The sequence below is a fragment of the Parabacteroides sp. PF5-9 genome, assembly GCF_029893105.1.
In the GTDB taxonomy this organism is placed as follows: Bacteria; Bacteroidota; Bacteroidia; order Bacteroidales; family Tannerellaceae; genus JARXWG01.
On record NZ_JARXWG010000011.1, the window covers coordinates 57,672 to 108,154 of the forward strand.

Here is a 50,483-nt window from a genome sequence, read left to right on the forward strand (position 1 = left end):
TACTTGAAGTTAAATGTGTTGAAAAATATTTGGATTCTTTTTATTTAGACAATAAAGAAAAGAAAAAAATCCGTGAAAACTCTAGCGATATTCTTTTATTTGAGAAGCAGCAGTATATAACTTTTGATAAAACGTATAACTTCATAAAAGGAGCTATTATTGGTTATGTAAGAGGACAGTTAACCTCAATGAACAGTGAAAGGCAGGGGCTTTTGATTCATATTATTGATTTGAAAAATTCTTTTACTGGTCTTAATACGGAGTTAATGATAGGAGAAGGGGCTATTCATGATATGTCAATTATGCAAAAAATCGCCCAATGTAAATCGGAATATAAAAAGCAAAATTTGGAGGCAACAAACTTGTTTGATATTCTTTGTCAAGTCTTTAAAGAGGTTGTGAATCTAGCATCTATGCGTAGCCAAGAATTGAAAAGGCAAAAAACGCCAGCTTATGAACAAGAACTAAGAGAACTTAAACAAAAGCGTGAAGAATGTAGCAACATATTATACAAGTTGGAAGATGATTATCATTTAACTTGTCTAATAAACGAATTAAAGTTTATCAAGCAACAAGAAGTTGAAAAAGGAAGAAAAAAAGGAAAAAAAAGAGAGTATTTCCCCAAAGACACACTCGAGTATAAAAGAAAACTTGAACTAAAAAAGATACTTAGCGATTTTGAAGAGGATAACAAAGAGTATAAGGCTCTACGCCGAGAAATAAAAGAAATAGAGGAATATATAGCTAATTATCGCTATGGCACAACAGAGTATGACTCAACAATCGGGGCAATGTTCATCAGATTGAGTGATGGCGTAAACGAACTCATAAAAAAAGTCAACAAAACGGAGGGGTCTCACACAATAGACTTATCTAAAATACAAGTATTAGATAATAAGAGTCTATACATAATATCAGATAATGAAAATAAAGTAGAAATTGCTTACCTCAATATTGTTTTCCAGTACATCTTGGAGCATTCTCTAAACAGTATTCGTATAGTTTCAGAAGTAGATATATTAAATCTTATCTTGGCAACGGCTAAGATTTTTAAGAATACAGAACTCTCCAATACAGAAGAAGGAAAGCAAATATTAATTACTTTAGGGGGATACTGGAGGTATAAAAAACAAGAGACTGACTCTTTCTCCATTCCTGCAAATTTACCAGTTCTACAGGCTATTATGTCTTTTTTCATAAAGGCACAAGGCTTTGAACAAATAGAACGTTTTATGTTGAATCGTAAATATCAAAATAAAGAATATGCATTCATGCTATGGGGAGCATATATTGGCTTTGCTGCTATTCCGAAAACCTTTACGAGCGTGATATATCAAAATAATGATACTGATATAGAATTAGAAAACTTTCTTCAACAACTATAATAAAACTAAAAAACACCCAACTTTACATTCTTGGGTGTAAAGTTGGGTGTTTGTTTTGCAACTTGCTGATTTTCAGCATTGCCAGCGGAGAGAGAGGGAACGTTCATTCCTTTCTAACCGCTTGATATATAAGCTTTACTTACCCCTAAAATTAGACCCTCCCCGATTTGTGCTTTGAAAGGGTTCTGCGATTTGCACCGCATTTCATATATCTACAAAAGTAGCGAATTCCTCTGAATTCACAAGTATTTATTCTTAATTGTCTATTTTCACCGTCCAGTTTATATTCGTAAGTCGTGTTCGTATTTTTTTCAAAGTCTCCAAGACTAATTGCTCTTCCGGCAATTCTCCGTAAACAAGATTGCGAAAATCTCCGGTATAAGTATTCTTCAACTCACCCCACACACTCTCTGTATCATTAAAAATTAGTGATTCAGCTGGGTGATGAACCAACCACTGATTATTGTTCTTAAAACTGCGAACATCATCATTGGCAACCTTAATCAACATTTCATCGAAAGCAGAACTATTAAAGAAATTATTAAATTCTTTCTGAGATAATAGTTTGTGCAAATCGTATGTGTGCCTAATCTTATTTTTCAGGTCTTGCATAGGTGTTTCACCATACGAAAACCGAACCAGGCTCATAATCTTCTCACAGATTGTACGGGTTGTTTCCAATACTTCAACTTCAAATGGGAGCAAGCCATATTCTTCTGCAATGGAATTTTGAGCATTGTCAAGCATCATTTCACCCACAAATGAGATAATGTTCCTTTTGCTATAAGGTTCATAATAGCCTAACCATGTTGCTTCCAATACAATTACATCTCTTACCTGACCATAGTTTCCCTCAAAAAGCTGATTGTAGGTATGCGCAGTTTTCCGAATCATTCCTCTTTTGTGAGTAATACCTTCAATCTCAACTTCCGGTAATTCATCTTCAATAGACTTGCCGATAGTCTTTAATTTTGATTTCAGTTTATTATCTGTTTCGCCCTCATGCCTCAATACTACGAGGTCAATATCTTCAGAGAATCGCTCTATCATTTTGTAACATTTCGATAAAGCTGTGCCGCCTTTGAAAATTGTATCTCGACCAACTTCGCTATGGAATATCTTGTACAATGCGAATGTTACCCAATAATCTTTCTCGATATAAATCGGAGGCAAATCCATTCTCTGTGCAGTAACAAGAATGGCATCTCGGAATAATTCTTTATTTAGGTGCAGTTTCATTCTATATTCCAGTTGTTAATGGTTGGTAAGACTGACTTCTTTATGTCCAATTCAAACTTAGTAAGTGGATTAAGGCTTTGCTTTAGTTTGCTTGTACTTACTTGACTATTGATATTTTCTAAAACAGCACCCAGCAGAGCTTTCACTCGTGGAGGATATGACAAAGCATATTTTATCATTTCAGCAATCTGCTTATCATTAAGTTTATTGATTAAGCTACTTAAAATAACAATACTGTTTTCTGGCGAAGTATCTGGTATGCGTTTTATATCCTTGAGGGCATCGAGCAACTCCAACAATTTGTAATTGGCATCTGTTACATCAACATAGCTTTTCACCGTATCAATTTTTAATGCACCTTTATTAACTGAAATACGCCTATCACGGCTGGCAATCTTAATGCGAAAAGCTACTTGTGTGGTCAGTTTTAGTCTGTTATAAAGAGAATATCCGGTTTCGTATGCAACTCGCTTTCCATTCTCGAAAAGATAAGGACGTAACATCTCAGTATAATCCGGCTTTAGTTCTCCAAAAACAGTTTGTTTAGGCTTGTAAAAAACACCTTTGGACATCTTTTTTATCAAACCTTCTTTTTGCAGACGTTCCAATGCCTTTGCAGCTGTAATATAATCTTCTTTAGCAATGAGTAAATCAGAGTAACCAAAGGTTTTACCCTCTGGGAATTTATTTATCCTTGTTCGTATTTCACTTGCTAATGACATGCTACAAAGATACAAATATTTTTTATAATGTCAAGTTTGTCGCACTATAAACTTGACATTTCTGCTGCGGAAAATTACATATGAATAGATAGGCGTTCCATACAATTCTCTCAATCTATGGAGCTTGCACAAAATTAGACATTTGCGTATATTTGTGGCTAAATAATTTATGGCAGACAATGGAAAAAATACTTATCTGTTGGAATGACACAGAATACCTTAGAACGATAAAAAAAGAGATTGAAAATATCACAGAGGTTAAAAAGAAACGGCAAGTTCACAAATATGCCGTCGAATTGTTCTACGATAAGGACTCTTTGAGTGCGATAACTCAGAAGGCTGATTATATTATTATCCTTTGCGAACTACTATGGTCGCACGATGACAACTCAGCTCCTTGCTATTCTGAGATGAACGGAATAAAATTAGCTCAGCATCTTCGTAGAGAAGAGAACATAAGAATACCGATTCTCTTTGTTTCTTTTTTGAGTCGTAAATATATTATTCAACATCCTGATGCTAAAATTATAAATACTCCTGCACTCAAACACGAATTCTATCGACTACCATCAAATCCTACGGAATGGCTAAATGAATTGAAAAAAATGAGTGGAAAAATGAGTGAATTGGATTTAATTTATACAAAACGACGTTTTTGTGGAATAGTTGGTTTACTTGAACAAATTAGGCACGATGTAAGTAGTTGTTGGACAAAAGAATTATTGAAAGAAAAACTAAAAGAAATACAATATGCCAACAACCATACAGATTTATCATTCAAGCGAAAGATAAGCTCTTTGGAAGACCAAATAGAGTTATTACAAAAAGAGGCAAATAATAAAAAAAGAGCAGATAAAACTTACGTTGTTGTACATAATAAATTTAAGGAATTGTGTACGATAGCTATTTCGTACATACAAGAGGAAGGCAAGCATGATGTTGAAATTACCCAAGAAGATAAATATAAAATTCTGTATCTTGAAGATGATTATTCGAAAGAAAATGTAATAGATAGCCGTATAAAACATTTTATTGAAGCTATGGAAAATCAAGATTTAAATGTCAAACATATTTCACAACCTAATTATAATCAACATTTTTTAAGGAACTCAGACAGTACAAATAAGTATAATGCTATAATTTGTGATATTGAAATATGGGAAAAAAATGATGAGGTCAGAAAATTGACTTGTCTTGGATTTGATTACATTCAGAAATTGAGCAATACATACCACCTTCCTGTGTATATAATTCTTTCAAATGTGACTCGAAGCTTGCACAGCAGTATATTAAACAATTTAAATGTACAGGTAAACATGTATTCAAAAAGCGATGTGCTTGCTTCTGATTCCACAATACAAGTATTTATTGATGGTATAAGAAATCTGATAAAACAAAAAAAAGGTATCGCAGAATTCATAGATATCCAACCAAAAGAAAAATCAAATTTTTTAGCTGGGTTCAAATGTTTGAGGGATTATATTTATATCCCATCCGACTATTATCCGATCACAATAAAGAAGAGTAATAAGACTTATGAAACCCCCAGTGATGTAGAAATTTTTATCGAACAAGAATATAATAGATTACAAAAAATATTTGATGATAAATATAAACAACAAGGTATAGTCAAAGAAAAATTTCTTTCTGACCATATTAAGGGATTTAGAGAACTTAGCAGATTGGATTTTCACAAGGAAAAGAATAAGAGTAAAATCAGCGATAACGACAATATTGATAAATTTATTAAAATTTTGATTACAAGAAGATTGTTGTTTTACGCAATGTTAAAGCATAACATCCCGAACGCTTATAAACTATTTACCACGGAAAAAAATAAGATATTTTTGCAAAATGTGCTTTTCCTTCCTGAAGAAACTGTAAGAAAAAATGTTTGGAATAATAACAAAAATAATATTCAAAGCGATTTTGTAAAATTCCTAACCAAGCAAGAAATAATTTTCATTAAAGATTTTATGGAAAAATAGAATAGAAAATTCCATATAGAATTTCCATAAGAGATTTCCGCCTGTCTCTCGCTATTTTTGCGTCATAAAAATCATTTGTTATGGCGCAGAAAATCTTAAAATCAGTTATCATTCTCTCATTTATTGTTGGTCTAGGTATATTAGGATACAGTATTGGTAGTAAATGGCATGATGAAAAATATGGCGAGGTTAATCGTTATGATTTGTCTGAGACTCTCTCTGTTATTGAATATAGTAATGGAGAAATTGGTGTTTTGAACAATATAACGGACAAAATTATCGGACGATACGATAACGTATTAAGAACTTTTTTGCCCGAAGAATCCACTCATAGCATTAGAATCGTTGTAAAGGACGGTTTACGCGGATATATTTCTGCTCGAACTGGCGAGGTGATTTTTGAACCGCAATTTCTTTATGCTTGGATAGATGACCCAGAGAGTGGATTAGCTGCCTGTGTAAACAAAGATCACAAACTCGGTTTTGTGGATGTACAAACAAAAAAAGTTGCAATTCCTTTTCAATTCGATTACAATGAAGATTTGTTCGCACCATGCGTATACTATGGAGATAAAAGAGAATCCATTCTTGATTTTGTTTTCAGTAATGGCATTTGCATCGTGCCCAACAAAGATGGCAAGATTGGAATAATTGACAAAACAGGGAAAGAACTACTACCCACGAAATACTCAGATATAATCAACTGGAGAGATGCAAAAACCACGAATATTATTCTAAAAAGAAAGTCATTTATTGTGGGGATTGGAATAATTTCAGAATATGTCGATGGCTATATCAAAATTGACGAAATCATACAAGACACACCTGCTTTCCTACAGGGCGAGTTAAAAAAGAATGATGTCATATTGAAGATAAAGCAAGACAATGAAAGCGAATACATAAATGTTTTCAATATACCTCATGAAGACGTTCTTAATTTGATTCGTGGTGAAAAAGACACAAAAGTAACTCTCTTTGTAAAACACGAAGATGGCACGACTGAAGATATTACAATTGTTAGAGATGAAGTGGAAGACGAATATTCTGAGTATACATACGTTTATGGTGTTTGCAATAGAAATTTTGAAATGATTGTACCTTTTGAATATAATAAATTTGAGAAAAATCTTGATTTCGATGAAAATTTCGATTACTATGTAAAAAGCTATACTGTATCAAAAGATGGCAAGTATGGAGTGCTTGATAGTATTTTTAATGTTGTTTTGCCGGTAGAATATGCTTATATCAGGGCTACAGATTTTTCTACTTGCTTTATTGTGAAAAATCTTAATGAAAATTTCGAAGCAAAATACGGATTATTGAATGAAAATTTTGAACTCATTTTGCCTATAGAATATGACTATATTGAAGAAAGTAAAACTTTTGAATTTGTTGGGAGAAAAGATTATGTACAGAAACTGTATGACAGAAAAGGCAAAATTGTTAGTAATTTTTATTTGGATGATAGAGATTGTGAAGAAAATCAAGTCTATCAGCCTATATTTGAGCCTGAAAGTGATAAATTGTCTAATTATATCCAATATAGATTAGGGTATCGTTATGGAGTTATAGATATTAATCAGAATGTAATAATTCCAGCCAAATATAGGAGAATTGAGTATCTTGGAAATAAGACTTTTTCTTGTATGGAAGAAGATAACTATTCCTGTCTAATTAAGGACAAAAGGTAATAATATGAAACAGACTACAATGGAAGAAAAAAGCAAAAATATAGAAATTTCTGAGATTACTGAAGAATTTAAAAATGAGGAGACGGCTGAAATCCATAAAGAGGAAGAAGATTTTTATGACATATGGGTAAAAAAGCATCTTGGAGAAAAGGATTTGTTCGATGCTTTCAAGTATGCAGGTAAAGGTCTAAAGTCTGTCGGAAAATGTAAACTTAAACACATTGCATACGCTATAAAATATGCAGGATATGCTGTTGCTTTCATCTTGTGCGCGTTGGTAGTATTTGTTATTTATTGTGCCTTTACCCATGTTTTTGATATGATGACAGATAATGGCGGATCATTTCATTATGTCTTTTTTGACAACGACCTTTGGGCAACAATAGTCACTTCTGTTATCGTTTCAATGTATTCGTTTTGGGTTTGGGGCAAAGGGATAAAAGGGCTCATATATTTTATTTTCCTTATCATGTTAATAGAATATTGGGATTATAGTTTTGCTGAAACCCTTGACGAAAATACTGTTTTTGGAGGGATATGCTATTTTCTGTTTTTTGTAATTATTCCCATCCTTCTGATAATGAAACAGTGCATGGCTTCTCCAAACGATGAAGATAAAGAAGAAACAGAACTAATTGATCACGCGGAGCACAGCTAATCCATAGCAAATCTTGCGTAACGTATTCAGCTCTTTTGCAAGAACATGTGAGTAATAATTCGTACCTTTACGGCAAATTTTAATGAATGATAGATAAATATTTGATAATATGCGATGAACGTCAACAATCCTACTTTTCACAACAGAACGAAAACAAGGATTTTAGATTTATACTCTCTGAGGAAGGTGTTGAAAATATTATAGTTGATAAGATAGATACCTATCAGTATATCATAATTTTTGCCGAACTCTTATGGCAAGAGAAAAAATATACCGACTTCTACGGAATTGATGTAGCTGTTCTACTTCGTTCAAAGCTAAAAGCATTAGCCCCAATCTGCATTCTCTCGTTCCTACCAAAGAACTATTTTGAAAAATTTAGTGACATAAAGTACAATATCCTGATAGCAAGAGGAACGTGTTTCAAACAGTTGCCAATATGTTTTAAGGACATAGAAAATGTCCTTAAAACGGTATTGCCGATTTCTTCAGCTGCATTGGCTTATTTGTCCACCTTACTGATTGATATACCACATGTAATTAATGTGTTGCGACACGACCTTCGATTAGAGACGGATATTGATAAGATTTGTAGTTCGTTAAAAATGATTGAACAGTTATCTACAACAAATATCTATCCCAAGTTGCAGCAACTTTCTCAAGAGATAATCACCACCCATTACGAAGAGAATGAAGACTACTTCTATTCTCATGCAAAAGACTTAATAACTACACTTAATATTCACTTGCAAAACACGAAGCAAGATACTCTATTAACGGAAAAGGCAACAAAATGTAAAGTACTGTTGTTAGACGATAATAGTAATGATTTGAATTGGGCAAAAAACGCACTTTCCCCCTACTTTGAAGTAATTCCATTTCAAGATGCATTGGCTGCAAAAGCATATATTGAACAAGATACAAAAAATGAGTTATCGGCAATAATATGCGATTGGCAGCTTCTCAAACCAAATTCTAAAGAACATCAAGAACTCTTGGGTTTTGAAGTGTTGGATTTTGCATCCCAAAGAGGATTTTACGCATTGTTCTCTCTTACTTCAACTGATGATTTTAGTATTCGAGAGATTGATGCTCTCCTTGACTTTGAACATTTGCCCATAACAAAAGATTTTCAACAAGGAGAATCGTTGTGGAAAATGTATATCCCTATTATTCAGCAAAGGATTGATCGTAACTTACAATTGATAGCTTCGTTGCCAACAGGTTCAAGATGGGAAACGCCAAAAGACAAGAAAACAAAATCTTTCCACGAACAGTATGTTTCAATTAGAAATTCGAACAATTGGTTCTCTTTTGAAAATGAAATAGCTGCTAATGCTATCGAAAATTGGAATTACTATAAACAATTTGTTAATAAAAGGATGAAGACATCCGATCAACATCTAAGCATTAGTAATACCGATTTGAAAAATGTACTTATCGCCCGTAGGATTTATTTAGCATATTGGTTTACATGTAATTATGATAATAATGGGGATAAGAACAAGTATATATATCAAGACCTGACAGGTAGCTCAGAGTCAAGTGAAGAAAGAATCAATCAGTTTGTCTTCAGACTATGCATAAAGAGTGAATTATTGCCACAAGGAATACTTCCAGAAGAAAAAGCATGGCTGCAAAGCAACAAAATTGATACTGATAAGTGGAATAAATAGTTTATAGTGATAACGGATAATTTTAGATAATTGGGCAGCAATTATATTGTGCAAATTTTTTGATAATAGATTATGTATACGATAATAGCAAAAGTAACAGGTGGTTGTAATCTTCGATGCAGATACTGCTATATGAGTGAAGAGTCAGAGAGAGGGCGAATGAATGAAGAAACTCTCTACAATATGCTCACTAAAGTAGCAAAAGAGAATGCAAAAGAAGGTATAACAGATGTGATATGGCATGGAGGAGAGCCGTTACTAATGGGAGTTGACTTTTACAAGAAAGCTGTCGAAATCCAGAAAACAATACTAAATCATAGGTTTATCAATTCGGTCCAATCAAATGGAACTTTGTTGAATGAATCTTATCTGGATTTCTTTGAAAAAAACAACTTTAAAGTTAGCTTAAGTCTTGATGGGATTCAAATGACGCATGACAAAAACAGACCATATAAAAATGGGGGATCTTCATTTAAGGATACTTTGTTTTGGTTAGGAGAATTAAAAAAGCGCAAAATAAATGAGGGTCGCGTAATATGTGTTTTGAATAAGGTTACGGCATCCCAGATAGTCCAAATATATGAATATGCTAAAAAAGAGCGAATTAGCTTTAAATTCAATCCGCAGTTCCCGGCAGGTGAAGCCTTAATTAATAGTGATTTAGGATTAACTCCAGAAGAACTGGCGGAGATTTATATAGAGTTGTTTGATATGTGGTTTTTCGACGATGCGGAATATTTGCCACAAATAGAACCATTTGATGAAATTATTGAAAATTTGGGACTATTTAAAAATAGGGAAAATCAAAAAATAATTCCCTTTGGATGTAACTGGCGGAATAACTGTGCATATAATTTTATTGCGGTTTCTCCTAATGGGAGCGTATATCCTTGCGGACGATTTATCGGAGAAAAAGATTATTTATACGGAAATATTAATAATGAAGATTTATTCGTTATATTAAAGAATACGGCTCGCGAAAACTTTATTAATCGTAATAAAGGATTGGATGATTGCTCCTGCTGTGAATATAACAAAATATGCAATGCGGGTTGCCCATATCATTCTTACTCACGGCATAAGGATATAATGATTAAAGATCCTTATTGCTATACTTATAAAAAATTATTTAAACACATTGAAAATATAGTAAATAATGAATTTGAAGAATTTGAAAATGAATGATTCGAAAGAAAAAATTACTTTTTGGGGTAAAAAAATAACTCTAAAGAAGGTTGCAAATCGGAATCTAGTTAGGATTTTATCAAAACCGAGACTTGCCTCGACTTTTGGACATGGCGATTACAGTGATAGGTGGTGAGATTAAAGGATTGTGTCAAATTATTTCGCATGTGCGAAAGTTTACAACTTTATAATTATTGGATTTATAACCTTTAAAATATAAAAATGAACCTGCATAAAACTTAGTATAAAATGGATAATTTATTTGAGCAGATTATAATAGAAACAAAAAAGTCTATAAGAGATTACGGCTCGGTATATTCAGCATTGGAGAAGAAAACAAAAAACGGAGCTTTTGAAAGTTATACGTTTTTAAAATTCTTAAATATCTGGAATGACGTTGAAGTTAATGACGACTCTAAGGTTTCATTTTATGCAGATTTTACACATACTGAAAACGAATGTTTGAATGCAGGGAAAGAAAAGATCACGTGTTGTAGGGAAAAAACATTCATTGGTGATGGGATGGATGATTTCTGGGGAGATTTCCTTTTTCCATTTTATAACAAAGGCAAAATGAGGAATGATGCATTTGAAGTTCATTTTAATCTTCCCAGTGATGAAATAGCAATAGATTATTATCATAGTTCCATTATACGAGATAATGATAATAGAATAGATATTGAGCACAGTCGTATTTTGGAAAAAAAATTGGAAGAGGCTAATCTTAAGGATGATTACGGGATATGGCTAAAAAAAATAAAAGACAGTTATCCAATAAGCGATAATGATGCATCTAAGAATATTACTCGTTTTTATTTTTTTATTTCTCCTTGCTATCTAAACGATGTCGAAGAGATATATAGAGTTAAAGCTAATGTAGGAATACATTTTGTAGGTAAAGAGCTGGAAGCTAGACGTGAAATTCGTGATTTTATAAACCAACTCGCGAATTTCATTAATGATCTGACGACATTGATTTTATATAATTTGAAAGAGAATGAATTGATTCAATTTGCAATTCGTGCATCACTTGCTCAAGCCATGGCTCGTAATCTAAGTCATAATATTGGCAGTCACGTATTTGCAAACTTGATCGGAGACGGGATACATACAGATTTATCCAGTAAAATAGATAAGGATACATACATTTCTCAATGCAGCAAACATCAGGATTGTGATCATCAACTTGCTTATTTCAATCAGTACTTGAAAAGTCGCTTTGATTATTTGAGTGAAGTTACCTTTGGTGTTTCGAATATACTCACAACAAAAGGATTATACAAAGATGTACTTCTGGAATTTGACAGAGTAAGATTGCTCCTAAATCATATTTCCGGAATAAATGACTTTAAATATCAGTTCCGTTTAACATACAATGATGAAGTATTATCCGAAGATAAAGATATTTTTGCCGCTTTCCCTTCCGATGTGTTAGGCTGCCAAGCATTTTATAATATTGTTGAGAATATTATTCGAAATACGGCTAAACATGCTAAAAAAAACACAAGTACCAAAACATTTACGATTAACATTAAAGACATTCCTTCTGGTGAAATAAACTTGCCACCTGATTTTGAGCAATACTATTGTGTTGAGATTGACGATGGAATATCAGTACCTAAGATTGACGAATTAATCAGAAATCAAAATGAGCGTTTGAATTACTCTATTCTGGATAATAGTGAAAACCATAAACTCCGTAATCAATCATTAGGACTATTGGAGATGGAAGCTTCTGCGGCGTTTCTTCGACAAATAGACATGCCTGAAATAGAATCAACCGAGTACGATGTTGAATGTGAAAATAATAATTATGCCAATGAAAGTAGAAAATTTAATCTCATAAAAGCATTCAAGACCAAGAATAATTCTTTGGGTTATCGCTTTTTTATTAAAAAACCACAGGAATTTCTCTTTGTCGGCGACTGGGCTGTAAGTACGGAGAGGAAAGAAAAATTAATAAATCAAGGTGTTTGGGTTAAGACAGAAAAAGAACTGATTGATGACTTAAAGAAAGGAATTGCTTTTGCTCATCGTTTTATTATATCCACAAAAAATGAAGGTGAGTTTTTTATTGACGAATTATTCGATAAAAAATACGCTTACAAAACTCTATTGCCAAATAGATGGATTAAAGTTGTTGATCTTGATGCGATGAATGAATTGCTAAAAAATAAATCTGACATACTTGACATTGAGGCGGAGATTTGGGAGATATTCAACAAACAAAATGGCATTGCAAATATTGCCGAAAAATGTAAAGTAACATCTTGTTTGAAAAAAGAGCCAATATTGACTGATGGTCAAATAATTCTTCTTGACCACATAGAAGACCAAGAAAAAGAGTATCAGCAGTTTATAAGTCAAAGAAAAACAAGCCCTTCTGTGGAAACTTGGATTGAGCCACTTTCTTCTAATGCACAAAGGAAATTACCATTTTTTCAAGATCGCCTTGCTAGATATGAGGTTAGACTTAGAAATGACAAAGAAGAAAAAACAGTAATTGCAAAAAGTCTGCTTTGGGATTGTTACAAAACAAAAATTTTGGTAGTAGATGAGCGAATTAAAGAGCATTCAGAATCCACATACGCAGGAGCGAAAGAGGTTAAGAATAAGTTGATTTTCTCTAATTCCGGCGTTATCATCACCGACGAAGATTTGAATAAGAGTACATTGGAGAAGAATATAATTAAGAATATTGGTGCTGAAATAGTCAAATATGAACCAGACTTTCTCTTGATTCACTATGGAATCTTGGAAAGAGCCTGCAATAATGACAAAAAAGCAATTCAAGATATTTTACGTGATTGGACTGAGAATAAGAATTGCAAAGTAGTCGTTACATCCGGTAGAGGCAAGCATTCATTGGAATTGCCCGAATATGTACGCTATCTTAATCTTTCTTCTGTACTCTACGCTTTTGTGGAAAATCAAAATAAGTATTCTATCAACTACATATTAAATCAAGCACGAAGATAAAGATATGAATGACAGCAAACTAATAATAATAACAGATTATTATTCTCTACAACAAGTTGATGATAGGGTTGAACAGCTTCAAGGATTTGACAATCTTGAAAATAAAGGATATCTTAAGTTTGATAGTGGACGATTAATTGACGTTGAAACTTTAGATGATACTGAAATTGTTTTTGTTTGGGATAGGTTCTCTGATGAGGTTTCAGACTCTGCTAGAAAAACATGGTGGGAAAATATATTTCTTACCCTAAAAAAAGCAGATGACAAATGGCACATTATTCATCATTCAAAAGGATTAATGCCGAATAAATCAGAATCTATTCTTTGTAGAAAGGGTGCGCATATTCCGAACGATCCGCGATATGGAGTCGCTACTAAAGTTTTACTCGACACAGAAGACAACAAAAAAGAACGTATTATTAAGTCCGTCTTTACGATAGAGCCTATACTTGCGTTTTTACACGGTTGCTTAGAGAAAAAGCCCGAACAAGTTGACTTTGAAAAGCTGGAAGATGTAGGCATTGATATTTCGTCACTACCCCAATTAAATGGAGAATTATGTGACGAGAGGTATTTCTCTTCTCTAAGTGCATTGAGAGATGAGTTGTTGAAGTAACGATTGAGATAGATAATTTCAGATAATTAGAGGTAAATTAACTTTGTGGAAATAATAAGTGGAGTAGCCGATAGCCATAGAGTGGAGGCATTATTAAAAAAACTGGTTATGTCATATTTCGGTCAAAAATGCAACTCAAGTTGTTATCATTTTATGAAGTGTAATTATTGTCGCCATGAAAACTCTTCCATTGCTTGCAGTAGCAACAAGAGAGCAGGCTCTCTTGGATGGGGATGGACACCTCCTATGTTCTGCCGCCAACAATTTGCATGTAAGTATGCTCATTACAGCGTTAATACAACTTCAACAAATATCTGTCAATATCGAGGATAAAATGTGAACTATATCATACAAGGCAAGACCTGTGAAGCCATAAGAGCAGGATTAAATATTTAAATTACCATGACTGATTTATTAAATAATTCCATTTTGGAATTAGTGAAGAGTCTTCAATTTAATGGAGAGTTAGAAAAGCCTTTGTTAGTACCTTATGTATGCCCTACTGGTGGTACTGAATAATCAGAATCTCTGTTGCTTATTTTTAGCAGCAGAGATTCATTAACTATTTTTTTATGGAAAGAGTTGAGAATCGAATTCATAGCCTATCATTTATATTAACTAACAAATGCAATCTAAAGTGTTCCTATTGTTATGAAATCAACAAAGGGTATGCAACGATAAATGTTGACTTTGTTAAACAGACTATTGGTGAGCATTTTACAAGAAATGATGTTGATGAGATTAGGATTGTATTCTTTGGCGGAGAACCCTTTTTAGAATTCAATCTAATAAAAGAAATTTGCGAATGGGTCTGGAGTAAAGAATGGGAGAAAAAATATCATTTTTTCACTGTAACTAATGGCACTTTAATACATGGAAAAATAAAAGATTGGTTGAAAATAAACAAAGATAGGTTTTCTGTAAAACTTAGCTTAGATGGCAATAGAGATAGTCACAATCTTAATAGAAGTAATTCTTTTGACTTGATAGATATATCTTTTTTTAAAGAGAATTGGGGAGATCGACCTGTCAGTATGACAATTTCCGAAGAAACAATTCATCATTTGTATAATAATATCGTCTATATTCACTCCTTAGGTCTTAAGGTAGGTGGATCGAATTTTGCAGATGGAATTGATTGGGGAAATGATAAGTATAAACAAATATTGATTGAACAATTAGAAAAACTATGTGTATTTTATATTAACAACCCTGATGTCATACCAGCTCCTATAATAAATATGCACATCTATAAATGTGAGGAGGAGAAGAAAAAACGAAAATGGTGTGGTTGTGGCGAATATATGAGCGCATTTGACACGGATGGAGGGAAGCATCCTTGTTCTTTTTTCTCACCAATGACTTTTAATAAAGACCACAGCTTAAAAATAAATCAAACCGATTGGTCTAATGCTGATATTCTAGTTGATAATGATTGTTTTGATAATTGCTATTTGGAGCCAGCATGCAGGAATTGTTATGCTGCAAACTATTTAAAAAATGGAGAATTTAATATACGGGATAAAAGCAAGTGTGAATTAATGAAAGTAAGAGCTGTTTTTTCAGCTGCTCTTGCTGCACATAAACTGGTAAACAATCCTATTGACAATTATAAAAATTCATTGACGATTAAGGCGATTCAAAAGATAAATAATTTATTTAATAAAAACTGAATGTCAAATTGTAAATTTGATACAAAAACATAATACTCCCAAGAATGCATTATGCTTTTTGAGGATTTTTGCATATCATTCTTAAGCCTAATTGTTTTTTAATTCACGCTAGTGGGGCACTCTGGAAATGTGCTGTTGCGTTAAATAGTGAGATAAATAGCATTGTAAAATTGCAAAAGGGCGATGCTGTTAATCTAATGAAAGCTGAAGATGTTATTTTAATGAGCAGAATGGTAGTCGAACTTTGGGTTGGTCAAGTTGACATCATTTCACACAATTATGTCAACAGCCTCACTATCTCCATCGTATCTCTCTTGATGAATCCACTTCCCACAATTCTTTTCCCTCCAACACTTTCGATAGTTACATCAGCAAAGAAAATCCCACTCCCGATGGATACGCTTGCAATATTATTGCGAGGTATAACCATTGATCTGTAGCCCAATATGTATCCTTTGTAAAAAGTTACGTTATTATGATCAATATCTATTCTATCAGGGAACAGTACATTGTCATCCAATGAAATACGGCTTGCAATAAATATTGGCATATTCGACGGAAATTAGTGAGTTAATCTTGAAATCTGAATTTGGCAATAAATCAACTTGATTAAGTAAATGACAAACGCAGGTATTGCACAAGCAATGGTCAAAAGCAGGAATGATATAATTTTTAGAACAAATCCTAACCCTCCATTATCTAACGAAGTGCCTGCAAAAAGATTTGATTTCCAATTAAATGCAATAGGAACTGCCGCCAAGCCCAAAGTACAAACAACGATGAGTGCAGCTTGTCGATGCATCTGTAATTCTTCTAATGTTTCCATGATGTATATTGAATTTGAATGAAATTATTGAATAATATCTGCTTTCCCTTTTTTGAATTTACTACTTTTTAGTTTTTTGCCTGACTTCAGCAAATCATCGTCGGGAGCAGTATCGTTTGCCTGTCGCGATTCATACAGTGCTTCGAAATCGACCTGTTGCATTTTAAATGGAGGGAAACCACTGTTCAGAATGATTTGTTCTATCAGCATTTTTGCTGAAGGAAACAAAATTGCAGGAACATTAATCAAAAGAGTCTTTTTCAGTTCTTCTTCATTTTCGGTTTGTTCTGCTTGCAACAAGCAGGAGTAGGTACTATTAACTATAAAAATCGTTCTTCCATCAGTCTCCAAACTGGAATGTACCCCAATCAATAAATCTACCATATAAAAGTTATTATCCGCACCTTTAATTTGAATGTCTATATTAATATCCATTTTTGCTTGGCCGCTTTCTTGTTGAAAAAATAACTCCGGGACATTTGGCGATTCGAAAGAAATATCTTTCAAAAATTCGCTCATTAATTGAAACTTACTCATAATCGTATATTTTTTTAGAGGGGTTATATTACATTGATTTTTCGAGGAAATATATTTTATCTAATAGTTCTTCCTCGGATAAAGCATTTCGTTTTAAAAATTGTTCTTTATCTATAATTTGTTTTTGCATCTTTTTATAATCGTTGATAAGGTTGCGATTGGAATTACGAAACATATCTATTTCTATGAATTCAGCGTCAATCGTAAGTGTTTTCCCGCTATACGGCTCATGGTCAAAATAGACTTTCTCCATTAAATTAGAAAAAATGGGTTTGACAGCCCTTATTCCCAAACCGGATTTTTGTACCATCGAAGCAATTTTACGAAAAGCATCTTCGGTTATGTTTAACTTAACGCCCAATTGCTCACACTGCAAACGATGATGTTTTACAATGCTATCGTCAGCTTCAGTAATGATTTCATAAATCAGTTCCTCTGTCATTTGATTCATCAGAACGACTTGCTCAATACGTCCACACAATTCGCTAATAATACCAAATTTTTCGACATCTTGCTTAGTTATATATCTCATTAAAGAATCATAAGAACAATCTTTCATTTTAGAGGTTTCGGCAGCAGCTTGGAATCCAATTTGTCCATAACTAATCTTCCCTTCGCATCGCAAGCGTTTTCCAACATGCTCTTCAATGCCTTTAAAAGCACCATCGAAACAAATAAGAAAGTCGTTGACCGGCAATTCATATTCCTTGAAAAAACTATTAGGATCGTTTGAATTTATACGTACTGAAAGTTTATAATCTTCATCGAAAAACTGTAGTAATTGTTTCTGAATTTCCGCTCGAAATTCGCTTGTTTCAGAATCTGTGCGGTGGGCTATTTTATCAAACTCATTGAATATAATTACAGCATAGCGTAGCCGTTCAATATCCTCTTCCTTACGGATATGCAATGATATTTCCTTGCTTATATTGTTTCCTCTCCACCCTTCTGGAGTGCAGTTTGGAAGATTGATTCGAATAACCGGCACATCAACAATTTTGGCAAATTGTCGCAAGATTTCGCTTTTTCCAACTCCTGTATTGCCAATCAAAAGGAAAGAATTTTTTATTTTACCTGAAGTGCTTCTTGCTCTGCTTTGTATATGCTGAAAAAATGGGACTGATACCTTTTCAATCACTTCATCCTGTCCTTTTACATATTTTTTCACCTCTTCAGCTAGGCTTCGTGCAGAATTGAAGCGTAGCAAAGTCATAGACGCTTCCACTTTGATTTTTTCAACAAATTCACTGTCGAAGTTATTTATGAAGTTGTCGTCAAATATATTCCTTGTTAGTGTAACAGGGCTGGAGGTTAAATATGAGATAACGGTTTCTATATATTCGAAATAAGCATCGAAATCGGCTGTTAAATCTTTGTCTGCTAACAAATCTGAATCAATTTTGGGAAGAGATGGAAAAACATTTTTGCTATTCTTTCCAAACAAAAGCAACTCTATATTGGAGTAAAAAAGACTATTTTTTATTTTGTTAGAGAGTTTAATCTTTCGTGAACTCACAATAACCATTGAAATGTTGATTTCAATATCCTCTAATGTATCAGCAAAAAGATTAGTTATAGACATACGGATAGCATTCAATTTATTGATTGACTTTTCTATGTCTGCCTCAATAAAATCAGTAGGTAAGATTTCGCCAAGCATCAAAATTTCATCTGGAGCAGTGGCTATAAACGACAAATTACATTGAACGATTGGAAGGTCTGTTAAAACTTTGTATCCTGTTTCTGTTAGGTTTGTAACAATTTTGTTTACAAACCTCTTATCTACATTTTTTGCTTCCATGATTTATTTTATCTTGACTGTTAATAACTTGAATTGAAATAACCTCCTGACAATAATCGATTTATTGTCAGGAGGTGTAGTCAACTTTACATATCATAGAATCTACCTCTATGTTCGCGGAAAATATCCGCAGCTTGTACAGCATCCGAACAATCACTGTAAATGTCTATGCGATAGCACGTATCCCAGTCAAATTGCGAACAACTGCCCCATGAGCCGTAAAAATAAATTTTGTTAGAATCGGAATAGTCGCCATACATTTGGCGATAAATGTGATCCTTTGCATCATTGTAGTCGCTTTCACTTGGAAAGACATAAGTACTTCTTCTCTGTGACATAATACATTTGTTTTACTTCCACCCTTTAACGGAAGGTTCTATTGAAAATTAATTAATCGCAAAATCTGATTACAAAGATAGAGACCTTAAACCCTGCTTTATTTATGGAATTTATATATGGAAAGTACCAAGGAATAATTTCTCAATCAAAGAACTTGTTTGTTGTGTATGTATGGATAATACAATCCTTGATTTACCCATTCTTTTCAGTTGTTCAGGTAATAGTTCAAATGCCGATTTACGGAAATGGCATTTCGAAGGTGCTGTCATTAAAAATTGTTTGGACTCTCGCTCAAACTCCTGTAAGTCATTTATCAATAATGGCAAATGAAAGAATGAAGGCAAACTGTTTTTCTTTTCAAAATGAAACGGGGTAACAAAATGGAACTTGTCAATTGAGTTATACATGTTCAATATCTCAATCTGTTTCTGTTTTAATCTTTGTAAACTTTCATCAAACATGGCGTTTCCAACAATAGCAGATAATGGATTCATTCGTCCATTTAGTCCAAGTTCCGAACTTGCACCAAGACTTACATCTTTTTTTATTCTATATGGATGTTGTGTAATGCTAACAAGTCGTTTATAAAGCTCGGAATCGTTTGTGAGAATACACGCTCCTTCTCCACAAAAAATCGTTTTGCCAGGAGAAAATGACACGACAAAAGCATCGGCTAAAGAACTAGCTTTCATTCTTCCGACTTCCGCCCCCAATGATTGTGCAGCATCAGCGAAATACCACACACCAAATTCATCGCAAATTTGTCTGATAGAATGCATATCATGAGGGATACCCGCGAAATCAACAGCATACAAAGCCTTTATTTTAGGATTTCCTTTTATTATTTTTTTGACAGATTCGGGTGCAATATTTAGGCTATTATCAATATCTGCAAAATGGAACTTATTATTTAACCACAAGGCTCCACTAATAGTGGCTCCATACGAAAGAGGACTCGTGACGATTTCTTTATTTTTTAATCCTACGGCCAACGCTAAATACATTAGAGCATTAGTCGCTGAATCTACGCATAAAGCATACTTCACTCCATAGAAGTCTTTTAACGTGCTTTCAAAAGACTCCACAACTCCATTGCCGGATAAATGATTGTAAGCTGAAAAATCATCTTGTTCTATCTGTTCCAAATATTCAACAAGAGCAGTTGTTGCATTTCTATATATTGACATAAGGCTTTAATTTATTCATTTCGGAATTTAACTTTTCAGCATCAATATCTCCATTACTGTCTAAAATGCTTTTTATATATTCAGGAAAAGGAAAATTTGGATTACCAACCCAAGGCAACAAAGAGTTTGATTTACATAGTTGTAAGGCATAATAATCGCTATAAATGGAGGAAAGCCTACTAATGTGATCCAATGGGCTGGCATCTTTTGCTGCCCACAGAATATCTTCGGGCATAAGCGATTTTCGGAGACTCATGGCAAGTTTCAATGCACTTCTGATTTGTCTAGGCATTAAATTTTTATTGTAAAAAACTTCCCCTGCGACCTTAATCCTTTCGTCTGATATGTCAATGAGCCTTTCAGGGTTGATGTTTTTTGCGATACTACCAATAATCATAGGAAAGTCTGTAATCACGGGCATTAAAACAGGTAATACATCAAAACGTGAAAGCATCGCTCCTCCAATTCTCCATCCACAATTGCTTGTTGCAACCAATATGCTATTTCCTTCGCGAGATTTGTCTGAAAGGCTCTCAAGTAAAGCAGCTGTAACGGCAGCGCTTGCACCACTATCCAAATTATTGTCAGAACGCTCCATTGGAAAAGCTTCACTTATTTCATCAATAAAACCGAGATTGGGAGACATGTTCTTAAATATCTTCATTTGAAGTTTTGCCCTGCGTTCCGTCTCCCCAACAATACCAGCTTTTGGGCTATTCAATCCATATGCAGGCACATTAGCCAATATCGCAATCATCAAAGCAAGATCGGTCTTTCCTGTTGACGGAGCTCCTAAAAGAAGTATGTTCATAGGGGTAAGCTTATTTTTCTCTCGTAACCCTAATGCGCATTTTGTCAAAAACGTTTTAGGTACTTCCACCGTTGTTCCAACCAATTCTACATTTTGAACTCGTCCAATATCCAAGAGCGTTAGCGTTCCTTCTGATATTGCGGAAACATCTTTCACTTTTTGTTCTATAAGTTGTGCTGAAGTAATAGCATTTCCTGTGCGTTCGCACCCAAGAAACAATCCCTCTAAACCTCTATTCGGAGTGTTGCTTGAGAGATTAGCTACTTGTTTGTCATTCAACCCATTTTCATATTTAGCATGAGGGTAACGATTGTGTAATATCTGAATAAATTCAAGCTTATCTTCATAATCGGGATAACGAATAGATATATTCGGAAGCACGTTGCTAACCTTTGGATCAACTCGACCTTCAACAACATCGTTGAAAACAAGATAATTGCCTGAATCACGTATTTCTGTAGAGTGAGCGGCAATATAGGAAAGTTCACTTGCTATCAACTGATTTATACTTGTTGATTCCGGTAAAATGTCAGAACTAAACTCTAACATGAACAAAAAACGTAATGGTCGTCCATCATCCCATTTCATATCAAGATATTTTTTGTTCGATGAGAGAAGTAAGAACCCTTTCAATATATCTATTAATTCTTGTCCTGCTTCACACTTCCCTGAATTACATTTATTTCCTCCCATAATATTTGCTTGGGAAAGAATGTCTTTGATTTTTTTAACATCATCAGCACTGTGTGCCTTTTCGTTGATTTTAATTCCATAAGCGAGACTGTATCTGACCATTGTCATATTATAGGTCTGATAAGCATAATCACTTATCTCTCTTACTACAGGAGTAATCTCCATATTATGGTTGCTATCCAAGTCATAAATGGGGCGACCTGTCAATAATGTAACCGCCATCCCTTCTGATAGAGGTTTAAATATTTGTTGAATTACTGAATTATTCATATTAATTCCTCCTTCATTTATTTCTTATTGATATATTGGACTGTTTTATTTTTGTTATCCTTGGTAAGAACCTGTTCATTTACAAATTCTCGCTTTGTGGCTTTTCTTCGTTTTTGTAACGTTTTTGCATACTCCATTTGCGCAATTCCACCTGTTGGCTTACGCTCCTTACGTTCAGCAATGACTCCAAGCGACTCTAACTCTTTGTTGAAATCATCCATTATTTTTTTGCAACTACCATCTGTAATACCCTCTAATTCCGATTGAATATCAACTTTCTTTTTGTTATCTATATGGATTTCAGAAATCAAATTATATCCATTGGGATTGGTGGCAACGATACGAGTTAAATTCGGGCTGACGATTTCAGATTTAATATTTACAAAACCAACATTTGAACTTGCTATTTGAATAGCGGAAGAAAGCGTATTATTAAATACTTTTGCATGCTCATTCTTGATGTCGGAAAAAGCAGTGGTTAGTTTCTCTGTTGTCTGCTTTACAGTAGAAGCATTCATTAACTCTTGGATTGACCGCATTATAAGCGGTTTATTCTCTATTTTCAGGTTTTCTTGCTGCATCGTCATAATTGCAGCCGCTTTTATTATTGAAACCTCATCACTTTTTGTCTCACTTTTATTTAGAGTAGCGAGGTTTCGTTCGAAATGCTTTTGTATTACTTTTAAACTTGTTGGCGACTGCAAAATGGTCGTAGAAGGATGCGATAGATTTATGTTTTGTACGGTTTCTATCCTTTGTTGATTTGCGGCTACCTGTGTGGATGCTGTGCAGATCGTCTCGCCCAGAATCTTAGCAACACTTTCTGCATAATCACTTATTGCTATCTCTCGCACCCTTTGAACTTGGCTGTATGAAACTTCTTGGCTCATAATCGTATATTTTTAATTATTAATTACTGGATATTGAATTGACTACCAAATAACAGTACCTTGTTGTTCATCGTCATCACTTGAAGGATCGTCATTGCCTAATGGAGGAGTTCGGTCATCAGTATTATCAGAAGTGTCTGTGTTTGTGGATTCAGATGTAGTTGTTGGTTCCGACAATTGCCCCATACTATCACTTTCTATTCTATCACTAATTTGATTATTAAGTAATAGGGGCTGCATTAAATGTACTTCCCAACCAAATTCTCTAAACATGTCCTCAATGGAACTAATATCTGCTGCTGTTACAGATAAATCTTGATGTAACAAAGGCAGAGGTATTTCCGGACGCTGAAAGAACATAGCATTGCCAACATAAATTGTTTTCCAGTCTAATGGGATAATAGGCTCTTCATCATGTTCGTTAATATGAGTTCTACGAGCCACTGCCAAATTTCTAAATGCAGCACCAAATTCTTGATTAAAGGAGCTGTAAAAATCTGCAGGTTGCTTGTCTAGCTCTGCTGCTAATCTTTCTATTTCCGCATTCAGGGCTGCATTTTGTCTGTCTCGTGCTGATTTGATAGCTTCATTCTTTTTTTTATCTTTAAAATATGCAAGCGCATCAATGTGTTTTGGATATGCAACTATTATCCACAATTGGATTATAAGCGATACGAGCGAAAAAATAGCAGCATATGCAATATCTACATCAGTTTTTCCACTATAAACAAAAAAATGAACCCAGTACATAGCAGGAACGATTAAAGCCGTCACCGTGAGTAAGGGATATCCATACCATTCCTTATTAATGCTACTTTTACCCCAACGTCCCAATAATGTAAGAGCGGTGCCGAGAAAAATTGCTGCAAGACCGCCCAGCAAAGGCATTATATCCTTAATTTCTTCTGGGAAGCCTGCGATGAGTTTACTTTGAGCAATAGGAAGAATTGCTAAATATGCGAAAATAATATCTGCAATGGGCAATCCATAGTACGCTAATCGTCCATTTCGCATTTTTATCGTTTCGCGTTCGTTATATTCCTTAACAGGGTATGCTTCGTCCTTATTCATAAGAAAAACATTATACTCATCTTGCTTTTGTGCTAATGCTTGTTCTTTTCTCTTATAAGCATTTTTTCGGGAACACAAGTCAGTATAAACATTACTAACTCTGTCCGAAAGTGAATTAATATTAATTTGAGACGACTGAATAGCTTGCTTACGCTTGCTTTCTAAACGCTCTTGCTCTATTTGTTTTTCCCGTTCTAAGCGTTGACTCTCCGCTTGTTCCAATTTGCGACGATGTTCCTGTTCCTCTAACATTTTCTTTTCACGTTTCTGCTGAATTTGTCGTAATTCAGCTACACTCTTCGTTTGTACTATTGCTTCCATAAATATTGAATTTTGTAGGTTATTAGAATATGGTTTCGCAAATCTGTTCCAAGTTACTTAACTCCATTTTGATTTTATCACCTAACTGATGATTAGAAACAGAGTTATTTATCAAAATAATCTGAATATTGTCAGGAATCTCAACCAATGGCTTCTTGACATTATCAACACAATCAGAGATGAGAATAAGGTAAGAAATAGAGGCATTAGAGGTTGTAAGTAGTTTTACTCCTAAGCTAATCGCACCATTTATATCACTCCCCCGTGAGTTTTTGGCAACTCGATCAGAGTATGCTTCGTTTATTATTTCCTGTGTTTTTTCTCTGAAAGAAGACAGTCTCTCTAATCTGCTTTTTTCAAACGCAATAGAATCTGCAATAAATTCGCTCATGATCTTGTCCTTTTCCTTATTATATTCTGCTTGTGTCTCGTAATCCTTCTTTTTGGGATAAGTGCTACGGGGCGATTTAAGTGGTTGCATGATATTCAAATAGGAATGCCCGTTGTTTGCACAGTTGTCGTCAATGAATGTCAGGAATAGTTTGCCTTCACCTGTTTCTTGAACTTTTGCAGCCAAATTCAATACATCCTGAATATCAACTTCTGGTATGCTCTGCTGGCGATCTCTACGGTCTGTCCCATCTAGCACCAAACATATGCTATAATTAGGAATAGGTTTATCAGCGATTTCTTCTTTTATTGAAGATGTACACCCTGACACAAAGGCTGTTAGAATCATCAGAAATAAACTTGTATTTTTCATGTTCTCAATAATTTAATGGTGAATACTAAGACAAAAATACAATGCATTTAGAGAGCAACTTTTATGGAAATTTTATATGGGAAAACTTTTTCATATAAAAAAATCTTACTGTAATATACAACAGTAGGCTCCTTAATATTCAATCGTTTCTTTACCTCTTCCTCCCTTTGTTTTTCTGTTGTTGAACAATAGGCTGTTTGGGCTTTTGCTCTTCCTTTGGAGTTTTTGGTAGCCGTGGGTCACTCCATGATTCCTGATAATCGGAATCAGATTTATTATCTTTCCACAAGTAGGGATTAGCATAGCTTCCTATGCCGTACCATTTTACTTTGGCTTTGGTGATATATCCGTTCTCGATCAGAACCCTATCCCTGACGCGTATTTCATACTTACCGTATTTGACAAATTCGTCGGGATTCTTCTTGCTGAAAAAGACTCTATCCTTCTCATCATTTAGGAAAGCATACGCCGAAAATTGTGTTTTCCCATCCTTGGCTGTCACGTTTTTGAGGAAGATATGACCACCACTCATTAGTGTATCCTGCTGGCTATCGTTCAATTCTACTCCTTTGATAATAATGTTGCGTTTCGCTAGCTGGGCTTTTGTCTCGGCTTCTTTCCTTACCCTTTCTTCAACTTCTTGTTTGACTTTTAACATAGCCTCTTGCCTTACTTTTTGTGCCGTCTGTTCCCGTAAAAGTTCTTCCTCTCCTCGTTTTTTCGACTCCTCGATATTTTTTTCTAATACTTTTTTGATGTTTCCAAAGCTATATTTTCTATCTACCTCAGAGCCTTTGAATGCTATATCTCCGTACCAGAATGATACTCCCTCAATCTCAGATGTTGTTCGTTTGTGCTTGTACTCAAGCTCTATCCCGAATTTCTGAAGATTATATCGCAGGTCATTAGGTGTTTTGCAATTCGGTAGAACGGTTTTAATCGCATCATGGATATAATATTTTGCCTTATCTGGATTCCTTAATTTCTCTCGCTTAACCCTTTCTTTGTCCTTGCCATAAGTCAATCCATATTTGTCTTTTAGTTTCTTGCAAGCTTTGATATTCCGTTTGTAATCGTGGTTGACTGATATTAATTTCAGGTTATTGTCGATTCGGTTATAGACAATATGAATGTGTTCATTGTCTGCATTGTGGTGCCGGACAATGATATATTGAGTGTTACGGATACCCATTTCTTCCATGTATTCTTTGGCTAATTGTACCATGAAATCATTTGTCATCCGCCCCTTATCTTCTGGAGCGAATGACAGAGGGATGTGTCCCACAGGCTGCTTGATTTCCTTTCTTCCGGAACGTTGCATGGCAAAACTGCGGATAATATCCTGTTTACTTGAATCTAATACACCTTCGGCTTCAAGCAACTTGGCAGTATCGTTCATCACATATGATACACATCCCTTAAATGACTTTCCCTTGATATTCTTAGCGATCATCCAGTATCCTTTTAATTCTGATCATCATTCCCATTATATTAATGCTTTCCGCAATATATCCTGCCTGATTAGCTTTCTTTGCGATCTGGTTCAGGTTATTTGCTATACCTGAAAGTTTTCGCATAAGGTCAAGTTCCTCCAATGTAAAACGGGATTTGACACCTCCTTTAAGCACCATTTCCCGTGCATATCGTGTCGCCTTCATTCCTATTCCCTCCGCTTTTTCTTTAATCGAGTTGAAATCCGATTCTGTTAATTTGAGGTTGATTGAGCAATTTAACTTCTCTTTCTCCTTGGCCGGACGACCACGTTTGGGCTTCTCTTCTTTCTTATCTTCCATAACATATACATTTGAAGGTTATGGAATCTTTCCGGCTATTCAGATAGCCGGGCAAGCCAAAACGAAAGCGACCACCGGGAGATGAAGCGAAGGCTTGCAAGACAACCTGACCACCATGCGACCATCGGGAGAATAACGGAAAGGTTGTCAGGCGAACCCAAACCAGCCGACCTTCGGGAGCGGGTGCAGGAGTTCGCAGCCCCGCAGGGCAAGGTATGCACAGGAGGAACAAGAAAGAGCCGTAGGCGAATTTTGGGTTACCCGTGCGATTACCTTGCTCCTTTGACGACGACAAAAAAATAAAGAGGCGTGAGGCTCTTTGTCTTTTGCTTCGACGGCAACTGTTATACACTATCCGGGGCATAAAACGTAAAAGCCTAGATTCTGCAATGCGACTTAAATTGAAGGTCGCCTTAAAATAATTTTCTTCATTCATCAGTCTGTCATTTTAATAATTCAGACCACGAAGAAAATTAATAATATCCGGTCAATATCAAAGCCGGATTGGCATGTATAACTCTGCTATATATTGCTTGTTTGACCGGAAAGCAATCGGTGCGAATTGCCCTGATTTGCCAAATGTAAATTCCGACAAACCATTGAGAGATAAAAAACACACACTTGTTCTGCAATTATTCAAATAGCCTTCTTAACAGCAAGCCTTTGGTGCAAAATACCCCCTTTTAATGCATAAGAAACCAGCATTATGTGTTGACAAACAGAATGTTATATATTCGCACTCGAAAGATTGAAAAATTTAAAACTTTCTGATTTTAGAAACAGCAGAACGTATAAATATCAATCTATCTATAAAATTGGAGACTTGGAAAACCTGTTGTTTTTCAGATTTGGCATTTTTCAAGTTGGTTTCCGGTTTTGGAAACTTGGAAATTATCAAACTTGAAAACTTGGCGGCTTGGTAATTTGAAAACATGGAAACTTGAAAACAAAAAATAAAGCTTGAAAAGCTTATAAATATCAACATGTATAATTCTAAAAATTGAAAACAAGATGAAAAAAGAACCTTTATTTATCGCCTTCTCCACCCAAAAGGGAGGTGTCGGCAAAAGTACATTTACCGTACTCGTGGCAAGCTATCTGCATTACCTCAAGGGGCTGAATGTTGCCGTAATGGATTGTGACTATCCGCAATGCAGTGTCTATGACATGCGCAAGCGTGAAATCCGGCAGTTGGAAACCAACCTGCACTACCAGTCCAAAGCCATTGCCCTGTTTGATTCGTTGGGGAAACAGACCTATCCGATTGTATGTGCCAAACCGGAAGAAGCGATCCTGAAAGCCCGTGAGTTTTTGGCTGGCGAACCGAGCGGCTATGATGTGGTATTCTTCGACCTGCCCGGAACCATCAACAACGACGGAGTAATTTCGACCTTTATGTCGATGGACTACGTTTTTGTTCCGATGGCTCCTTCGCGGATGTCAATGGAGAGTACTCTCTCATTCATTATTCCCGTTAATGAGTTGCTGGCAGAACGCAAGGACTTAAACCTGAAAACAATTCATCTTTTCTGGAATCGCGTGGATGGACGTATCAAAAGAGAGTGGCTTGAACACTACGAGGGAGTTATCCGGCAATTCGGACTACCGTTGATGCAGACGGTTATCCCGCAATCTGTGCGCTATGATAAGGAACAGTCCATTGAGGGAAGTGATGCAGTTTTCCTCTCAACAATCTTTCCGGCAGATAAAAACCTGCTCAAAGGCAGCAACTTGGATTTTCTGGTCAATGAAATTATGGAGATTATTCACCTTAACCCCCAATTATAATGACAGCAGAAAATAAATTTGATAAGCTCCGCTCAATGGTGCATCAGGGTGTACCAATGGAAAAGCCTGCGGAGAAAACAGCGAAAGATGAAACAGAAGCAAGGTCTGTTGATACAGTAACAGAAGTTTCCGCATCAACGGAGAAAAAAACAGAGCCAGAAACAAAATTGGAAATAATCGAGCAACCCGTTGAATCTGCCGGAGAAGTTGCAGAACCAGTAGCCAGAGTTCCCGAACCGCCAGCAAAGACGGCAGAAAAACGTAAGCGCAAACCACAGGCAGACTATCAAAGCTTGTTTTTCAATCGGATAGACTTCACACACCGTAAGCCGCTGTACATTACCGCCACCACGCATCGCCGGTTGATGCGGATTGTTCACCTGATGGATGAATCAAAAGCGACTATCAGCAGCTATGTAGAGAATATTATCTTGAACCATTTGGATACGTTCAAAGAGGAAATAGATACCATCTATCAAACGAACAATATAAACCCGACAGAATAATGAACGAAGTATTTATAAAATTCTATGTATTGGTTAGCCTGTGGTTTTGGGCGGGGATGCTCCTGAGTGGTCCGCTACGCAGGGCTTTTGGCGATATGCACCGCAGGCTCTTGCAAAGAATCTATGATGCTACTTGGGGACAGGTAGTAAAAGCATATAAGAAAGTAGCCGGTTTAATATCAAAGAGATTTAAGGACACTACGCTTTATATGGAGAATCGCACCTATGAACTACGTGTAAAGGTTGCCCGCTCGCTGGTAAGTAAAGAGCTACTCGAAGAATTGACAGAGAAAAACTTCGTGGCTGCTATTTCAAGGGCACGGCAAATAGGAAGATGGAGGAACGGGACTTCTTATGAGGAACTTCAGATGTTGGGAGGTCTGGCATCTGGCAGGACAGTTGCCCGAGAGGAAAAGGAGGCAGCCTTAAATGTAGCATTCGAGCTTTGCGATACAGACCTCTTCGAGCAGATAATAACCCGGATACCTCGTGCGCAGGAACGTATATTGTTGGCTTTTGAGCAGGCAGAAGGGAACGCTCCATACGATTCCATCAAAAATGAGGAGTTCCGGAAATTTATACGGGAGTAATGAATAGTATAAAATGGAACAGCCTTCGATGAAAATTGAGGGCTGTTCCATTTTTATTCAGAATTATTCCATTTCTGAGATGGCTTTGTCTCCGAAACCCCAGACAACCCCGGACAAATGCTGCCACAGCCTGATTCTTTGCTATTTAACCGATTTTTTGTATATATATTTGTGCTTCGATTGAAATTAAAACAGTTCAAAATTTTAAGAATATGGAAATAATAAACATTGAAGCACAAACTTTCGAGAAGATGCTATCGAAGTTTGAAGATTTTGCAAGCCGAATGGAATGCCTCTGCCGCTTGCATGGAGATAGGGACATGAAAGAATGGCTGGATAATCAAGATGTTTGCCAACTCTTGAACATCTCGAAACGGACATTGCAAACGCTTCGGGATAACGGAACGCTGGCATATACCCAAATCAGCCACAAAATTTATTACAAACCGGAAGACGTGGAAAAAATTGTTCCGGTAGTAGAAGAAAAACGTAAGCAAGCTAAATATAAAGGGAAACAGGTATGAGTAACCAATTAATTACATCAGAAAACGAAAGGGTGAAATCATTTTTTCTTTCTCTCGAACGACTATCTACTACGGTAGAGAAGTTATTCACACCCCGCAAACCAACATTGAATGGAGAGAGTTTTTATACGGATGAAGAACTGTCCAAGAAATTAAAGTTGAGCCGGAGGAGTCTACAGGATTATAGGAACGAGGGTCGAATCCCTTATATCAAGCTGGGTGGCAAGATACTGTATAGGTCATCGGATATAGAGAAACTACTTAATGACGGATACCATGCAGCTTTCTGGAACCAACCCTAAACACAATATTATTTTTCCTTTTTTTTTGGCAACTTTTATCGTACAGGAAGAGAATAAATTAGACAAACCTTTCCAAAGGAAACCCAGCAGGGCATTGGGTTTGGCGTTTTATTCTCTTCCTGTTCTTTTGTGAACGAAAAATAAGAAAAATCAATTGAGTATTGGCTTATTACTCTGGAAATTGCTAATTAACAGCAGTTGCAAACTATTTTGAGATACTACTTTATTCAAGAACCACTCCCGAAAGATTTCTGTATTCTTCGACTTAATCCGAAATGAAAGAGCCACAATCATTTCCAAACTATATTGTTCAACAAAATCACCATTCTTGTAATGATAAGTCCGACAAACATTGGTTTCATCTAGTACTTCTGTTTTTAGGATGGCACGAATATTCGCATTTATTGCGCCTACAAAGCAGTCGAATAAATCCGCAATCTGGTGTTGAGTCATCCATATTTCGGCTGATACAGGGATAGATACAATTCCATTTTCTATGGTTATTACTTCTCGTTTCATAATTTATCCGATTGAAAATTTACCATTTATCCCTTCCATATCTCGCATAATGCTTTTATCCAATACTTTGGCATAATGGCGAGTCATCTTTGTATCGGAATGCCCCAGCATTTTTGCTACATTTTCGATTGAAACTCCATTGGCTAAGGCGACAGACGTCCCGAAGCTGTGTCGGCCGGTGTGCGTTGAGACTTTCTTCGCAATTCCGCATATATCAGCCAGTTCTTTCAAGTATGCGTTCATCTTCTGGTTGCAAAGAACAGGTAATAAAGTTCCTTTCTGAACACAAACAGGGTGGGTCTTATACTTTGCTAATATCTGTTTTGGTACATCCAATAATGGGATATTACACATATTGTTGGTCTTCTGCCGCTTTTTTCTAATCCACAATGCACCATTATTGTCAGTGGCGATATGTTCGGCTGTAAGTCCTTTCAAATCCGAAAAGGCAAGACCAGTAAAAATTGAAAACACAAAAATATCACGCACCTGTGCCAGTCGCTCTATTGTTATCTCTTTATCTATAATTCGTTGAATTTCGGAATCTTCCAAGAAGTCTCGTTCCACCTCATCCAGCGTGAACTTAATATTGGCGAAGGGGTCTTTGCTGATATAGTCGTTTGCCAAAGCAATACGGATAATCTTCTTGAAATTTTTCAGATATTTGGTTGCTGAATTGTGAGAGCAGTTCCGTTCGGTCTTTAGATAAAACTCGTAATCCGTAATAAATTTGTGGTTGACTTCCGTAATAGGAATGTCTTCTTTGTGGAAATTGAATTGGATAAAATTTGCTGTATGCTTCAACGAAGTTTCATAACGGGTAACTGTCGCCGGAGCCATATCTTTGCCAATTAGCTTTCGGCACCGCTCGTTGTGTTCTCGAAAAACATCGAGTAGCATTATTACCGGCTTGTCGTTTCTTCCCAAATACTGGTCAATAATCTTATGTGCTGTAATCTCTTTGCGGTCAAATTCCATCTCGCGATAGATTTGCATAATCCGCATGCGGATGGTGTCTAAACGAAAATTGATTTCTTGATCTCCCCGATCATCCCCGATTACCTTTTCAGCGATAGTATTCCACTTTTTGAAGTCAACTTTAAGGCTAATGGATGTTTCGCATCGTTGCCCATTGATTGTAACACGCAAATAAACAGGACTTTTCCCATCTTTTGCGACCCGTGATGCCTTTACGACAAACAGGATTTTGAAGGTCATTCTTTTCATACATTTCAATTTTTAATTGGGTTCGAAATATATGAAATATCGGTGGGAACAGAACTACGCAAAATACGGCATTATGTTGAAAAACAACCAATTAGCAATAAAGAGGGGAGCTTTTTTTATTTTTTTCGCTCCTCCCCGAATAAGTCTGTGAAAAGCACTCCAAACTGCTGTTTTTTGCTATTCTCTCAAAAACAAAAATCCCTGTAAACGTCTAATTTACAGGGATTATCTTGTTTTTGCTTTGCTTGCTTGCGGAGAGAGAGGGATTCGAACCCCCGGAAGCTCTCACTTCAACGGTTTTCAAGACCGCCGCAATCGACCACTCTGCCATCTCTCCAGTCTATCAATACAAAAATCTATCATGAGGTTTCAACCTCTTTCTCTGATTTCGGGTGCAAAGTTAAATGAAATAAATAATCTTTCCAAATTTCAATCCATTTTTTATTGAGCAAACCCTTTATTTTAGAACAACTGACTATTAATAAACTAATTATTAATCATATAGTCAGACCTGTTTTAAGACACAGTATATCATAATGGTTGTCAAACTGTTTTATTCATCCCTCAACGCATCTACCGGATTAATCCGGCTTGCCTGACGGGTAGGATACCAGATAGCCAATATGACCATTGCTGCCATCAGCAGCCAGGTAAGCAGATTTGTGATCAAAAAACGGAGAAATATATGATCCGGTAGATAATCGCCATACGATTTGATATCCCTACCTAATGTTTCAATAAGGTCGGCATAGATGAATTGTATTTCAACAAACATTGCCGGTACAACAACGACTGTCAAAAGAATAAGACCTTCTATGACAAAAAGTTTCCAGATATCACTGGTGTTTGCACCCATCGCACGCCGTACACCGATCTCCTCCCGGCACCTGTTCGTGCGAAACCAAAAAGTACCCAGTACACAAAGCGTTATATTGATAAAGATAAAAATCAATAAAGCAGTACGCATACGGATATCATTCGTGATACCCGACCGGTAATCGGTCTCCTCTTCGATCTGGTCTAATGCAGTGATACTGCTCAGGTAGTAATTACCTATCCGCAATAAGCTACTCATTTCTTTATTAAATTCCGCAGTGAATTGTTGATACGGAATATGATTTTTTGTCCGGATACCAAGAAAAGCCTGGGATAAGGTCTGTTCGTTGAATGGCATCGGTATATAGATATTCCCCAAGGGACGTAAGTAACTAAAAAATTTTATATTGTCTATCACTCCTACTATACGGTAGCGCTCACGGGAAGCATCAGGTTGTACATAGGTTCGTTCAATGTATTTCCCCACAGCCGACTCGCCGGGAAACAGCTTCTCTGCCAATAAACTCGAGATAAGCACATGAGACGGATCGTTCCAATCATAATCGGACAGGGAGACGGGAGTTTTCCCTTTATCTTTAGTATAACGGAATACCTTAAAATAATCACCCTCAGTCATAAACTGAATAAATTGTGCCTCAACTACCGAGTTTGTATCATTTACACTTCTGTACTCCGTACTGTAATTCGCTCCTAAGGCAGGAAAAGCGCCGGGACCAAATCCAAGAGCGACCGATTCTACTTGTGGATGTTCCTTAATCCGGTCGACTACCCTGCGGAAGTTTATCAATCGTGCTTCCGGTGTATTTTCCGCTTCGGCATAATTGGGATGGGTATCCGAAAAAGACCCCATATTGATCATATACGTGTCTTTTATATCGCGATGTGAAGTGAGACTCTTATTATACCCTAACACAAAGAAATAGTCTACCATATACCAGACCAGACAAAAGATAAGTAAAAGTTCCAGAGTTATCCAGACGTTCTTCCTCCACTGATTTCTTATTTGCTTCCAGATTGTATGTATCATAACTCTTATTTGCTGCTAAGTGAATAAACGATTTCACGACGAGAGGCGCGCCAGGCGGGTATAGCCGTTACCATCAGGTTCAGAAGTAGACAAATACCCAGGGCGATACCAAATACCGTGAAATTCATCATCATCGATGGAGATATCGCCACATCAATCCCTTCGGGCACAGCGTTTACAAATTTCTGTCCGGTGCCGATATGGATGATCCATCGGCGGAAAAAGTAAACGAATAGGTAAGAGAACAGCAATCCCAATATCCCGCCCAGGAAAGTCAACAACATATTCTCAACAATCAGCTGTTTCATCAATCCCCCGCTACGTGCTCCGAAAGCACGGCGAAGTCCCATCTCTTCTAAACGACATCCCATCTGCGAGTCGGCCATTCCCGAAAGACTCACAGCTGGTATAAACAGCAATAGAAAAAAGAGAGCTAAGTATTGCAACTTGATCTGTGTAAAATCAATCGTTAGGCGGCTACTTAACCGAAAGAGTGATTGCCATTGACGGTCAGGCTGTCCGTGAATGGTAAAGGTAAGTCCATCCAGAGAAGAAGCATAACGCCGGAAATTCTCACTGATCTCCTGTTTGACTTTTTCTATATCTTTTTCGGACGGAGCCAATATGTAGGCAATAAAGGAGCCGAGTGTATTTTTATACCAATCGGTTTGCCAGGCAGGTTGCAGCCCAGGGTAAGCCGAATAAGGCATCCAAAGCTGGGCAAATGTTTTATCAGCTATATACGACGGGTCTTTAACCACCCCACAAATACGATAGGGATCGAAGTTCAGGCTGATAAATTTACTGGTAACCTCTGTTGTTCCGAAAACCTTACGGGCATAGGATTCGCTGATCACTACAGTTCGTATACCCGACTCCATATCAGCCTCAGTAAAGGGAGCTCCTTCGATAAAATTAAACGAGAACACATTCCAGTATCCTGTATCTACATATTTTACCGAGGCAGACATCTGCTCGTCACTTCCTTCCGGTTGTACGGCATTCCCTCCCCAATATCCATAGACTGCCGATACAGCTTCAGCCGTTTGCAACGGATAAATACATTGCCGGATAACATCCAGCGATAAGCGACTGGTACCAACCGATCCATTCTCTGCTTTTACTCCTGCATATTGCACAATAAGCATACGGTCACGATTTGTTTCCGGATAAACATTGGCGATCTTCATATAGATCACAATCGCCAGTACCATCACTACAGTAATAGAAAGTCCGGTTCCAATCACATAAATGAAACTAAACACCTTCTCTTGCCGCAATCGATTCCAAGCCTGTTTGAAATAAAGCTGTATCATTCTTTTAATTATTAATTGTTAATGATTAATTTAAGTCACCCCATTAATCATTCATCATTAACCATTATTCTCACTCATAATGCAAAGCCTCTGCCGGTTTCTCTTTCATTGCCCGATAAGCAGGAAAGCTGATACCGATACAAATCATAACCAATAGAAGAGCGAAGGTCATTCCCATGCCAATCACTAAACGATAAGTCGTATCGACCCAGGTCACAGCATTCAAAACACCTGTAAACCAGAAATTACAGAAAATAACAGCCCCTATCAAAAAAGCGATAACCAATATGATGACTCCTTGTGACAGTAACATTCCGAATATTGATTTCCGGGTTGATCCTAAAGCAATTCTGAGACCTATCTCTCCTCGTTTTTGTTGTGTTCTCAGCCAAAATGTACCGATCACTCCGAGAAAAACATTTAAGAGGAAAAAGACGACAACAGCTATATTCATACGCATACCATCAATCCAGGAACGAATATGCTCACTCCGACGCTCAGACATAGGCTGAATGTTCTTGAGGTAAATATTTCCTATTTTTAACTGAGATTCCATCTCTTTTCTGAATTTTTCAGGGAAATCTTTTTTATCTGCAACCGGTTTTGTCCGTATAAATAAAGGATAACCAAGAGAATTGGTATTCCTAACTTCAGAAGCGGATATCAACTGATAATAAGCATAATCGTAAGAACTAAACTCATTATATCGTTGATCCTCACATACCCCTCCTATCCGATAAACTCTACTTTCCGTATCTCCTTGGTCAATACAGGAAATATCTTTCCCTATTGCATTAGCGGCGTTTCCGAAAAACTTTTCCGCAACTCTTTTGGTCACGACAATTTCACCCCTCTCTAATGCCTCTATTAACAATTGCGGACTACCTCCGTCAGCCGTTTTCACCTGGAAAAGATCAAAATAAGATGAACCTACCGGGCGAACAAATCCTTGTGGAACAATTGCCGTATCTACCTGAAAAGAGGTATACCGATTCGACCAGCGATAATGAAAATGAATACCCGACGTATAACCAACATATTCTATATCCGGATTTAATCGTAAACGGTCGATGATTGTAAGAAAATCCGCTCCCACTGTCGCTATTTCATCTGTAGCCTCTACATAATCCGGACTCTCTGACGGGATAGAAGATAACTCAACATAATAAACATGGCTGATATCAAAACCTAATGGCATGGAAAAACGTTTATAATCCCTAAGTAATTCATCTACCGTATACCATAGAAAGACCGAGACCACCAACAGTTCCAATCCGATCAACAGGTTACTGCGACGTTCATTCCATAATTGTTTGATTGTTTTCTTTATCATAGCTTACTCCTCCTTTATCGATTCCACAACAGTAACCCTTGAAACACGCCAGGCCGGAATACCTGCAGATAATAAGTTCATTACGAGACAGAACGCCAATGCAATCAGAAAAACCACCGGATTAAACATTCCTCCTGTCAGTCCCGACTGCCCCATGGTAGTCATTAGCAGCCAATCTTTAAACAAGACCATACCCAAATAAGAGAACAGCAATCCGAAGAATCCTCCGACCAAGGTAAGCAACAAGTTTTCCGTCAGTACTTGCCACATGATATTCCCGGTTGTGGCTCCAAATGCACGACGTACCCCCAGTTCACTGATACGTTTTCGCATCTGCGCCAATGTTATCCCCGATAAATTCAATGCAGGAACAAGCAATAAGACAATAATAATCATCCCATACCGCATAAATATTTTTTTAAGATCAGGAGCCTGATGATTCCCGCTGCCGCCCAACCAGTATTCAAGATGACTAAAAGGTTGAGAACCTATTTCTGCCCGGAATTGAGGTGTTTGTCCATTAAACGTCGCGACTTTACTGGAAACTTCATTGTGAAAAGTTTCTCTGCTTACTTCCGGTTTTTTTAATATATAACAGTTGAAATTCCCATTAATACCATCACACCAAGCAGAAGTATTAGCCCCTGCATGATAAGGAATCCAGATATCTGCATAAGTTTTATCGGCATAACGGGATACATCTCTGACAACTCCGCTTATTGTATAGACAATATAATTAAGTTTCATTTCTTTTCCAGTCACATCAGTCGAACCAAAGAGTCTACGGGCAAGCGTCTCATTGATTACAAGTGTCTTCATTCCGGCCTCTGCCGCAGTATATTCAAATGGCTTTCCTGCAATAAAGTCAAATGCAAAAATATCCCAGAAATATCCGTCGGTAAAAAGAACATCTGTCGAACTGCCCCTGTTTCCGTCCATGGTCGTTGCATAAAGTTTTTCTCCCTGAGTACGGGATACTGCTGTTACAACTTCGGCCGATTCCAACGTATAAAAACATTCTTTTATAAATGGTAATCCCATAAAACCATAAGACTGACGTCTATTTGTCGTTTTATCAATTGACTCCACCGCTGTCAGATAATAAGTCTGATTGCGATGTATTTCCGGCGAAATATTTGCTGTATTCACTTCATATAAGATCACAATTATCATGATCATACAAATGGCTAAAGCAGTCCCCAGTATGGAAATAATACTGAGTAACTTATTTTCCCGGAGCATATACCAGGCCTGTTTAATATACTGATGTATCATTCTTTTAATGATTAATTGTTAATGATTAATGATTAATTAAAATAACGATGAATGATACAATCCGAATTAAACATTCATCATTCATCATTAACCATTAATTACTATTGCACTTGTCGTCCGTCAAAGAACCGGATAGTCCGGCTTGTCTGCTTGGCTTGTTGCTCGTTGTGGGTAACCATAACAATGGTACGGCCGTCTTCTTTATTCAGTGTGTGGAGGATATCCATGACTTCGATCCCCATTTTACTATCCAGATTTCCTGTCGGCTCATCCGCCAGTATAATTTCCGGATTCCCTACAATTGCCCGGGCAATGGCTACGCGTTGACACTGTCCGCCGGATAACTGAGTCGGGAAATGACGCATACGATGGCTTAATCCTACTTTCTCCAATACAGCCTGGGCAGCTTTCCGGCGTTCGGATGCCGACACTTTGCGGTATAATAAAGGAAGCTCTACATTATCCAATACATTCAGCGAATTGATCAGGTGAAAACTCTGGAATACGAAACCCAACTGCTTATTCCGGAATGCAGCCAATTGTTTATCATTCATATTCATAGTGTTCACTCCATTGATTTCAATTGCACCGGAAGTTGGAGCATCCAACAGACCAATAATATTCAACAGCGTGGATTTACCACAACCTGACGGCCCCATCACACTTAGGAATTCTCCTTTTTTGACTTCCAAATTGACATTCTCTAATGCTACCGTCTCAATTTCTTTGGTACGATAGATCTTTTCTAAATTAGCCAGCTTAATCATGTATTCAATTGTTAATTATTAATTATTAATATTCTATTACTCATAGTGTAAAGCTTCTGCCGGAGCCAGTTTTACCACTCTGCGCACCGGGAACCAGATACCTATACAGATCATTACCGTCATCAATACATACGTCAGACTATATGTAATCAGGAAACGCCCGATTGAATAAGGCACACGATACATATCCGGAACATCCATAAAGATAATATTCAATACAAAAGGTAAGGTCAGCGGAACAGTCAATAACAAAAGAATTATCCCTTCCAGATAACTATAGAAACGAATAGATGACTGATCAGCACCTAATGCTACCCGCAACCCGAATTCAGCCTTACGATGCTGTGTCCGCAACCAGAAGGTTCCGATAATACCAAAAAGAACATTGATCAATAAAAAGCCAACCAGTGACATTTTTTTACTGGTTTCTTTGTTCGTATCCCTCAGAATTAGTTCTTTATTATGTGTTATTGAACGTACACTATATACTGTCAGATTGTTTACTGTCAACCTGTCCTCCATTTCTTTCAGGAACTCATTGATTTCTTCCTGTGAATAATGTCGTTTCATCCTCACACAAAACTCCAGCGATTTCACTGATGTATCCATAATAAAGTCCTTCAAATCAGTTCCGGAATATATTTTATAGAAAAACGGTTCACTTCGTTTATATTCATTATCGCGATAAGGAACAGAAACCGCCGCGATCGTCATTCGCGTATCTCCCGATGGATATTGAAGCTGTCGTCCTCTTACATCACTGGTATGAAAGAATTTAAGCGCCATATCTTCAGATACGACCACAGGGATATGTGCACTTTCAACCATAGATGTAATAGAATTCCCATGAATGTCTTTAATTCTGAATAAGTCGAAAAATTCAGGAGAGACATACCGACACTGAAAAGAATTCTCCCGGTATGTGGTATCCCCTTCTACCGGCATAATTTGTGTCCATGAATTACCGAAGGCATAAGGAGCCGAATAAAATGAGATACAAACATTCTCTACCGACGGATGTTGAAGGATCTGGGTCTGCAACCTCATCAGATCGTCGCCTTCTGTGGATTGATATATTTCTTCCGGCACATATCCCGGAGCCTCCGGAGCCAGATTATCCAGCTGAAATCGCCAAGTATTTGAAATATCATATCCCATCGGCGAATAATAAGTTTTCAAATCTACATACATCTGATCGGTAATCCACCACACCGCACATACCACTACGGTCAGCTCGGCAAAAATCCAGATATTGCTTTTCCGTTGAGACCAGATAATCTTTAATATTTGCTTAATCATAATTCGTTCCGTTTATTGATTCGTATCATTTAAAGCCGCCACAATCTGTTGCCGGGCAGTATAAAGCGCAGGTAGTCCGGCGCTCAACAAGTTCAAAAGCAAAGCAAAAAAGAGAACGGCTAAAAACAAACCCGGTTTAAAAAGCATATCAGCTGTCAGCATCATATCTTCATTCAATATGAACGATTTACCCAGATGCAAAAACAAAAAAGAAAGCATCAATCCGATCAAAGCGCCTATACAGGTAATGACCATATTTTCAAAAAGGACCTGTCCGATCAGCTTCCCCCAGGTAGCCCCGAAGGCCTTACGAAGACCGATCTCCCCTTTTCGTTTCTGGACGGAAGATTGCACTATACCAATAAGGTTCATCGCCGGTATCAATAGAAGAAACAACAATACCGATCCGGTAGAAAGAAAATAACTCTTAAAAGAAACCTTCTGAAACCCACCTGACCCCATTGTCAGATCCAGTTGATCAATCGGATTAGACAGAAAGTTGACTTTACAATCCTCTTTCGCCGTATTATAAACTGCTAATTGAGCGTTCAACTCCGATTTTACAGCCTCAAAATCCGCCGGACTACGAGCTAACAAGATTGTCCGAAAAGAGCCACTTCCTCCTTCATAATGCATATCATACGCTATTAATCCGGGCTTCGAACGATAAGGAACCCAAATATCCGCATAAGCAAACCGGGCGCCTGAACTAACCGTTTTAACTACTCCTGTGATCGAATATGATACATAGTCAATCACAATCTCTTTACCCACAACTTCTGTTATTCCGAATAGCTTACGGGCTGTTTCGGCAGATACGACTGCCCGGGGCATACCCGAGAGGAAATCCGATTCGGTAAAAGGAGCCCCATGTATAAATGTAAAATCAAACACCTTCCAACATCCGGGATCAGTATAGTTTATATTATACTCGGCAAAAAGACGCTCACCCGGCAAGGAAACAGGTCTCTCGGATTTTGAACAAGCTGTTACCGCCTCCGGACGTTGAAGAGCGTAAAAACATTCTTTCACTACTTCTTCCGACATGCCTCCTCTGGTCCGGGTTGTTTTTGATTCGCAATACACTTCCGTTCCCAACACGTATAGCATACGATCACGAGCCGACTCCGGCGCATAATTCGCATTATTGATCTGAAAGACTAATACGATCACCATAATCATCGCAATAGACAATGACGTACCCATTATCGATATGGCATTCACTAAAGGATTATCCTTCAGCATTTGCAGAGCTTGTTTGAAATATTGCTTAAGCATAGCTTTTTCTTTGGAAGTTAGTAGTAAGAAGTTAGAAGTTGGAATTAAAAAATGAAATATTACATCGAAGTTTTTTCCTTACTTCCTACTTCTAACTTCATTCTCTTATTTTAAGTTTGTTTTTCTCCTTATATCCCGACATATCCGACACGACCACCTCATCACCAGGTTCAAGACCACGAATCACTTCCACATATTCAAAATTACTATCCCCCAACTGCACCTTTCGTTTGATTAACTGATCACCATTCACTACAAATAATTCATATTCGCCTTTTCCGATATAATAAGAGCCATTGACAATACGCATGACATCTTCTTTGATCGCATTCATCACATAGACATCCGTTTTCAAACCCGAACGAAGGCGACGATGGTTATCTTCCTCCAACTGTACCGTAAATGAGATCACTCCATTTTTGGACAAGGGAGTCACATCGCTTACCACACCATCCAGTTTATCACTACCGATACGAACAACCGCCCTACTCCCCGCTCCTATTCGGTCGCCATAGGTATCGGCTATTTCACCTTCTATTTTAAAATGAGTCAGATCCGAAACAATAGCCACTCTTGTTCCTTGTGTCACCTGTGCGCCAATCTCATTGTTGACATACGTCAGTATCGCTTTACGTGGTGAGCGGATTTGTGCATCTTCCAGGATGCGTTTGGTTTCAGCAAGCCCTTTACGAAAAATACTTAACTCCAACTCTTTTACTTTCAGTCCGGCTTCAGCCAACGCCTTTTCATTTTCAAACTTCTGCTCCTCTTCGACCAATTGCAGTTGACTGACATTATAATCCAACTCCACCTGTAAGACTTTATCCGCTGTTCCCGCACCAAGACTATCCAGGTAACGTTCGTTGCGCAATTCGACCTCTTTCCGGTTTAAAGTCATACGCGAAACTTTCAGTTTCATCTCCATTTCCGAGAGTTTGCCTTGTGTGGATACGCGCAACTGCTCCAATTGTAAACGTTGCATCTGCTCCTCATCCAACAACTTATTATACTCCGTCTCCGTACTTTGCAGGTCGAGTTTCAAAATCGGTGTCCCGACATCGACCGAATCGCCTCCTTTTTTGTAAATTTCGACAATCCGCGAATGAATAGGTGAATTAATAATCTCCTCAAATGCGGGTATGACTTTCCCGGATGCGCTAACCGAAACTTCAATCAGCCCTACGTCTACCTTCGATAAGACAAGCTCTTTCCGGTTAAGACTGGTTTGCATCACTGTAATAATTCCACCGATTACCAGAACAGCTACTCCAACTCCCAATACTATTTTCAGTATCTGCTTTCGTTGTTCCTTCTGTTGTACTTCTTTCGATATTTCCCGATCCATTACTTATTGTTTTCTTTCCGAACCATTAGGCAAAGTTTATGCCAAAAACACAAATATCTGTAAAATAGATAATTACACAACAAACAACTGTTCATTATCGGACATGGTGTACGATTTTGCAGCCAATCGTTCAAACTAAACTATTTTAACTGCTTGACTTCTCTTTTTTATCTGCAAAGCGAATCCGTTTGAGACAAAAAAACTAATCGTCTACCAGTTGGATCACTATCGTCTACCAACTGTGTCACTATCGTCTACCAACTGTTGCCCGATCGTCTACCAATTGGTAGACGATTAGTTGTTCTTGGATAAATGATAGGGCAATCTGATAAAACAGGTAGGTCACTTCGGTCAAAGCAATAGAGGTCGTGTACCGGTAGGATTGGTTCTCCTAAGCTTTGGTTTCAGACTACAACCTCCCTCCATTTTCTTCTTCTATTTTACAGCCGGAGGTTTCGTAATCTGAAAAATTAATGTAAATTTGCGTCGTTTAATTACAAATTATCATATAAAAGCATCAAATATTAAGCAATTAACAGAAATGGGGAATAATAAAATTATAGGTGAGAAAATCAAGAACTTGCGCGAAGCCAAACAATTAACCGTTCAAGAAGTCGCTTGTCGTTCCGGTCTGACGATCAGTCAGGTTGAAAGGATCGAAGGCAATATAGACTTCCCTTCATTAGCACCATTAATCAAAATAGCCCGGGTGCTTGGTGTACGGCTGGGCACTTTTCTGGATGATCAAACCGAACTGGGTCCTGTTATCTGCCGAAAGCTGGATAGTAACGAAAAAAACAAGATTGATTTCTCCAATAACGAATCGGACGGGAAAAAACAGATGCAATATCATGCGTTATCGCAAGACAAATCGGGTCGGCATATGGAACCGTTCCTGATCGATGTTTTACCAACAGAAGAGGGTGTTGATTTCGTGCTTTCCACACACGAAGGGGAAGAGTTTATCTATGTCTTGGAAGGGGTGATAGAGATTATTTACGGCAAAAACACCTATATACTGGAAGAAGGCGACAGTATTTATTACGATTCTATCATCGCCCATCATGTACATGCCGCAGCAGACAGTAAAGCGAAAATTCTGGGTGTGGTATATACGCCTTATTAATCTGAAACAGTGGTCAAAAAAGAATAACCTGGCTACTTTCTAACGACTTATTTTATTATGGAATATCAATTACAGGAAAAGACACTGGGACAGTGGCTTGAACATTGGGCGGAAGTCACTCCGGACAAAGAATATCTGGTTTACTCCGACAGAGATTTGCGCTTTACCTGGAGCCAGTTTAACCAACGGGTAGACGATATGGCAAAAGGATTGCTTTCGATCGGAGTCACACATGGTACGCATGTGGGTATCTGGGCAACAAATGTGCCCGACTGGCTGACATTTGTTTTCGCCGGTGCGAAGATAGGCGCTGTACTTGTCACTGTCAATACGAACTATAAACAGAGTGAACTGGAATATCTCGTAAGCAACTCTGATTTGCACACCTTATGTATTACAGAGGGTGTATTCGACGGAAGTTATATCGATATGGTCAATACCATGCTGCCTGAGTTAAAGGAGTCGCAACGTGGTTATTTGAAAAGCGAACGTTTTCCGACAGTAAAAAATATCGTCTATATCGGACAGGAAAAATACCGGGGGATGTATAATACCCCGGAACTGTTATTATTGGGACAAAATATCAGTGACCACACCTTGGTAGAGGCTAAAGACAAAGTTAGCTGCCAGGATGTGGTGAATATGCAATATACATCGGGGACTACCGGATTTCCCAAAGGCGTTATGCTGACGCACTATGGATTGACCAACAACGGTTTTTTCACCGGAGAAGCGATGAAGTTTACGGCCGATGACAAACTATGTTGTTGTGTGCCTCTCTTTCACTGTTTCGGTATTACACTGGCATCGATGAATGTATTGACACACGGTTGTACGCAGGTGATGGTCGAGCGGTTTGACCCGCTGGTCGTACTGGCCTCTATACATAAAGAGAGATGTACCGCTTTGTACGGAGTTCCAACGATGTTTATTGCCGAGCTGAATCATCCGATGTTTGATATGTTTGATCTGACGTCGTTGCGTACCGGAATTATGGCCGGATCACTCTGTCCGGTCGAATTGATGCGTGCTTGTAATGAGAAGATGTATATGACGATCACCAGTGTTTATGGGTTAACTGAAAGTACACCTGGTATGACTCATACAACGATAGACGATCCATTCGAAGCACGTTGTCATACGGTTGGCAAAGAATACCCTCACACGGAAGTCAAAATATTGGATCCCGAGACCGGGGAAGAGTGTCCGGTCGGTGTTCAGGGAGAAGTCTGCTGCCGGGGCTACCTGGTGATGAAAGGATATTATAACAATCCGTCAGCGACAGCCGAAGCGATTGATGAAGATGGATGGTTGCATTCGGGCGACCTCGGAGTAAAAGACGAACAGGGGTATTTTCGCATTACCGGACGTATTAAAGATATGATTATACGTGGAGGAGAGAATATCTACCCGCGTGAGATCGAAGAGTTCCTCTATCACCTCGAAGGCGTGCAGGATATTCAGGTTGTCGGCATTCCTTCTGAAAAATATGGGGAAGAAGTGGGCGCGTTTATTATCCTGAAAGAAGGGGCTTCACTGAGCGAAGAAGAGGTTAAAGACTTCTGTCGCGGAAAGATTGCACGGCATAAGATTCCGAAATATGTCTTTTTCGTGGATGGTTATCCGCTGACCGGTAGTGGGAAGATTCAGAAATTCAAGTTAAAAGATATCGGATTGGAACTCTTAAAAACACAAGGTTAATAACATATCTGTTGCAGAACATAAAAAAGATAACGTTTAAAAGCGGATGTAAAAGTATTGGTTTTTCAAGAGTATGTATGATCAATGACTAAAATAGCTACGAATTAAAAGAGAATACTCTTTTTTCGTCTTGCATAGGATCACCAAAAACGTATATTTGTTGTGGTTTATAATGGTTTTGGAGTCATTGGTAGAAAAGATTGGGTTATAATTATTTGGCACTGGCGTGAGTGTCTGAGACCATTCAGACACGACTTTGAACCTCTGTAATGAAGCAAGGGGGTTATCCAAAGATTGGATAACCCCCTCCTATTTTTTCAAATCATTATTATTTACAAGAACAACGCGGCTTCAGTTGTTTAAAGAAGTCATTCCCTTTATTATCGACAAGGATAAATGCCGGGAAATTTTCCACTTCAATCTTCCAGATCGCTTCCATTCCCAGTTCAGGATATTCCAGACATTCGACTTTCTTGATACTCTCCAGAGCCAAGACTGCTGCCGGCCCTCCGATACTTCCCAGGTAGAATCCACCGTGTTTCTGACAAGCATCAGTCACCTGCTGGCTCCGATTCCCCTTAGCTATCATAAGCAAGCTGCCCCCATTTTCCTGGAAAAGGTCTACATAAGAGTCCATACGCCCTGCTGTTGTCGGACCGAATGATCCGGAAGGCATACCTTTCGGAGTCTTCGCCGGGCCGGCATAATAGATCGGATGATCTTTCACATATTGAGGAAGTCCTTCGCCATTATCAATCCGTTCTTTCAATTTCGCATGAGCAATATCACGTCCGACAACAATGGTTCCCGAAAGGGATAAACGTGTCGCAACAGGGTATTTGTCTAACTCTTTCAAGATATCAGCCATCGGTTGATTGAGATTGATCTTGACAGCATCACCCTCACCAGCATTACGTAACTCTGCCGGAATAAGACGTGCCGGATTCGTTTCTAGTTTCTCAATCCAAATTCCTTCTTTATTGATTTTCGCTTTGATATTCCGGTCGGCCGAACATGAAACACCCATCCCTACAGGACAAGACGCACCATGACGCGGCAGACGAACAATGCGGATATCATGCGCAAAATACTTTCCGCCGAATTGAGCGCCCAATCCGATATTATAGGCTGCTTCCAATACCTGTTTTTCCAGTTCGATATCACGGAAAGCCTGTCCGCCTTCATTGCCTTCGGTCGGCAGGGTATCATAATAATGAGCAGAAGCGAGTTTAACCGTTTTCAGATTAGTCTCAGCCGACGTTCCTCCGATCACAAAAGCGATATGGTAAGGAGGACATGCAGCCGTACCAAGCGTTTTCATCTTTTCTACCAGATAAGGCACCAGTGTATCCGGATTCAATAAGGCTTTTGTTTCCTGAAACAGATAGGTTTTATTGGCCGATCCGCCTCCTTTTGCTACACAAAGGAATTTGTATTCTGCCCCTTCGGTAGCGTAAAGATCGATCTGAGCCGGCAGATTACATCCTGTATTCTTTTCATTGTACATATCCAACGGCACATTCTGAGAATAACGCAGATTGTCTTCCGTATAGGTGTCATACACTCCTTTAGACAACGCTTCCGCATCATCATAACCGGTCCATACCTGTTGCCCTTTTTTACCTACGATAATCGCCGTGCCTGTATCCTGACAGAATGGTAATTGTCCTTTTGCTGACACTTCTGCATTCCGCAGAAAAGTTAATGCGACAAATTTATCATTGTCACTAGCCTCCGGATCCGATAAAATCTTCGCTACTTGTTCCTGATGATCTTTGCGTAAGAAGAACGCGACATCATGAAAACAAGCTTTAGCCAGTTTAGCTAATCCTTCAGCTTCTACTTTCAACATTTCTTTCCCTTCGAATGCTGCTACCGAGACATGTTCATCCGTCAACAGATAATACTCCGTCTGATCTTTTCCCATTGGAAAAGGCTCCTGATACTTAAAAGGAGGTGTTGCCATATACTTTAAAATTTAAATGATGTTATTGGTTTCTGTCCGACAAAATTACGTATTTAATTGCTGATTCTCATAAGAAGTAAAAGAATTCATTACTTTTGTACGATATGAAACGATTCACTTTTCTCTGTATATTGCTCTGCCTTAGCACTCACCTAATTGCCCAGGTGAGCCATGGAGGAAGGCCTTTGCCTCTGACACTTACCCGGAGTGTTGATCCCCGTTTATTCTGCGAAATGCCCGCCTTTGATGTAGAAGCAGAACTTCGTCTGGATGCTTTATTCGACAGCGACTTGAGAAGCGGTTATCGTTTTGCTTACAAATTTATAACAGATTACAACCGCAGTAACTCTGGCATATCTTATACGCTAGCAGACGGCACTAAAGTCTGGCGTTTAGGCATCCGATCTCAAGGAGCACTCTCTTTAAATGTGCTATTCACCGAATATGAATTGCCTGAAGGCGCCCGGTTGTTTGTCTACAATAGTGATCAGACACAGATCTTAGGCGCATTCAATCACTTGAATAATTCCGAGCTGCATCTATTGCCGGTTGCTCCCATCGAAGGAGAAGAACTCATTATCGAATATCAGGAACCACCACGTGTTGCTTTTCCGGGTCGGTTGACAGTCGGTGAAGTCAATCATGGGTATCGTTCCTTGCGCGGACAAGAGCCGCAGGGTGATAAAAGTAGTTTCTCCTGTATGTTGCCGCTAGCCTGTTATACCGATGAGTTTGATTATCTGGAAGATGTCGGCCGTAGCGTCGTTCTTTTAATTATAGATGGCTCTATTAGTTGTACCGGAGTGATGGTCAATAATACGTCCGGAGATGGAAAACCTTATTTGTTGACTGCTTCCCATTGCCTCAATAATAATTTTACGGTGACTAACCCCGACTATGAAAAAATAGCAGGTAATATCGTCTGTTTTTTCAATTACGAAAGCCCGCTATGCCAGTCTGTCCTTCGCGGAACAGAAGAGATGTCGGTGGCCTCTTCCCTCTTTCGGGCTGTCAATGAACAAAACGATCTGGCGTTGTTGGAATTATTGGAAACACCTCCCCCCTATTATCGCCCTTACTATTCCGGATGGAACGCATCAGACAACGGAAAAGCACCTTATACCGGCATTCATCATCCGGGAGGAGCCGTTAAACGGTTAAACATTCTGGATGGATCCATTTCACTGACCTCTTTTGAAACACTTGGTACCAACTTCTATGAAGATGCACATTGGTGGGTCAGAAAATGGGCAGCAGGTAGTACTGCCGGAGGTTCTTCCGGATCTCCTTTGGTCGACGACAACGGACAGGTTGTAGGCATCCTATCCGGAGGAATGTCTGTCTGCTCCAAACCGGAAAACGATTTTTATTATGCCTTAAACAAAGCGTGGGATGCCGAAACAGATGCTGATCGTCAGCTTAAATATTGGCTGGATCCTTCCAACAAAGACAAACGAACCAATAAAGGGTTGGATCCCTATAGCGATAGTCCGGCACAGCGATTCAGCAATGTCCGCTCAGCCGGAAAAACGGAAATGGTCGAAACAACCTTACTCCCGAATGAAGAAGCGCCTCTTTTTGGAAATAACGCATTAGGCACAAGCGAATATGCAGAAGCGTATCAGGCGACCGGAAACGCCCAACTGTTTGGAACCTACATCGTCAATCCGGCTGCCGGATCCAATTACAAGGATCTGGAAGTCGAAATCACCGTTTACAGCGGTGAAAATGGGCCACAAACACTTTTACATACAGAACTCTTCCAACCCTCTTTCTTCAACAAAGTCAATGGAAAAGATCAATTTCAGGAAACAGGAAAATCGCTGAACAGGGCACAAGAAAGTTTCATTGCTTTTTCATCTCCTGTTGCTGTTTCCGGTAAATATTATGTCGGCTATCGGATTCTTTCTGCGCCGGAGGAAAACGGATATTTCGCTGCATACAATATTCCCGCAGACGAAACAACACACAATACCGCCTGGATAAAGTACAACAATCAATGGATAGAAGCGACCCAACATCCGGCTAAACCCATGAAAACATCCTTATTTATAGATCCCGTTCTCCAATATAAATCCGCAGATTCAAACGTTGAGATATCAGAGAACCAACCGGTTTTGGTTTTCGTAGGAGCAGAACGTCAGACATTACATATCGTCTTTCAAAAAGAGATCACCTCTGCCCAATTAAGTCTATCGGATATCAACGGAAAACGGCTTCGAACAATGACTATCGATCAGCCACAATCGACTATTCCCGTCGCTTATCCAAGTGGAATCTACTTGGTGCATATTGTTTCAGATCAACTGAATTATTCGCAGAAGGTGGTTTTTTGATCGAAAGATCCACCTCCAATTCCAACTTCATCCTATGGAAATATAAACAAGATACTGTTCATTTTTTTGCAATATCCTGTCTGTTTTTCTGTAACACGTAGGTGTGTTTTTTGTTAGAGGTACGTCTAAAACAATTTAGAGGTAGGTGTAAATTCATTTAGAGGTACGTCTAAATGATTTTAGAGGTACCTCTAACAGAAAAGTGAATATAATGTCCTGTCCTGAAATAGGTTGTCATTCAACAAAAGTAAACTTATGTTAGAAACGAAACAAAATGGCAGTATTCGTTACAGCCGCTCATTAAAAA

The 50,483-nt window shown here is 37.8% G+C and carries 41 protein-coding genes and 1 tRNA gene (1 of these 42 only partly in view); 17 read left to right on the forward strand and 25 right to left on the reverse strand.

The annotated features are described in order from the left end of the window. On the forward strand, positions 1-1,385 hold the 3' portion of the coding sequence (locus tag M2135_RS08060) for a lantibiotic ABC transporter (RefSeq protein ID WP_280747976.1). The gene continues 352 nt to the left of window position 1, outside the view; 1,385 of the gene's 1,737 nt are visible here — the last part of the coding sequence; the start codon falls outside the window, past its left edge; it ends in the stop codon at positions 1,383-1,385. A 255-nt stretch (positions 1,386-1,640) separates the two neighbouring features. Here the strand turns inward: M2135_RS08060 and M2135_RS08065 are convergent, their stop codons facing one another. After that, a complete protein-coding gene (locus M2135_RS08065) occupies positions 1,641-2,624 on the reverse strand; it encodes a nucleotidyl transferase AbiEii/AbiGii toxin family protein (protein ID WP_280747977.1) in 984 nt (327 codons plus the stop codon). Continuing rightward, positions 2,621-3,346 (reverse strand): DUF6088 family protein, encoded by a 726-nt coding sequence (locus M2135_RS08070; RefSeq protein ID WP_280747978.1) that lies wholly within the window; start codon positions 3,344-3,346, stop codon positions 2,621-2,623. Before M2135_RS08070 ends, M2135_RS08065 begins: the two co-directional genes overlap by 4 nt. A 179-nt stretch (positions 3,347-3,525) precedes the next feature. Between M2135_RS08070 and M2135_RS08075 the strand changes: the two genes are divergently transcribed. From M2135_RS08075 to M2135_RS08110, 8 genes are all read left to right on the forward strand, one after another. Next, on the forward strand, positions 3,526-5,334 hold the full coding sequence (locus M2135_RS08075) for a hypothetical protein (RefSeq protein ID WP_280747979.1): 1,809 nt from the start codon (positions 3,526-3,528) through the stop codon (positions 5,332-5,334). Positions 5,335-5,414: 80 nt separating this feature from the next. After that, positions 5,415-7,025, forward strand: coding sequence for a PDZ domain-containing protein (locus M2135_RS08080; RefSeq protein WP_280747980.1), 1,611 nt, complete (start codon positions 5,415-5,417; stop codon positions 7,023-7,025). A 4-nt stretch (positions 7,026-7,029) separates the two neighbouring features. Beyond that, complete coding sequence (locus M2135_RS08085; RefSeq protein ID WP_280747981.1) at positions 7,030-7,683, forward strand: hypothetical protein; 654 nt, start codon at positions 7,030-7,032, stop codon at positions 7,681-7,683. A gap of 86 nt (positions 7,684-7,769) precedes the next feature. After that, a complete protein-coding gene (locus M2135_RS08090; protein WP_280747982.1) occupies positions 7,770-9,359 on the forward strand; it encodes a hypothetical protein in 1,590 nt (529 codons plus the stop codon). Between the two features lie 72 nt (positions 9,360-9,431). Continuing rightward, entirely contained in the window at positions 9,432-10,544 is a 1,113-nt protein-coding gene (locus M2135_RS08095; RefSeq protein ID WP_280747983.1) for a radical SAM protein, read from the forward strand. A 249-nt stretch (positions 10,545-10,793) separates the two neighbouring features. Next, on the forward strand, positions 10,794-13,523 hold the full coding sequence (locus M2135_RS08100; protein ID WP_280747984.1) for a hypothetical protein: 2,730 nt from the start codon (positions 10,794-10,796) through the stop codon (positions 13,521-13,523). 4 nt (positions 13,524-13,527) lie between these two features. Next, complete coding sequence (locus M2135_RS08105) at positions 13,528-14,139, forward strand: hypothetical protein (RefSeq protein WP_280747985.1); 612 nt, start codon at positions 13,528-13,530, stop codon at positions 14,137-14,139. A 572-nt stretch (positions 14,140-14,711) separates the two neighbouring features. Continuing rightward, on the forward strand, positions 14,712-15,812 hold the full coding sequence (locus tag M2135_RS08110) for a radical SAM protein (RefSeq protein ID WP_280747986.1): 1,101 nt from the start codon (positions 14,712-14,714) through the stop codon (positions 15,810-15,812). A 562-nt stretch (positions 15,813-16,374) separates the two neighbouring features. Here the strand turns inward: M2135_RS08110 and M2135_RS08115 are convergent. From M2135_RS08115 to M2135_RS08165, 11 genes are all read right to left on the reverse strand, one after another. Next, a complete protein-coding gene (locus M2135_RS08115) occupies positions 16,375-16,638 on the reverse strand; it encodes a hypothetical protein (RefSeq protein ID WP_280747987.1) in 264 nt (87 codons plus the stop codon). Between the two features lie 24 nt (positions 16,639-16,662). Next, on the reverse strand, positions 16,663-17,175 hold the full coding sequence (locus M2135_RS08120; RefSeq protein WP_280747988.1) for a protein-export chaperone SecB: 513 nt from the start codon (positions 17,173-17,175) through the stop codon (positions 16,663-16,665). A 28-nt stretch (positions 17,176-17,203) separates the two neighbouring features. Continuing rightward, positions 17,204-18,976 (reverse strand): AAA family ATPase, encoded by a 1,773-nt coding sequence (locus tag M2135_RS08125; RefSeq protein ID WP_280747989.1) that lies wholly within the window; start codon positions 18,974-18,976, stop codon positions 17,204-17,206. Between the two features lie 86 nt (positions 18,977-19,062). Continuing rightward, positions 19,063-19,314, reverse strand: coding sequence for a hypothetical protein (locus M2135_RS08130; protein ID WP_280747990.1), 252 nt, complete (start codon positions 19,312-19,314; stop codon positions 19,063-19,065). A gap of 111 nt (positions 19,315-19,425) precedes the next feature. Then, complete coding sequence (locus M2135_RS08135; protein ID WP_280747991.1) at positions 19,426-20,502, reverse strand: aminotransferase class V-fold PLP-dependent enzyme; 1,077 nt, start codon at positions 20,500-20,502, stop codon at positions 19,426-19,428. Further along, positions 20,489-22,276, reverse strand: a complete 1,788-nt coding sequence (locus M2135_RS08140; protein WP_280747992.1) for an AAA family ATPase — start codon at positions 22,274-22,276, stop codon at positions 20,489-20,491. Before M2135_RS08140 ends, M2135_RS08135 begins: the two co-directional genes overlap by 14 nt. Before the next feature lie 17 nt (positions 22,277-22,293). Beyond that, positions 22,294-23,166, reverse strand: coding sequence for a hypothetical protein (locus tag M2135_RS08145; protein ID WP_280747993.1), 873 nt, complete (start codon positions 23,164-23,166; stop codon positions 22,294-22,296). Positions 23,167-23,208: 42 nt separating this feature from the next. Further along, positions 23,209-24,558 (reverse strand): hypothetical protein, encoded by a 1,350-nt coding sequence (locus M2135_RS08150; protein WP_280747994.1) that lies wholly within the window; start codon positions 24,556-24,558, stop codon positions 23,209-23,211. Positions 24,559-24,580: 22 nt separating this feature from the next. Then, positions 24,581-25,321, reverse strand: a complete 741-nt coding sequence (locus M2135_RS08155; RefSeq protein ID WP_280747995.1) for a hypothetical protein — start codon at positions 25,319-25,321, stop codon at positions 24,581-24,583. A 151-nt stretch (positions 25,322-25,472) separates the two neighbouring features. After that, positions 25,473-26,774, reverse strand: a complete 1,302-nt coding sequence (locus M2135_RS08160; RefSeq protein WP_280747996.1) for a relaxase/mobilization nuclease domain-containing protein — start codon at positions 26,772-26,774, stop codon at positions 25,473-25,475. Continuing rightward, entirely contained in the window at positions 26,764-27,114 is a 351-nt protein-coding gene (locus tag M2135_RS08165; RefSeq protein ID WP_280747997.1) for a MobC family plasmid mobilization relaxosome protein, read from the reverse strand. Before M2135_RS08165 ends, M2135_RS08160 begins: the two co-directional genes overlap by 11 nt. Before the next feature lie 1,011 nt (positions 27,115-28,125). Here M2135_RS08165 and M2135_RS08170 point away from each other — a divergent pair. From M2135_RS08170 to M2135_RS08190, 5 genes are all read left to right on the forward strand, one after another. After that, the gene (locus M2135_RS08170; RefSeq protein ID WP_280747998.1) at positions 28,126-28,902 is read left to right on the forward strand and encodes a ParA family protein; all 777 of its coding nucleotides are present in this window, start codon (positions 28,126-28,128) and stop codon (positions 28,900-28,902) included. Between the two features lie 56 nt (positions 28,903-28,958). Further along, entirely contained in the window at positions 28,959-29,408 is a 450-nt protein-coding gene (locus tag M2135_RS08175) for a DUF3408 domain-containing protein (RefSeq protein WP_280747999.1), read from the forward strand. Next, on the forward strand, positions 29,408-29,998 hold the full coding sequence (locus tag M2135_RS08180; protein ID WP_280748000.1) for a hypothetical protein: 591 nt from the start codon (positions 29,408-29,410) through the stop codon (positions 29,996-29,998). Before M2135_RS08175 ends, M2135_RS08180 begins: the two co-directional genes overlap by 1 nt. A 212-nt stretch (positions 29,999-30,210) precedes the next feature. Further along, entirely contained in the window at positions 30,211-30,522 is a 312-nt protein-coding gene (locus M2135_RS08185) for a helix-turn-helix domain-containing protein (RefSeq protein ID WP_280748001.1), read from the forward strand. Next, positions 30,519-30,824, forward strand: a complete 306-nt coding sequence (locus M2135_RS08190; protein ID WP_280748002.1) for a helix-turn-helix domain-containing protein — start codon at positions 30,519-30,521, stop codon at positions 30,822-30,824. Before M2135_RS08185 ends, M2135_RS08190 begins: the two co-directional genes overlap by 4 nt. A 150-nt stretch (positions 30,825-30,974) precedes the next feature. Here M2135_RS08190 and M2135_RS08195 read toward each other — a convergent pair whose 3' ends face one another. From M2135_RS08195 to M2135_RS08245, 11 genes are all read right to left on the reverse strand, one after another. Continuing rightward, the gene (locus tag M2135_RS08195) at positions 30,975-31,343 is read right to left on the reverse strand and encodes a protein-tyrosine kinase (RefSeq protein ID WP_280748003.1); all 369 of its coding nucleotides are present in this window, start codon (positions 31,341-31,343) and stop codon (positions 30,975-30,977) included. A 3-nt stretch (positions 31,344-31,346) separates the two neighbouring features. Beyond that, the gene (locus M2135_RS08200; protein ID WP_280748004.1) at positions 31,347-32,570 is read right to left on the reverse strand and encodes a site-specific integrase; all 1,224 of its coding nucleotides are present in this window, start codon (positions 32,568-32,570) and stop codon (positions 31,347-31,349) included. Between the two features lie 252 nt (positions 32,571-32,822). Further along, a tRNA-Ser gene (locus M2135_RS08205) sits at positions 32,823-32,907 on the reverse strand. A 216-nt stretch (positions 32,908-33,123) separates the two neighbouring features. After that, entirely contained in the window at positions 33,124-34,434 is a 1,311-nt protein-coding gene (locus M2135_RS08210; protein WP_280748005.1) for an FtsX-like permease family protein, read from the reverse strand. A gap of 5 nt (positions 34,435-34,439) precedes the next feature. After that, positions 34,440-35,750 carry an ABC transporter permease gene (locus M2135_RS08215; protein ID WP_280748006.1) on the reverse strand — a complete coding sequence of 437 codons (1,311 nt, stop codon included), beginning with the start codon at positions 35,748-35,750 and terminating at the stop codon, positions 34,440-34,442. A 70-nt stretch (positions 35,751-35,820) separates the two neighbouring features. Then, positions 35,821-37,083, reverse strand: a complete 1,263-nt coding sequence (locus tag M2135_RS08220; protein ID WP_280748007.1) for an FtsX-like permease family protein — start codon at positions 37,081-37,083, stop codon at positions 35,821-35,823. A 3-nt stretch (positions 37,084-37,086) separates the two neighbouring features. Then, positions 37,087-38,358 carry an ABC transporter permease gene (locus tag M2135_RS08225; protein WP_280748008.1) on the reverse strand — a complete coding sequence of 424 codons (1,272 nt, stop codon included), beginning with the start codon at positions 38,356-38,358 and terminating at the stop codon, positions 37,087-37,089. A gap of 101 nt (positions 38,359-38,459) precedes the next feature. Further along, positions 38,460-39,125, reverse strand: a complete 666-nt coding sequence (locus M2135_RS08230; protein WP_280748009.1) for an ABC transporter ATP-binding protein — start codon at positions 39,123-39,125, stop codon at positions 38,460-38,462. Positions 39,126-39,161: 36 nt separating this feature from the next. After that, entirely contained in the window at positions 39,162-40,424 is a 1,263-nt protein-coding gene (locus M2135_RS08235) for an ABC transporter permease (RefSeq protein ID WP_280748010.1), read from the reverse strand. Between the two features lie 12 nt (positions 40,425-40,436). Next, positions 40,437-41,702 (reverse strand): ABC transporter permease, encoded by a 1,266-nt coding sequence (locus M2135_RS08240; RefSeq protein ID WP_280748011.1) that lies wholly within the window; start codon positions 41,700-41,702, stop codon positions 40,437-40,439. A 97-nt stretch (positions 41,703-41,799) separates the two neighbouring features. Continuing rightward, entirely contained in the window at positions 41,800-43,047 is a 1,248-nt protein-coding gene (locus M2135_RS08245; protein ID WP_280748012.1) for an efflux RND transporter periplasmic adaptor subunit, read from the reverse strand. Positions 43,048-43,588: 541 nt separating this feature from the next. On the opposite strand from M2135_RS08245, the gene M2135_RS08250 reads away from it, so the two are divergent. Both M2135_RS08250 and M2135_RS08255 read left to right on the forward strand, forming a co-directional pair. Beyond that, positions 43,589-44,173: a cupin domain-containing protein gene (locus M2135_RS08250; protein WP_280748013.1), complete on the forward strand. Its 585-nt coding sequence runs from the start codon at positions 43,589-43,591 to the stop codon at positions 44,171-44,173. Positions 44,174-44,230: 57 nt separating this feature from the next. Continuing rightward, the gene (locus M2135_RS08255; RefSeq protein ID WP_280748014.1) at positions 44,231-45,874 is read left to right on the forward strand and encodes an AMP-binding protein; all 1,644 of its coding nucleotides are present in this window, start codon (positions 44,231-44,233) and stop codon (positions 45,872-45,874) included. Between the two features lie 328 nt (positions 45,875-46,202). Here M2135_RS08255 and M2135_RS08260 read toward each other — a convergent pair whose 3' ends face one another. Next, positions 46,203-47,840, reverse strand: a complete 1,638-nt coding sequence (locus M2135_RS08260; protein ID WP_280748015.1) for a fumarate hydratase — start codon at positions 47,838-47,840, stop codon at positions 46,203-46,205. A 104-nt stretch (positions 47,841-47,944) separates the two neighbouring features. On the opposite strand from M2135_RS08260, the gene M2135_RS08265 reads away from it, so the two are divergent. Beyond that, a complete protein-coding gene (locus M2135_RS08265; RefSeq protein WP_280748016.1) occupies positions 47,945-50,176 on the forward strand; it encodes a T9SS type A sorting domain-containing protein in 2,232 nt (743 codons plus the stop codon). Positions 50,177-50,483 lie beyond the last annotated feature (307 nt).

Excerpts from the sequence above, each read along its gene's own strand:
- M2135_RS08120 (WP_280747988.1), bottom strand. The coding sequence starts at position 17,175 with ATGAGTAAGTTTCAATTAATGAGCGAATTTTTGAAAGATATTTCTTTC.
- M2135_RS08070 (WP_280747978.1), bottom strand. The coding sequence starts at position 3,346 with ATGTCATTAGCAAGTGAAATACGAACAAGGATAAATAAATTCCCAGAG.
- M2135_RS08245 (WP_280748012.1), bottom strand. The coding sequence starts at position 43,047 with ATGGATCGGGAAATATCGAAAGAAGTACAACAGAAGGAACAACGAAAG.
- M2135_RS08095 (WP_280747983.1), top strand. The coding sequence starts at position 9,432 with ATGTATACGATAATAGCAAAAGTAACAGGTGGTTGTAATCTTCGATGC.
- M2135_RS08235 (WP_280748010.1), bottom strand. The coding sequence starts at position 40,424 with ATGATTAAGCAAATATTAAAGATTATCTGGTCTCAACGGAAAAGCAAT.
- M2135_RS08225 (WP_280748008.1), bottom strand. The coding sequence starts at position 38,358 with ATGATACATCAGTATATTAAACAGGCCTGGTATATGCTCCGGGAAAAT.
- M2135_RS08140 (WP_280747992.1), bottom strand. The coding sequence starts at position 22,276 with ATGAATAATTCAGTAATTCAACAAATATTTAAACCTCTATCAGAAGGG.
- M2135_RS08150 (WP_280747994.1), bottom strand. The coding sequence starts at position 24,558 with ATGGAAGCAATAGTACAAACGAAGAGTGTAGCTGAATTACGACAAATT.
- M2135_RS08145 (WP_280747993.1), bottom strand. The coding sequence starts at position 23,166 with ATGAGCCAAGAAGTTTCATACAGCCAAGTTCAAAGGGTGCGAGAGATA.
- M2135_RS08215 (WP_280748006.1), bottom strand. The coding sequence starts at position 35,750 with ATGATACAGCTTTATTTCAAACAGGCTTGGAATCGATTGCGGCAAGAG.
- M2135_RS08175 (WP_280747999.1), top strand. The coding sequence starts at position 28,959 with ATGGAAAAGCCTGCGGAGAAAACAGCGAAAGATGAAACAGAAGCAAGG.
- M2135_RS08105 (WP_280747985.1), top strand. The coding sequence starts at position 13,528 with ATGAATGACAGCAAACTAATAATAATAACAGATTATTATTCTCTACAA.
- M2135_RS08255 (WP_280748014.1), top strand. The coding sequence starts at position 44,231 with ATGGAATATCAATTACAGGAAAAGACACTGGGACAGTGGCTTGAACAT.
- M2135_RS08135 (WP_280747991.1), bottom strand. The coding sequence starts at position 20,502 with ATGTCAATATATAGAAATGCAACAACTGCTCTTGTTGAATATTTGGAA.
- M2135_RS08240 (WP_280748011.1), bottom strand. The coding sequence starts at position 41,702 with ATGCTTAAGCAATATTTCAAACAAGCTCTGCAAATGCTGAAGGATAAT.
- M2135_RS08190 (WP_280748002.1), top strand. The coding sequence starts at position 30,519 with ATGAGTAACCAATTAATTACATCAGAAAACGAAAGGGTGAAATCATTT.
- M2135_RS08110 (WP_280747986.1), top strand. The coding sequence starts at position 14,712 with ATGGAAAGAGTTGAGAATCGAATTCATAGCCTATCATTTATATTAACT.
- M2135_RS08230 (WP_280748009.1), bottom strand. The coding sequence starts at position 39,125 with ATGATTAAGCTGGCTAATTTAGAAAAGATCTATCGTACCAAAGAAATT.
- M2135_RS08250 (WP_280748013.1), top strand. The coding sequence starts at position 43,589 with ATGGGGAATAATAAAATTATAGGTGAGAAAATCAAGAACTTGCGCGAA.
- M2135_RS08155 (WP_280747995.1), bottom strand. The coding sequence starts at position 25,321 with ATGAAAAATACAAGTTTATTTCTGATGATTCTAACAGCCTTTGTGTCA.
- M2135_RS08185 (WP_280748001.1), top strand. The coding sequence starts at position 30,211 with ATGGAAATAATAAACATTGAAGCACAAACTTTCGAGAAGATGCTATCG.
- M2135_RS08200 (WP_280748004.1), bottom strand. The coding sequence starts at position 32,570 with ATGAAAAGAATGACCTTCAAAATCCTGTTTGTCGTAAAGGCATCACGG.
- M2135_RS08170 (WP_280747998.1), top strand. The coding sequence starts at position 28,126 with ATGAAAAAAGAACCTTTATTTATCGCCTTCTCCACCCAAAAGGGAGGT.
- M2135_RS08090 (WP_280747982.1), top strand. The coding sequence starts at position 7,770 with ATGATAGATAAATATTTGATAATATGCGATGAACGTCAACAATCCTAC.
- M2135_RS08260 (WP_280748015.1), bottom strand. The coding sequence starts at position 47,840 with ATGGCAACACCTCCTTTTAAGTATCAGGAGCCTTTTCCAATGGGAAAA.
- M2135_RS08125 (WP_280747989.1), bottom strand. The coding sequence starts at position 18,976 with ATGGAAGCAAAAAATGTAGATAAGAGGTTTGTAAACAAAATTGTTACA.
- M2135_RS08085 (WP_280747981.1), top strand. The coding sequence starts at position 7,030 with ATGAAACAGACTACAATGGAAGAAAAAAGCAAAAATATAGAAATTTCT.
- M2135_RS08210 (WP_280748005.1), bottom strand. The coding sequence starts at position 34,434 with ATGATACATACAATCTGGAAGCAAATAAGAAATCAGTGGAGGAAGAAC.
- M2135_RS08130 (WP_280747990.1), bottom strand. The coding sequence starts at position 19,314 with ATGTCACAGAGAAGAAGTACTTATGTCTTTCCAAGTGAAAGCGACTAC.
- M2135_RS08065 (WP_280747977.1), bottom strand. The coding sequence starts at position 2,624 with ATGAAACTGCACCTAAATAAAGAATTATTCCGAGATGCCATTCTTGTT.
- M2135_RS08115 (WP_280747987.1), bottom strand. The coding sequence starts at position 16,638 with ATGGAAACATTAGAAGAATTACAGATGCATCGACAAGCTGCACTCATC.
- M2135_RS08180 (WP_280748000.1), top strand. The coding sequence starts at position 29,408 with ATGAACGAAGTATTTATAAAATTCTATGTATTGGTTAGCCTGTGGTTT.
- M2135_RS08265 (WP_280748016.1), top strand. The coding sequence starts at position 47,945 with ATGAAACGATTCACTTTTCTCTGTATATTGCTCTGCCTTAGCACTCAC.
- M2135_RS08165 (WP_280747997.1), bottom strand. The coding sequence starts at position 27,114 with ATGGAAGATAAGAAAGAAGAGAAGCCCAAACGTGGTCGTCCGGCCAAG.
- M2135_RS08075 (WP_280747979.1), top strand. The coding sequence starts at position 3,526 with ATGGAAAAAATACTTATCTGTTGGAATGACACAGAATACCTTAGAACG.
- M2135_RS08220 (WP_280748007.1), bottom strand. The coding sequence starts at position 37,083 with ATGATAAAGAAAACAATCAAACAATTATGGAATGAACGTCGCAGTAAC.
- M2135_RS08160 (WP_280747996.1), bottom strand. The coding sequence starts at position 26,774 with ATGATCGCTAAGAATATCAAGGGAAAGTCATTTAAGGGATGTGTATCA.
- M2135_RS08100 (WP_280747984.1), top strand. The coding sequence starts at position 10,794 with ATGGATAATTTATTTGAGCAGATTATAATAGAAACAAAAAAGTCTATA.
- M2135_RS08080 (WP_280747980.1), top strand. The coding sequence starts at position 5,415 with ATGGCGCAGAAAATCTTAAAATCAGTTATCATTCTCTCATTTATTGTT.
- M2135_RS08195 (WP_280748003.1), bottom strand. The coding sequence starts at position 31,343 with ATGAAACGAGAAGTAATAACCATAGAAAATGGAATTGTATCTATCCCT.